The 57,671-nt window shown below is 68.7% G+C and carries 39 protein-coding genes and 10 pseudogenes (2 of these 49 only partly in view); 32 read left to right on the top strand and 17 right to left on the bottom strand.

Annotated features, from left to right (window positions below; all coding sequences use genetic code 11):
• Positions 1 to 915: the 5' portion of an aldehyde dehydrogenase family protein gene (locus CES90_RS44790; RefSeq protein ID WP_189787555.1), read on the bottom strand. It extends 627 nt beyond the left edge of the window; 915 of the gene's 1,542 nt are visible here — the first part of the coding sequence; its start codon is at positions 913 to 915; its stop codon lies beyond the left edge, outside the window.
• A 143-nt stretch (positions 916 to 1,058) separates the two neighbouring features.
• Between CES90_RS44790 and CES90_RS44785 the strand changes: the two genes are divergently transcribed.
• From CES90_RS44785 to CES90_RS44750, 8 genes are all read left to right on the top strand, one after another.
• Positions 1,059 to 2,030, top strand: coding sequence for an SMP-30/gluconolactonase/LRE family protein (locus tag CES90_RS44785; protein ID WP_189787554.1), 972 nt, complete (start codon positions 1,059 to 1,061; stop codon positions 2,028 to 2,030).
• 76 nt (positions 2,031 to 2,106) lie between these two features.
• Positions 2,107 to 2,973 (top strand): SDR family NAD(P)-dependent oxidoreductase, encoded by an 867-nt coding sequence (locus tag CES90_RS44780; protein ID WP_189787553.1) that lies wholly within the window; start codon positions 2,107 to 2,109, stop codon positions 2,971 to 2,973.
• A gap of 61 nt (positions 2,974 to 3,034) precedes the next feature.
• Complete coding sequence (locus tag CES90_RS44775) at positions 3,035 to 4,288, top strand: amino acid deaminase/aldolase (RefSeq protein WP_189787552.1); 1,254 nt, start codon at positions 3,035 to 3,037, stop codon at positions 4,286 to 4,288.
• Between the two features lie 42 nt (positions 4,289 to 4,330).
• Entirely contained in the window at positions 4,331 to 5,602 is a 1,272-nt protein-coding gene (locus CES90_RS44770) for an MFS transporter (protein WP_189787551.1), read from the top strand.
• 73 nt (positions 5,603 to 5,675) lie between these two features.
• Complete coding sequence (locus tag CES90_RS44765; RefSeq protein WP_189787550.1) at positions 5,676 to 7,019, top strand: D-arabinono-1,4-lactone oxidase; 1,344 nt, start codon at positions 5,676 to 5,678, stop codon at positions 7,017 to 7,019.
• A gap of 48 nt (positions 7,020 to 7,067) precedes the next feature.
• Positions 7,068 to 8,357, top strand: a complete 1,290-nt coding sequence (locus tag CES90_RS44760; protein ID WP_189787549.1) for a cytochrome P450 — start codon at positions 7,068 to 7,070, stop codon at positions 8,355 to 8,357.
• On the top strand, positions 8,354 to 9,595 hold the full coding sequence (locus CES90_RS44755) for an NAD(P)/FAD-dependent oxidoreductase (RefSeq protein WP_189787548.1): 1,242 nt from the start codon (positions 8,354 to 8,356) through the stop codon (positions 9,593 to 9,595). The genes CES90_RS44760 and CES90_RS44755 overlap by 4 nt, the downstream gene beginning before the upstream one ends.
• A gap of 7 nt (positions 9,596 to 9,602) precedes the next feature.
• Positions 9,603 to 9,920: a 2Fe-2S iron-sulfur cluster-binding protein gene (locus tag CES90_RS44750; RefSeq protein ID WP_208921593.1), complete on the top strand. Its 318-nt coding sequence runs from the start codon at positions 9,603 to 9,605 to the stop codon at positions 9,918 to 9,920.
• A gap of 281 nt (positions 9,921 to 10,201) precedes the next feature.
• Here the strand turns inward: CES90_RS44750 and CES90_RS50790 are convergent.
• A pseudogene (locus tag CES90_RS50790) lies at positions 10,202 to 10,474 on the bottom strand (NF041680 family putative transposase); the annotation flags it as partial.
• A gap of 82 nt (positions 10,475 to 10,556) precedes the next feature.
• A complete protein-coding gene (locus CES90_RS44745; protein ID WP_189787546.1) occupies positions 10,557 to 10,829 on the bottom strand; it encodes a hypothetical protein in 273 nt (90 codons plus the stop codon).
• Positions 10,830 to 10,836: 7 nt separating this feature from the next.
• Here CES90_RS44745 and CES90_RS44740 point away from each other — a divergent pair, with 7 nt between their 5' ends.
• From CES90_RS44740 to CES90_RS44720, 5 genes are all read left to right on the top strand, one after another.
• Entirely contained in the window at positions 10,837 to 11,307 is a 471-nt protein-coding gene (locus tag CES90_RS44740) for a hypothetical protein (RefSeq protein WP_189787545.1), read from the top strand.
• On the top strand, positions 11,304 to 12,446 hold the full coding sequence (locus CES90_RS44735) for a hypothetical protein (RefSeq protein WP_189787544.1): 1,143 nt from the start codon (positions 11,304 to 11,306) through the stop codon (positions 12,444 to 12,446). Before CES90_RS44740 ends, CES90_RS44735 begins: the two co-directional genes overlap by 4 nt.
• A gap of 168 nt (positions 12,447 to 12,614) precedes the next feature.
• On the top strand, positions 12,615 to 13,700 hold the full coding sequence (locus CES90_RS44730) for a tyrosine-type recombinase/integrase (RefSeq protein WP_232791434.1): 1,086 nt from the start codon (positions 12,615 to 12,617) through the stop codon (positions 13,698 to 13,700).
• Positions 13,697 to 14,023, top strand: coding sequence for a helix-turn-helix domain-containing protein (locus CES90_RS44725; protein ID WP_189787542.1), 327 nt, complete (start codon positions 13,697 to 13,699; stop codon positions 14,021 to 14,023). The genes CES90_RS44730 and CES90_RS44725 overlap by 4 nt, the downstream gene beginning before the upstream one ends.
• 601 nt (positions 14,024 to 14,624) lie before the next feature.
• On the top strand, positions 14,625 to 16,382 hold the full coding sequence (locus CES90_RS44720; protein ID WP_189787541.1) for a hypothetical protein: 1,758 nt from the start codon (positions 14,625 to 14,627) through the stop codon (positions 16,380 to 16,382).
• A gap of 85 nt (positions 16,383 to 16,467) precedes the next feature.
• Here CES90_RS44720 and CES90_RS44715 read toward each other — a convergent pair whose 3' ends face one another.
• Positions 16,468 to 17,172 (bottom strand): TetR/AcrR family transcriptional regulator C-terminal domain-containing protein, encoded by a 705-nt coding sequence (locus tag CES90_RS44715; RefSeq protein ID WP_189787540.1) that lies wholly within the window; start codon positions 17,170 to 17,172, stop codon positions 16,468 to 16,470.
• A gap of 124 nt (positions 17,173 to 17,296) precedes the next feature.
• Here CES90_RS44715 and CES90_RS44710 point away from each other — a divergent pair, with 124 nt between their 5' ends.
• The 5 genes and pseudogenes from CES90_RS44710 to CES90_RS44690 all read left to right on the top strand — a co-directional run bounded on the left by CES90_RS44710 (position 17,297) and on the right by CES90_RS44690 (position 26,713).
• On the top strand, positions 17,297 to 18,532 hold the full coding sequence (locus CES90_RS44710; RefSeq protein WP_189787539.1) for an FAD-dependent monooxygenase: 1,236 nt from the start codon (positions 17,297 to 17,299) through the stop codon (positions 18,530 to 18,532).
• A 791-nt stretch (positions 18,533 to 19,323) separates the two neighbouring features.
• Positions 19,324 to 20,611 (top strand): annotated as a pseudogene (locus tag CES90_RS44705) (IS256 family transposase).
• Positions 20,612 to 20,716: 105 nt separating this feature from the next.
• Positions 20,717 to 21,571, top strand: a complete 855-nt coding sequence (locus CES90_RS44700; RefSeq protein ID WP_208921591.1) for a PucR family transcriptional regulator — start codon at positions 20,717 to 20,719, stop codon at positions 21,569 to 21,571.
• Between the two features lie 299 nt (positions 21,572 to 21,870).
• Positions 21,871 to 22,962, top strand: a pseudogene (locus CES90_RS44695) (RHS repeat-associated core domain-containing protein); the annotation flags it as partial.
• 697 nt (positions 22,963 to 23,659) lie between these two features.
• The gene (locus CES90_RS44690) at positions 23,660 to 26,713 is read left to right on the top strand and encodes an FG-GAP-like repeat-containing protein (RefSeq protein WP_189788008.1); all 3,054 of its coding nucleotides are present in this window, start codon (positions 23,660 to 23,662) and stop codon (positions 26,711 to 26,713) included.
• Between the two features lie 195 nt (positions 26,714 to 26,908).
• On the opposite strand, the pseudogene CES90_RS44685 reads toward CES90_RS44690, so the two are convergent.
• From CES90_RS44685 to CES90_RS44665, 5 genes and pseudogenes are all read right to left on the bottom strand, one after another.
• Positions 26,909 to 27,118, bottom strand: a pseudogene (locus tag CES90_RS44685) (alcohol dehydrogenase catalytic domain-containing protein); the annotation flags it as partial.
• A 59-nt stretch (positions 27,119 to 27,177) separates the two neighbouring features.
• A pseudogene (locus tag CES90_RS44680) lies at positions 27,178 to 27,438 on the bottom strand (MFS transporter); the annotation flags it as partial.
• Between the two features lie 157 nt (positions 27,439 to 27,595).
• Positions 27,596 to 28,075 (bottom strand): dihydrofolate reductase family protein, encoded by a 480-nt coding sequence (locus CES90_RS44675; protein ID WP_189788009.1) that lies wholly within the window; start codon positions 28,073 to 28,075, stop codon positions 27,596 to 27,598.
• Positions 28,076 to 28,247: 172 nt separating this feature from the next.
• Complete coding sequence (locus CES90_RS44670) at positions 28,248 to 31,178, bottom strand: SpoIIE family protein phosphatase (RefSeq protein WP_189788010.1); 2,931 nt, start codon at positions 31,176 to 31,178, stop codon at positions 28,248 to 28,250.
• 461 nt (positions 31,179 to 31,639) lie between these two features.
• The gene (locus CES90_RS44665; RefSeq protein ID WP_189788011.1) at positions 31,640 to 33,007 is read right to left on the bottom strand and encodes a BTAD domain-containing putative transcriptional regulator; all 1,368 of its coding nucleotides are present in this window, start codon (positions 33,005 to 33,007) and stop codon (positions 31,640 to 31,642) included.
• 144 nt (positions 33,008 to 33,151) lie between these two features.
• On the opposite strand from CES90_RS44665, the gene CES90_RS44660 reads away from it, so the two are divergent.
• Positions 33,152 to 33,667 (top strand): hypothetical protein, encoded by a 516-nt coding sequence (locus CES90_RS44660; protein WP_189788012.1) that lies wholly within the window; start codon positions 33,152 to 33,154, stop codon positions 33,665 to 33,667.
• 921 nt (positions 33,668 to 34,588) lie between these two features.
• Here CES90_RS44660 and CES90_RS44655 read toward each other — a convergent pair.
• Positions 34,589 to 35,161, bottom strand: coding sequence for a GNAT family N-acetyltransferase (locus CES90_RS44655; protein ID WP_189788013.1), 573 nt, complete (start codon positions 35,159 to 35,161; stop codon positions 34,589 to 34,591).
• Between the two features lie 125 nt (positions 35,162 to 35,286).
• On the opposite strand from CES90_RS44655, the gene CES90_RS44650 reads away from it, so the two are divergent.
• The 4 genes from CES90_RS44650 (at position 35,287) to CES90_RS44635 (ending at position 41,313) form a co-directional block, all read left to right on the top strand.
• Positions 35,287 to 35,583, top strand: a complete 297-nt coding sequence (locus CES90_RS44650; RefSeq protein WP_189788014.1) for a hypothetical protein — start codon at positions 35,287 to 35,289, stop codon at positions 35,581 to 35,583.
• 502 nt (positions 35,584 to 36,085) lie between these two features.
• A complete protein-coding gene (locus tag CES90_RS44645) occupies positions 36,086 to 36,985 on the top strand; it encodes a hypothetical protein (RefSeq protein WP_229914442.1) in 900 nt (299 codons plus the stop codon).
• A 1,210-nt stretch (positions 36,986 to 38,195) separates the two neighbouring features.
• Positions 38,196 to 38,606, top strand: a complete 411-nt coding sequence (locus tag CES90_RS44640; RefSeq protein WP_189788015.1) for an LPXTG cell wall anchor domain-containing protein — start codon at positions 38,196 to 38,198, stop codon at positions 38,604 to 38,606.
• A gap of 265 nt (positions 38,607 to 38,871) precedes the next feature.
• Positions 38,872 to 41,313, top strand: coding sequence for a non-reducing end alpha-L-arabinofuranosidase family hydrolase (locus CES90_RS44635; protein WP_189788016.1), 2,442 nt, complete (start codon positions 38,872 to 38,874; stop codon positions 41,311 to 41,313).
• A gap of 404 nt (positions 41,314 to 41,717) precedes the next feature.
• Here CES90_RS44635 and CES90_RS44630 read toward each other — a convergent pair whose 3' ends face one another.
• Together CES90_RS44630 and CES90_RS44625 are read right to left on the bottom strand one after the other, a co-directional pair.
• Complete coding sequence (locus CES90_RS44630) at positions 41,718 to 42,038, bottom strand: transcriptional regulator (protein ID WP_189788017.1); 321 nt, start codon at positions 42,036 to 42,038, stop codon at positions 41,718 to 41,720.
• Entirely contained in the window at positions 42,035 to 42,526 is a 492-nt protein-coding gene (locus CES90_RS44625; RefSeq protein WP_189788018.1) for a hypothetical protein, read from the bottom strand. Before CES90_RS44625 ends, CES90_RS44630 begins: the two co-directional genes overlap by 4 nt.
• A 1,027-nt stretch (positions 42,527 to 43,553) precedes the next feature.
• On the opposite strand from CES90_RS44625, the gene CES90_RS44620 reads away from it, so the two are divergent.
• Positions 43,554 to 43,739 carry a hypothetical protein gene (locus CES90_RS44620; RefSeq protein WP_208921589.1) on the top strand — a complete coding sequence of 62 codons (186 nt, stop codon included), beginning with the start codon at positions 43,554 to 43,556 and terminating at the stop codon, positions 43,737 to 43,739.
• Positions 43,740 to 43,954: 215 nt separating this feature from the next.
• Positions 43,955 to 44,252 (top strand): annotated as a pseudogene (locus tag CES90_RS52530) (IS1634 family transposase); the annotation flags it as partial.
• A 495-nt stretch (positions 44,253 to 44,747) separates the two neighbouring features.
• On the opposite strand, the gene CES90_RS44610 reads toward CES90_RS52530, so the two are convergent.
• A complete protein-coding gene (locus tag CES90_RS44610) occupies positions 44,748 to 46,172 on the bottom strand; it encodes an MFS transporter (RefSeq protein ID WP_208921588.1) in 1,425 nt (474 codons plus the stop codon).
• A 93-nt stretch (positions 46,173 to 46,265) separates the two neighbouring features.
• Between CES90_RS44610 and CES90_RS44605 the strand changes: the two genes are divergently transcribed.
• Together CES90_RS44605 and CES90_RS44600 are read left to right on the top strand one after the other, a co-directional pair.
• Positions 46,266 to 47,510, top strand: a complete 1,245-nt coding sequence (locus CES90_RS44605) for an aspartate aminotransferase family protein (protein WP_189788310.1) — start codon at positions 46,266 to 46,268, stop codon at positions 47,508 to 47,510.
• A gap of 705 nt (positions 47,511 to 48,215) precedes the next feature.
• Positions 48,216 to 49,028: a 2OG-Fe(II)-dependent halogenase WelO5 family protein gene (locus CES90_RS44600; protein WP_189788311.1), complete on the top strand. Its 813-nt coding sequence runs from the start codon at positions 48,216 to 48,218 to the stop codon at positions 49,026 to 49,028.
• 659 nt (positions 49,029 to 49,687) lie between these two features.
• Here CES90_RS44600 and rfbC read toward each other — a convergent pair.
• From rfbC to CES90_RS44580, 4 genes and pseudogenes are all read right to left on the bottom strand, one after another.
• Positions 49,688 to 50,295: pseudogene (gene rfbC / locus CES90_RS44595) on the bottom strand (dTDP-4-dehydrorhamnose 3,5-epimerase).
• Positions 50,296 to 51,011: 716 nt separating this feature from the next.
• Positions 51,012 to 51,701 (bottom strand): annotated as a pseudogene (locus tag CES90_RS50785) (SDR family oxidoreductase); the annotation flags it as partial.
• 25 nt (positions 51,702 to 51,726) lie between these two features.
• Positions 51,727 to 52,263, bottom strand: coding sequence for an IS30 family transposase (locus CES90_RS44585; protein ID WP_189788313.1), 537 nt, complete (start codon positions 52,261 to 52,263; stop codon positions 51,727 to 51,729).
• Positions 52,220 to 52,507 (bottom strand): type II toxin-antitoxin system Phd/YefM family antitoxin, encoded by a 288-nt coding sequence (locus CES90_RS44580; RefSeq protein ID WP_189788314.1) that lies wholly within the window; start codon positions 52,505 to 52,507, stop codon positions 52,220 to 52,222. The genes CES90_RS44585 and CES90_RS44580 overlap by 44 nt, the downstream gene beginning before the upstream one ends.
• A gap of 531 nt (positions 52,508 to 53,038) precedes the next feature.
• Between CES90_RS44580 and CES90_RS44575 the strand changes: the two genes are divergently transcribed.
• From CES90_RS44575 to CES90_RS44555, 5 genes and pseudogenes are all read left to right on the top strand, one after another.
• Positions 53,039 to 53,605: an extracellular solute-binding protein gene (locus CES90_RS44575; RefSeq protein ID WP_229914484.1), complete on the top strand. Its 567-nt coding sequence runs from the start codon at positions 53,039 to 53,041 to the stop codon at positions 53,603 to 53,605.
• Positions 53,602 to 54,516 (top strand): annotated as a pseudogene (locus CES90_RS44570) (carbohydrate ABC transporter permease). Before CES90_RS44575 ends, CES90_RS44570 begins: the two are co-directional and overlap by 4 nt.
• The gene (locus tag CES90_RS44565) at positions 54,506 to 55,384 is read left to right on the top strand and encodes a carbohydrate ABC transporter permease (protein WP_189788315.1); all 879 of its coding nucleotides are present in this window, start codon (positions 54,506 to 54,508) and stop codon (positions 55,382 to 55,384) included. The pseudogene CES90_RS44570 and the gene CES90_RS44565 overlap by 11 nt, the downstream one beginning before the upstream one ends.
• A 66-nt stretch (positions 55,385 to 55,450) precedes the next feature.
• Positions 55,451 to 57,466 (top strand): annotated as a pseudogene (locus tag CES90_RS44560) (hypothetical protein).
• Positions 57,463 to 57,671, top strand: partial view of an L-rhamnose mutarotase gene (locus tag CES90_RS44555; protein ID WP_189788316.1) — the 5' portion only. The gene runs 139 nt beyond the window's last position; only the first 209 of its 348 coding nucleotides appear in the window; it begins with the start codon at positions 57,463 to 57,465; the stop codon falls past the right edge of the window. Before CES90_RS44560 ends, CES90_RS44555 begins: the two are co-directional and overlap by 4 nt.

The following is a 57,671-nucleotide window of genomic DNA, read 5'->3' as shown; positions in this document are numbered from 1 at the left end:
CTCGAACCGCCGGCGCAGCCTGGCGACGAACGCGTCGTACACCGGCTCCTCGACGTAGACGCGCTCCACCGAGGTGCACATCTGCCCCCCGTTGCACAGAGCGCCGTGCAGGGTGACGTTCACCGCCCGCTCCAGCGAGGCATCGGCCAGCACGATCAGGGCGTCCTTGCCGCCGAGTTCGAGTGAGCACGGGACGAGCCGCTCGCCCGCCCGCGCGGCGACGGCCCGGCCGGTCTTCGTGGATCCGGTGAACATCACGAAGTCGGCGGTGTCGACCAGCGCCTGGCCGGTGGCGCCGGCGCCGGTCACGACCTGGAAGACGTCCTTGGGCCAGCCGCACTCACGGGTCATCTTCTCCATGAGCAGCGCGGTCAGCGGTGTGTACTCCGAAGGTTTGAGGACGACCGCGTTGCCGGCGGCCAGGGCCGGAATGGCGTCACCGAAGGAGTTGATCAACGGGTTGTTCCAGGGGCCGATGACTCCGACCACACCTAGGGGGACCCGCCGGGTGTACATGCTGCGGCCGAGTACGAACGGCGAGAGCGAGCGGATCTTCGTGTCGGCGAGGTAGTGCCGTGCGCGCTTGGCCCAGTGGGCGAGGGCGCTGACGCCGTAGACGATCTCGACGATCGCGTCCTCTTGGGTCTTGCCGTTCTCCGCGACGATGGAGTCGATGATCTCCTGCCGGTGGGTCAGCAGCCACCGACGGCCGCGCGTGAAGAATTCCGCACGGCTTCGGGCGCTCAGTTCGGCCCAGCCCGGCTGTGCCCGCCGGGCTCGCGCGACCGCTTGCGCCACCTCCTGCGCCGACGCGTCTGCGACGTGGCCGACCACTGCTCCGGTGGCCGGGTTGTCCACTGCGATGTGTGCGTCCGCCCCAGCGCCGTCGGGCGTGAGCGATCGAGTCTGAGCCACGGAAAAACTCCTGCCGGAACGTTGACTTCGGTTTGCCCAGAATGAGACGGTCACCCGTACAAGTCAAGTGTCTTGTACAGATGACCAACTTGGTTTGCGGCAGCGACACCACGCCCCAGGCCCGTCACCAAGGAGCGGCTGGAATGAAACGGACGACATCGGTCGCACTGAGCGGTTTCGGCGTTCCCGAGTCACTGCGCTGGCATCAGGGAGCCCTGTGGTTCTCCGACCTGGCACACGGCACGGTGCACCGCTGGGACGGCACGGGAGAGGCCGAGACGGTCCTCAAGGTTCCCGGCCGGGCCGGCGGGCTCGGCTGGCTTCCGGACGGGCGCATGCTCGTCGCCTCCATGGACGCAGGCGTGGTGTACCGGCTGGAGGCAGACGGCGAGCTCGTCGAGCACGCGGACCTGCGGCACCTCGTCGGCGGCCCGGTCAACGACATGCTCGTCGACCCGCACGGACGTGCGTACGTGGGCAACTTCGGCTTTGACTACCACGCGTTCGCCCGCGAGCACGCCAACGCCATGCTCTACGCCCCGCCCGGCCCGGCGAAGACACCGATCGCGTGCCTGGCCGCGGACGGGACCCTGCTCGGGGTGACGGAGCCGGTGCTCTTCCCCAACGGATGCGTCCTGACGGCCGACGGCACGACCATGGTGGCGGCCGAAACCCTGGCCATGCGCCTCACCGCCTTCCCCGTGCTCCCCGACGGCACGCTCGGACAGCCGCGCCCCTGGGCCCCGCTGATCTCGCCGTCCCTGTGGCACGCGGTGAACCATCCGGGGCTTCTCGGCCGGATCACCCGCAGGATCTCGGCGCTGCTGGACCACCCGGCCATCGCCAAGCGCTCCGCCTCACCGATCGCCCCCGACGGCATCGCCTGGCACGGCGACGGCGAGACGATATGGATCGCGAACGCACTGCGCGGCGAATGCGTGCGCGTGGCCGAGGGCGGCCGCGTCCTCGACCGCGTGGCGACGAGCCAGAACACCCTGAGCTGCCTGGTCGCAGGTCACGACGAGCGCACCCTGTTCGCGGCGACCGTGCCGACCGACGATCCCGTCCGCGCCGCACAGCTGAACGGTGGTCGCATCGAGATGCTCCGGCTGTGAATCGACGAGGGGCGAACGAGGACCATCTCGTATCGGACAGTTGACTTGGACATTCGACCAGGAGACTCTGTTGGCCATGAGCGAAGTGTCTGAAAACAGCCGGGTCCTTCTCGTCACCGGCGCGGCCTCCGGCATCGGGGCCGCAATCGCGCAGTCGGCGGTCGCGCGCGGTCACCGCGTGATGCTGTCCGATGTCAACGAGCAGGCCGTACAGGCCAGGGCGCTCAGTCTCGGCAGCCGGGCCGCCGGCTGTGTCCTGGACGTCCGGGATCCGGCGGCGTGGGTCAAGGCATTCGAAGCGACCGAGGCCGCGTTCGGAGCCGTCGACGTGCTGGTCAACAACGCCGGCATCACCCACACCGGCCACGCAAGTGACCTCAGCCCGCGCCAGCACCGCGACATCCTGGAGGTCAACCTGCTCGGCTCGATCACCGGCACCTGCACGGCGATCGAGCGGATGACCGCGCAGGGCCGCGGCCACATCATCACCGTCTGCAGCATGACGTCGTTCCTCCCGCTCCCCGGATACGCGACGTACTGCGGCTCGAAACACGGCCTGCGGGCCTTCCATCACAGCGTGGCCCTGGAAGAACGCGACGGGCCACTGGACTTCACGATCATTCATCCCCCGTCCACCCGCACGGACATGCTGGAGCAGGAACTGGCCGACCCCGCCTGCGCCATCTCCTTCGCCGAGAAGTCCTACGCACCGGAGGAGATCGCCAAGACCGTCGTCGACGCGATCGTCTCCAAGCCGGTCGAGGTGGTGTTCCCTCCCCTGGGCGGACGCATCCAGCGGATCGCCGGCGTCTTCCCCCGCCTGATGCGGTGGGTGATCCCGCTCGCCGAGGCCAAGGGAAGAAGGCAACGAGAGCGGATCATCGCCCCCACGGGCCGCCACCGCTCCGATACGGCGCGGCCTTCGGACCGCTCCACCGACTGACGCGGCACCCGGCCGCCGCTCACCGGGCCGGTCCACCGAACTACCGAGAAAGGGTGCGGATATGAGCGCACATGTGGCGTCCTGGCCGGACGTGAAATCGGCCGCCTCCGCCATGGCCGGCTTCAGCGAGGCCCGGATGGCCCAACTGGAGCGGGCCACCCAGCACGTGGATCCGCCGTTCGCCGTGGTGGACCTCGATGCCTTCGACGCCAACGCGAGCGATCTGGTGCACCGCACGGGCGGTCGCGCCACGATCCGCCTGGCCAGCAAGTCGGTCCGCAGCCGCGACCTGATCCAGCGCGTCCTGCAGCGCCAGGGCTACCGGGGCATCCTCGCCTTCACCCTGCCCGAAGCCCTGTGGCTGGCCGAGGACCACGAGGACGTGGTCATCGGCTACCCGACCGCGGACCGCACCGCGCTGCAGCAGCTGGCCAAGGACGAGCGGGCGGCCTCACGTATCACCCTCATGATCGACTCCGTCGCCCAGCTGGACTTCATCGACGAGGCCGTCGGCGCGGCCCGCCCCCGGCTGCGGCTGTGCATCGACCTGGACGCCTCCCTGGAACTGGCCGGCGGACGCATCCACCTGGGCCCGTACCGCTCCCCCGTGCACACCCCGCACCAGGCGTCCGCGCTCGCCCGGGCGATCCAGAGCCGTCAAGGATTCCACCTGGCCGGGGTCATGTCCTACGAAGGACAGATCGCCGGCATGGGCGACAACCAGCCCGGATCCCCTCTCAAGCGCGCCGCGCTGCGCGCCATGCAGCGCCTGTCCGCACGCGAACTGGCCGACCGGCGCGCCGCCGCCATCGCCGCGATCGAGACCGTCACCCCGCTGGAGTTCGTCAACGGCGGCGGCACCGGCTCCGTGGAGCAGACCTCGGCCGAACACGTCATCACCGAGATCGGCGCCGGTTCGGGCCTGTACGGACCGGGATTGTTCGACTTCTACCGGCGCTTTCGTCCCCGGCCCGCCGCCTACTTCGTCATGCCGGTCGTACGCCGTCCCACGGACAGGATCGCCACCGTACTCGGCGGCGGCTGGGTCGCCTCCGGCCCGCCCGGCCGCGACCGCCTGCCCACCCTCAGCTGGCCCCCGGGCCTGCGGATGAACCCGCTGGAAGGAGCGGGAGAGGTACAGACACCGGTGCTCGGCCCGGCAGCGCACGGACTGCGCCTCGGCGACCACGTGTGGTTCCGGCACGCCAAGGCCGGCGAACTGTGCGAGCGGGTGAACACCCTCCACCTGGTCTCCGGCAGCGACATCGTCGGCCAGGTCCCCACCTACCGGGGTGAAGGACACGCCTTCCTCTGACCCCTCTCCCCCATCCGCGGCCCACCCTCCCCCGGAGGCCCGATGCTCCCCGACTTCAATCCACCCGCTCCTGCCCTTGCCAGACCCGCCGGCCAGACCACCGCCCAAGGACCGGCCGAACCCGTCTCGCGCCGCTGGACGAGTCTGTACGGCCTGGTGTGGTTCGGCTTCTGGACGGCCAACCTCGTCCCCCTCCAGCTGCTGCTCCCCCAGCAGCTGGAGGCCATCGACCCGGCCTCGAAGGTCTACGACTTCGCCGTCGTCAACGGTGTCTCCGGACTGGTCGCACTCCTCGCCCTGCCCCTGTGCGGCGCCCTGTGCGACCGTTCCCGCAGCCGCTTCGGCCGACGCAGACTCTGGCTCACGGCGGGCGCTGTCGCCTTCGCCGCCGGGCTGATCGTCACCGGCGCCCAGACCACCGTGGCCGGCGTGGTCGTGGCATGGGCGGCCGGCATGATCGGTCTCAGCGCAGCCACCGCCGGGCTCACCGCCATCATCGCCGACCGTGTTCCCGAACATCAGCGCGGCATGATCTCCAGCGCCATCTACGGTCCCCAGGCTTTCGGCGTGGTCGTCGGCATCGCCCTCGTGTCGGTCTTCGGACTCTCCCCCATGTCCGGGTTCGCCGTCATCGCGGCCTTGCTGATCGTCTGTCTGGTGCCGTTCCTGGCCGCCCATCGCGACATCGCCTTCACCGTCGAGGCGCCGCTCAGCATCGCGGAACTGCTCGCCTCGATGGGCAACTCGCTCAGGAACCGAGAATTCGCCTGGGCCTTCGGCGGACGGCTCCTGGTCAATCTGGCGAACTCGCTGGGCACGTGTTACACGCTCTACTTCCTCACCGACGGCCTCAACGTCCCCGATCCGGCCGGCACCCTGCTGATCTGCACCGTTCTCTATCTCCTGGCCGGCCTTGTGGCCACCGCCGCCGCCGGTGTGCTGTCCGACCGCCTCGGCCGGCGACGGATCTTCGTCGCCCTGGCGGCACTGCTCCAGGCCGCTTCCGGCTTCCTGCTGGCGAGCGCCCCCAACCTCACCGTCATGATGGTGGCATCCGCCCTCATGGGCGGCGGCTTCGGTGCGTACATGGCCGTCGACCAGGCTCTGATCACACAAGTGCTCCCCGACGCCGAGAGCCGGGCCAAGGACCTCGGCATCATGAACATCGGCGCCATCGTTCCCCCGGCGATCGCCCCGCTGATCGCCGGAGCGATCATCAGTTCACAGCACGGCTACCCACTTCTCTTCGCGCTCGTGGGTGCGGCCGCCGCCGTCGGAGCGGTCCTCGTCTACCGCATCCGTTCCGTCCGCTAGACACGCGCATGGCACCACCGCCCAGCTCACCGCATGGCACCACCGCCCAGCTCACCGAGGGGAGAAGAGGGACATGGCAACGACCCGCTACGGCGCGCACGCGGGCAAGGACCGCGCGAAGGGGAGTGTGTGGCGCAACTGGGCCGGGAACGTCACGGCCCGCCCGGTGAGGGACGTCGCACCCGCCTCGGTCGATGAGCTCTGCGCCGTCGTGCGCGAGGCCGCCGAGGACGGCCTGCCGGTGAAGCCCGTCGGCAGCGGCCACTCGTTCACCGCCGCCGCCGCGGCCGAGGGCGTGCTGATACGGCCCGACCGCCTGAGGGGCATACGCGCCATCGACCGGGAGGCCGAAACCGTGACGGTGGAAGCGGGCACACGGCTCAGGGACCTGAACGTCGCCCTGGCTCGGGAAGGCCTGTCACTCACCAACATGGGCGACATCATGGAGCAGACCGTCGCCGGCGCGACCAGTACGGGCACCCATGGCACGGGCCGCAGCTCCGCCGCGATCGCGGCCCAGATACGCGGCCTTGAACTGGTGACGGCAGGCGGCTCGTTGCTCACATGCTCCGAGAAGGAGAACCCGGACGTGTTCGCCGCCGCACGCATCGGGCTGGGCGCGCTCGGGGTCGTCAGTGCCCTCACGTTCGCCGTGGAACCACTGTTCCTTCTCACCGCGCACGACGAACCGATGACGTTCGACAGGGTCACCGCGACCTTCGACGAACTCCACGCGGCCAACGAGCACTTCGAGTTCTACTGGTTCCCGCACACCGACAACTGCAACACCCTGCGCAACAACCGCAGCACAGGTCCGCTCGCCCCGACGGGCCGGTTCAGAGGCTGGTTCGAGGACGAGTTCCTCTCCAACGGTGTCTTCCAGGCCGTCAACTCGCTGGGGCGTGCCGTTCCCGCCGCCGTCCCGGCCATGGCGAGGGTGTCGAGCCGGGCTCTTTCCGCCCGCACCTACACGGACATCCCCTACAAGGTCTTCACCTCACCCCGCCGCGTGAAGATGATCGAGATGGAGTACGCCCTCCCGTACGAGGCACTGATCGACGCCCTGCGCGAGGTGAAGGCCATGGTCGACCGCTCGGATCTGAGGATCACCTTTCCCGTCGAAGTGCGTACGGCACCCGCGGACGACATCACCCTCTCCACGGCGTCGGGCCGCAAGAGCGGATACATCGCCGTCCACACCTACCGGGGCATGCCCTTCCATGAGTACTTCGCCGCGGCGGAGCGCATCTTCACCGCGCACGGCGGACGCCCGCACTGGGGCAAGCTGCACACACGTGACGCCGACTACTTCACGGCGGCGTATCCACGCTTCGGTGAATTCACCGCACTGCGTGACCGCCTCGATCCGGATCGGCGCTTCACCAACGCATACCTGCGACGAGTCCTGGGCGACTGACCCGGCCCTGTCCACAGCTCTCATTACAGAAAGGTGGGAGTCAAACCCATGTCCTCCACACAGCTGACTTCGGTGGCAGATCTTCCCGCCGTCGAGGACTTCATCACGTTCGACGATTTCTCACGCGACTTCGTGGAAGCGGCAAGAGAGTTGCGGGGCCGAGAAGGAACCGACTTTCTCCGGGGCCCGATGAACAGCCTCGTCGTGCTCCGCAACAAAGACGCCAGAACGCTTGCGGCGAATCCGGCGCTGGGCAACGTGCCCGCGGACATCGTCCTGTGGATGGCCACCGAAGCAGATCTCGGCTCCGGGCCCGTGACCAAACCGGATCCCGAACAGACCGAAGGCTACGGCAGGTTCCTGCAAAACCAGGTGTTCACCACCAACCCTCCGCTGCATCAGCCCTACCGCAATCTCCTGGTCCGGCAACTGATGCCCCGCAACATCCTCCGTTTCGCCCCCGCCGCCGCACGCCTCGCACAGGAACTTGTCGAGGAATGCGCCGGGCGCGACCGAACCGACTTCTCCCGGGAGTTCGCCGGACGGTTCGTCACCCGCTTCTGGGCCGAGCAACTCGGCCTGAGCAGCAACCAGGCGGCGCACGTCCAGCACCTCATGGAGGAAATGAGCCTCACGTTCCTGCTCACCCGCACACCCGAGCAGTCGCAGCGCCTGTTCTCCGCCGCGACGATCTACATGGACGTCGTCGGAGAAGCCGTTCAAAAGGCCTGGTCGGACGGAGGCAACGCGCTCCTGGACGACATGGCGGCCGAACTCGCCACGATCGACATGGAGGGCAAGCCGCAGGACATCGGCTCGTTGGTGGCCTCGAACTTCTTCGACGGCTTCCACACGATCGGCGTGGCGATCGAGAACGTGGTCTTCCGCATGCTGAGCGACGAAACGGCCCCAGAACAGGTCCGTGCCGACCCGGCGCTGGTCACCAACGCCTTCTACGAGGGCACACGTCTGGACTCCCCGCTGATGCTCAGCCAGCGACTGACGCTCCAGGACGTCGAGTACAACGGCGTCCTTGTCCCCGCCGGCACACCGGTCGTCATGATGTGGGCCTCGGCCAATCGCGATCCCGAGGTCTTCGACGACCCCGACAGCTACCGCCTGACCCGGCCTATCCAGCACGGCGCGACCTTCGGCGGCGGTGCCCACCTGTGCCCGGGCAGGAACGTGGCCCGGATGCTCACCGAGACCGCCGTGACCGCCCTGACCGCACCCGATGTCGACATCGCACTCGCCGGGGACGACCACGCATGGGCGGCCCACACCATGATGCGGCAGCTGACGGCGCTGCCGGTCACCATCCGACGGGTGAACCGGTGAAGACCGTCGTCATCGTCGGTGCGGGACAGGCCGGCTCGGAACTGGCCGTGGCACTGCGGCAGAACGGCTTCAGCGACCGGATCCGGCTCGTCGGGGCCGAACCCCACCTGCCCTACCAGCGCCCGCCGCTGTCCAAAGCGTTCCTGCACGGCAAAGCCGATCAGGTGGCACTGCGGACTCGCGCCCCGGACGCCTTCACCAACGCCGGCATCGAGATCGAACTCGACACCGCCGCGGTCGGGATCGACCGCCGGACACGATCCGTCGCCCTGGCCGACGGCCGCACGCTGCGCTACGACAAGCTGGCCCTCACCACCGGCGGCAGTCCCCGTCCTCTGCGATTCGGATCCGGCCACGTCGCAGGCAGGACTCTGCACACCCTCGACGACGCGATCGCGCTGCGGCAGGAACTGCAGTCCGGTGGCACCCTGCTGATCGTCGGTGGCGGATTCATCGGCCTGGAGACGGCGGCCGCCGCGGCCGACATGGGGATCGCGGTGACGCTCGTAGAGGCCCAGCCGCGAGTCCTGGCCCGGACCAGCCCACCGGCCGTCTCCGCCTTCGTCGAACGCGAACACCGCAACCACGGCGTCGATCTGCGCACAGGCGTATCCGTCCGCAGCGTCGCCCGGCGCGACGGAGCCCTCCACGCCCAGCTCAGCGATGACACCGTGATCAGAGCCGACCTGATCCTGACCGGCGTGGGGATCGCCGCGAACGACACCCTCGCCGCCACCGCGCAACTGGCCGTCGACGACGGTGTCCTGGTCGACGCCACGGCCCGGACCGAAGACCCCGACATCGTCGCCGCGGGCGACTGCACGCGACAGTGGCACGGTTTCCTCGGCCGCAGCGTACGCCTCGAATCCGTCCAGAACGCCACCGACCAGGCCAGAACCGCCGCCCGGACCCTATGCGGAAAACCGACCGAACGCTTCACAGCGCCCTGGTTCTGGTCCGACCAGTACGACCACAAACTCCAGATGGCCGGCCTGCCGCAGACCGGCGACACAGAAATCGTCCGCGGCGACCCGTCAACGAACTCCTTCAGCGTGGTGTATCTGCGCAACGGCATCATCACCGGCCTGCACGCAGTCAACCAGCCGCGGGATTTCACGGCCGCCCGCCAACTCGTCACGGCACGGGCCGCCATGACCGGCGACGAAGCCGCCTGCGAAGACCTCCCGCTGTCCGAACTGATGAAACGACACCAACCCACCGCAGAAAGGCGTACCTGACATGCCAGTGATCAGATTCATCGAAGCCGACGGAACACCGCACCCCGTGGAGGCCGCCGTCGGCCAGAGCCTCAAACAAGCAGCACTCGACCACCTCGTGCCCGGCATCATCGGCGACTGCGGCGGCTGCGCTTCCTGCGGAACCTGTCACGCCTACATCGACGACAAACACCTGCCGCTCCTTGCTCCGGCTGACGAAAACGAGGAGATGATCCTCGAAGGCATACCCACCCCACGCACCGCAAACAGCCGCCTCACCTGCCAAATCCCTGTGACAGCCGACATGGCCGGGATGGAGGTACACATCCCCGACACTCAGTTCTAAGGGACGGGCCATGTCCCGAGTGCCAGGGTGGCTCGGCCGGCTCGGTGCCGGGCTCACCGAGCTGAGTAAGCGGCTCGACGAGCGGCGCGCCGACGCCGACCAGGAGAGTCGAGAGTCACAGGGCGAGCAAAAAAAGACGATACGGCCCCCGAAGAGTCCGGCGCGTAGAAGCCCTCATCCCCTGCAGGCACGGACGAACACGCCCCTGTTCCTGTCCCCAACCAGGGGACAACGCGGGGGGGGACCTGTCCCCGGGTGGTGGACACCTCTGAGCTTGGCGTTTAACCTCGCTGCTGTTCGTGTTCCTTGATCGTTTCGGCGCGTTTGACGGTCTTGCCGACGTCCTGGATGCGGGCCTTGTGCTGGTTGCGGCTGCCGGGTGGGCGCCCAGGTCCGGGTCTGCCCGGTTTCGGTGCGGCTGCGGGACGGGCTGTCTTCCGGCGGAGGTTGCGAAACCCTCGCCGGACGCGGGCTGGAGACAGCCGTTCGGTCTTCACGGGGCGTTCCCAGGGGTGGCGCAGGTCCTCGGCGAGGGGGCGGGCGAGGTGGAGCTGGCGCGGCGGCGGCCGCTACTTCGAGAGCCGCAACGTCACCGACGACGGCGCCAGCTCCCCGGGACGGCTGATCACCGAAGCCCTACAGGCCACCCGCTTCGCGCGTGCCGTCGTCGAGGACCTCGCGCCCGGCACCGATCTGCTGATCGTGTGGCGCTGGGCGCAGGGTGGGCACGCCATCACCACCTCCGATCACCACCCACCGGTCGGACTCTTCCGGTTCGGCGTGATCGATAGCGCTGGCAGCGCCTGGGCCCGGGCCGAAGGACTGGCCGGTTCGCCCTTTCGCCGCGGGCGGCGCACGGTCAATGCGCTGGTGCGGCGCGAGCCCGGGCAGAACAGCCAGGCCACCCATAGACTACGTGCTGGTCGACCAACGGGTGCAGCAGGAGGCCGCGGACATCATCGCGGCCGGCGCCGAGGACGCCGCCGAGCGCGCCCGCCAGGCAGTCCTTGTCGCCGAACTCCGCGCCATTCCCGATCCCGACAACCGGCAGACCGCGACCGCAGACTGCCACGACTACGAGCACAGCCCCTTCACCGGGCCGGGCAAGGGCTGCCTCGCCTCGTTCCTGATGTGCCTGGGCTGCACCAACGCCCGCATCCACCCCGGCCACCATGCACGCCTGGCCCATCTGCACCGGGCGCTGACCCACCTGCACTCGGCCCAGCCGCTGCCGGTGTGGGAGGCCGACTGGGGCGAGGCACACGCCCGGCTTGAGGACCTCAAGCGCCGCCTCGGCGAGCCGGTCTGGGCGCAGGCCCTGGCCCGCGTCACCGACGCCGACCGTGATCTCATCGACTGCTTGCTGACCGGAGTGCTCGACACGTGACCACCGCAGCCCACCACGATCCCTACATCCTGCCGATGCCCACACCGGACACGCCCGTCGTGCTGCCGCACCTTGTCCTGCCCATGCACGCGCACATCAACGGCCGCTACGCGGACTGGATCTGGCCGCTGGCCGCGCTGACTGAGAACCCCAGCCGCAACAAGGCCAGCATCCGCTGGCGTCAATGCCCCGTGGCCTTCCGGGACGAACTCCGGCTGGTTGCCTGGACCATGATCAACGGCGAGCTGCGGCCCACGTACCTCGCCGAACGCGCCACCCGGCTGCGGGCCCGCATCAGCCTGAGCGACCTGACCGAGGCGGTACGGCAGTGGATGTACCTGGCGGCCTGGCTCGAGGAACGCGGGCTGACCTCGCTCGCCCAGTGCACCACCGCCGTCTGGACCGCCTACGACCAGCACCTGCTCGCCGCCGGCTCCAGCCGGGAACGCGTGCTGGACATCCTCGGCACGCTCACCCGCCTGTGGGCGTTCGACCAACTCTCCGCCCGCCCCGCGGGTGTCTCCCGGCCGCCGTGGGACGAACTCGGTGCCGACGACTACCTCCCGGCCGCGTCCTCCGCCGGCGGTGGGGAGAACACGAGCGAGCCGATCGCCGAAGCGACCATGGGACCGCTGCTGGTCTGGGCCCTGCGCATGGTCGACGACCTCGCCGACGACATCCTCGCCGGGCACACCGACACGAAGCGGCTGGCGGAGACCGGCCGGACGATCCCCAGCACTTCTGCCGGCCAGGCCGCCCTCGATGCGTACCTGGATCCGCTCGTTGCCGCCCGGGCACCGCTGCCCGCCGTCCGGCTCAAGGGCCGCGAGGGGTACGGCTTCGCCCGCTACTACGTCGGCGGCCTGACCGGCGCCTCCCGCCACCAAGTCGCCCTGTACGTCGCGCGCCACGGCCTGGTGGCCGCGGCCGCGCAGCGGCCCTGCCCGCTACCGACCCCCATCACCGGCCGCATCGCCGGGCGCCCGTGGCGCGAGGCCCTCGACTTCGGCGAGACGCCGGGGCTGATTCGGCTGCTGGTCACTGCGTGCTTCATCGTCATCGCCTACCTCACCGGGATGCAGCCGGGCGAGAACGGGGCGGAGTTGCATCTGATGCAGCACTCCGCAGGGTCCAAGTAAGCGCGAATCGGCAGGTGATGGGCCTCTGCTCCGCCCATCTTCTCGCGCCGTGCAGGCGATCTACCAGCGGCTCTTGCGCTCCGCCGAGGCTATCCCAACAATGTTGCACCTAACGCAACGGAGGTTGGAGTGGCGAAAGCGGCTGATTTGGCGGGTGCGGCACACCTGATGCTCGTGGACGGGATCTCCTACCTGGACCCCGAACCTGCCGTGTTCGAGGCCATGCTGGAGGGGTGGACCAAGCAGCAGCGGGCCCGCTTCCTGAAGTGGGACGGGACCATCAAGCCGCGGCTGTCGCTGGTCCGCCGGTTCGCCGAGTACTCCAACCAGTACCCGTGGCAGTGGCAGTCGGCCGAGTTCGAGGCGTTCATCGACCATCTGCGGACGAAGACGCCGACGTTCACGGTGTCGAGCGGCCGGAACTACCAGAACCACCTGCGGCTGTTCTGCGAGTACATCACTGACCCGCGCTACGGCTGGATGTCCGTCTGCCAGGAGCGCTTCGGTGAGGTGCCGGTCCAGATCCTGCACGAGTGGAACACCGTCACCCACGTCAGTGAGTACGAGGGCGACCCGAGCCGCCGGCCGCTGACCTACGACGAGATCCAGGACCTGTTCGACGCCGCCGACGGACGGGTCGAGGAGATCCGAAAGCGCGGCCGCAAAGGTGCGTTGACCGCGATGCGCGACTCCGCCTTGCTCAAGACCTACTACGCCTATGGCATGCGGCGCCGGGAAAACGTCGGCCTCGACATCGCCGACCTGCGGCGGAACGCGAAGGCTCCGCAATACAGGCGCCACGGAGCGGTGTTCGTGCGCTGGGGCAAGTCCTCCAAGGGCAGCCCGCCCAAGCGCCGCACCATTTTCACCGTCCCCGAGATGGACTGGATCGTCGACGACCTCGACCACTACCTGACCGAGGTCCGGCCCCGCTTCAATGTGGGGAAGCACCCTGCGATCTGGGTCACCGAACGCGCCGGGCGCCTGTCACGCCGGTCGGCGAACGAAGCCTTCGAAGCCGCCAGGCAAGCCGCTGACCTGCCCGAAGAACTCGAATTGCACTGCCTGAGACATTCCTATATTACGCATTTGACCGAATTTGATTACCCGGAAAGATTCGTTCAAGACCAGGCCGGCCACGGCTATGCCAGCACCACGGCCCTCTATACCGGCGTCTCGGACGAGTACCGCAACCGGCTGCTGCACAAGAAGTTGGGCCAGCGATTCCCCGGCATCTGGGAGGACCCGAAGTGATCAAGAAGATGGGCTACCGCTGGAACCTGCGCAAGCTCATGGCCGACCGGGAGATGTTCCAGACCACCGACCTGGTGCCGCTGCTGGCCGAACGGGGCGTCAACCTCTCGCGCGAGCAGGTCTTCCGCCTGGTCACGCAGCCGCCGCAGCGGCTGTCAATGGACACCCTTGCGGCTCTGTGTGACATCCTCGGCTGCCAGCCCAACGACCTCATTGAGGTCCAGGTCGTCAACGAAGAGGTACGCAAGACCGCCGGCGGCGAGACGCCTGGCCCGCTTCCGGCCGTGCGCCGCACCTCGATCCGGCGGCCGGAGGGCCTGTGAGCGCATCCTCTTCGACTGCTCCGTCAACCGTCGCCCGGCTCGCCGCGCAAGCAGCCCGCTTGGAGGCCGCGACGGCCGCCGCCGTCGGCCACCTCACCTCGGCTCTGCCGTCGCTCGGCCGCCAGGACGCCGAGGCCGCGCTGGTGACCGTGGTGCCGATCCCCACCCGCGGGGCGGCTCGCTACCTGGAGGAACTGGCCGGACACCTCGCGGCCCACCCCGATGCGCTGACGTCAGGCAGCTCGCTCTGTCCACCGGTCCTGCTTCGGCTCGCTCAAGCCCTGCACGATGCCGGGCACCCTGTGGTCCGTCCCGGATGCGCACACTGCGGAAAGATCCGGTCTGACCTGCGGCACTCCGCCCTGAGGGGCGCCTCTGCGGTTCGTGCGACGCCCGAAGCCGCAAACGCGAAACCTGCGTACGGTGCCACCGTGACGGCCAGCGCGTCGTCGCCCGTCGCCCCGAGGGACCGATCTGCAACCGGTGCTACCGCGCCGACCCCACCACGTTCGAGGAGTGCGCCGAATGCGGGCAGCTCCGACACCCGGTGGTACGACGGGGCGACGGCCGAGGGCTATGCATCAAGTGCTGGAAACGCCCCATGCACACCTGCGTGAGCTGCGGAAAAACCGCAGCCGCCGCCCTCGTTGACGACGACGGCGCACTCTGCCACCTCTGCTACAACCGTCATCGCCGGCCACGGCGGCCCTGCGGTCGGTGCGGACAGCTCAAGCGCATCGCCCGCAACGCGCGCGACGGGCAGCCGGACCTCTGCGACGGCTGCTACCAGGGCCCCGACGCGACCTGCTCGATCTGCAGCCGAGTCCGCCCCTGCGCCAGCCGCGACGAACAGGGACAGCCGATCTGCGCCACCTGCTACCAGCGTCATCGCACCGGCGAGCCGTGCGCCCGCTGCGGCCGGACCAAGCCGGTCAACACCCGTTGGCCGATCGGGCCGGTCTGCATGACCTGCTACACCGCGGTGCTCCGCTCACCGGCCGAGTGCCCTCGCTGCGGCATGGTCCAGCCGCTGATCGCGCGGGATGACGACGGCACCGAGGTCTGCGGACCATGTGTCGGCTTCGCCGCCGACTACACCTGCAAGCAGTGCGGCCGGACCGGCAACCCCCACAGCCGCGGCCGATGCGCTCACTGTGTCCTCGCCGAGCGGGTCAACGCCCTGCTGGCCGGGCCCGACGGCACCGTCGCTGAGCAGCTGAGACCGCTCGCGGACGCACTGACACACGCTCCTTCACCGTTCCCCGCCATCCAGTGGATCAAGGAAAGCCCGAACACCAAGCTCCTTTCCCGACTCGTTGCGGAAGGCGACACGCTCACACACGAGCTGCTGGACGAGCTCCCGCCCAGCCGAAACCAGCGCTACATCCGTCAACTCCTCGTCCACACAGGCATCTTGGAGGAGCGGCACGAGGACCTCGAACGCATCCCCGGCTGGCTGGAGCACGAACTCGCGGACAAGCCGGCCGCCCACGCCAACCTCGCCCGCCCGTTCCTGAACTGGTTCCTGCTCCGGCGGGCACGCCAGCGGGCCGCCATCCGCCGCCATCCCGCCTCTGCCGACCGCGACCTGCGGCGCCGCGTCAGCGTCGCCCTGGACTTCCTGGCCTGGATGGACCGGCGCGGCCTTGTCCTCGCCGACCTCGCCCAGGAACACATCGACGACTGGATCGCCGGAGCCACCAGCCAGCGACGCTACCTGATCCGCTACTTCCTGAAGTGGACCACGAGCCGTCGACTCACCCGCGAACTCACCGTCCCCTCCATCCCGAGGCAGGAACCCCAGAACCTGCTCGACGAGGACGATCGGTGGCCGCTCCTCCAGCGCTGCTTGACCGACTATGCCCTGCCCGCGGACGTCCGCGCCGCTGGCGCGATCACCCTGCTGTTCGGCCCGTCCACCGAACGCCTCTGCCATCTGACTCCCGAGCACCTCAAGTTCGGCGACAAGCACGCCCACCTGGTCCTGGGCCGCCACCCCGTCCTGCTGCCTCCACGGCTCGCCGAGCTCCTGCGGCACCTCGCTGAACAACCGCAGCTGCGGCCGCAGCTCTCGCGAGCCCGCCCAGGCCCCCGGTGGCTCTTCCCGGGCATGGTCCCGGGCAAGCCGATCTCGACCCACGGCATGACTCAGAAGCTCAACCGGCACGGCATCCCGGTTCGCACCGCGCGCAACGCGGCGCTGGCCGCCCTCGCTGCTGATCTCCCCAGCCCGATCCTCGCCGACGTGACAGGGATGCACCGCCACACCGCACTCCGCTGGGTCGCCTACGCCCGACGCGACTGGGCCGAGTACCTCGCCGCACGTGCTGCGGAACAAGGGCAGGGGGTTCGCGAGTAGGGCTGGTTAGGGCCAGGATGCATCGGCTGGAGATCGGCCCCGAGTAGGCGCAACTTGAAATGAGTCGCGGCTGATCTTCCCCGAGTTACCCGGTACGGCGCGTGATCAGGGCCTCCAGACCGTCGAGGATCCGCTCCAGACCGAAGTCCAGCGCCTGATCCCGGCCGTCCTGTGAGGCAATGGCCTCGGCGAGCGCGGGGAAGCGGTCGGCGTGCTGGTGCACCAAGGGGCCGAGGACGGCCAGGAGGTCCGTCTCGGGCGCGCCGTCCGGCCGGGCCGCGCGGGCCTGCTCGGCGATGCCCCGGACATGCCCGGCCAGCAGCACCGCGGCGTCCATCCGCTCGGGGCCGGTCAGCCCGTGGCCGTCCAGGGCCGCGACTACCCGCTCCAGCCAGCCGAGTTCCTTGGGGCCCATCACCCGCGGGCCGACGGTGGCGTCGAGCAGCCACGGGTGCTCGGTGAACGACCTTGCCAACTCTTTTGCCCACGCCGTTAGTTGCTCACGCCACCCGAGCCCTTCCATGACTGGCGGCGGACCGCCGACCGTGGCCTCCACCATGAGCGCGACCAGCTCCGCCTTGCCGGGCACATAGCGGTAGAGCGACATCTTGGTGAAGTCGAGCAGCCCGGCCACCTTCTGCATCGAGACGGCGCCGAGGCCCTCGGCGTCCGCGATCTCGACGCCCGCCGCAGCGATCCGCGCCAGGCTCAGCGCGGGCTTCGGCCCCCTGGACGGCTTGGCGGGCGGTCCCCAGAGCAGCCGCACCGCCTCGTTCGTTTCCTCGCCCAATTCCCGCTCCGTCCCGCATTTCCGCCTGTCCCTTGCGAGGCGACCTAACTGCGTCTACCGTACACAGAAATAAACCGTGTCCGTCAGACGCAGTTATTCGACAGACTCAGATGGAGTGGTTCACGTGAGCACGAAGGTCCTGATCTCGGGCGCGAGCATCGCCGGCCCCGCACTGGCCTACTGGCTGGGGCGGTACGGCTTCGAGACCACCGTTGTCGAGCTGGCCCCCGCCCTGCGCGGCGGCGGCCAGGCGGTCGACTTCCGCGGCCAGACCCACCTGACCGTGCTGGAGCGGATGGGCGTGCTCGACGAGCTGCGCGCGCTCGACACCGGCGGCAGCCCGATAACCTTCGTCGACCAGCGCGGCCGTCAGATCCTCCACCTGCCGGCCGACTTCGCGGGCGGGGACGTCGAGGTCCCGCGCGGGGAGCTCGCCCAGGTGCTGCACCAGCGAAGCCTCCCGCGCACCGAGTACCTCTTCGGCGACTCGATCACCGCCCTGGAGGAGACGCCCACCGGTGTCCGGGTGACCTTCCAGCACGGCGCGCCACGCGAGTTCGACCTGGTGATCGGCGCCGACGGGCTGCACTCCAATGTCCGACGGCTCGCCTTCGGCCCGGAGGAGCACTACGTCCGCCACCTCGGCTACTACGCGGCCACCTGGCAGCTGCCCAACTACCTGGGCCTGCCGCCCGGTTCAGTCGGCCTCAACGTCCCCGGCCGGCTTGCCGCCGTCGGCGCCGACCACCGCGACCCGACCAGGGCGGGCGCCTTCTTCGTCTTCGCCTCGACCGAACTCCGTTACGACCGCCACGACGTGGCGCAGCAGAAGAAGCTGATCCGGGACGCCTTCGCCGGCCTCCGCTGGGAGGTGCCCCGGCTACTGGAGAGCCTGGAGCAGGCCCCCGAGCTGTACTTCGACTCGATCAGTCGGGCCGACGTCCCCGCCTGGTCCTCCAGTCGGGTCGCCCTGCTCGGCGACGCCGCCTGCGGGGCCACCATCGGCGGCATGGGCACCGGCACCGCCGTGGTGGCGGCGTACGTCCTGGCCGGCGAGCTGGCCCGGGCCCGAGGCGACCACCGCACCGCCTTCCCCCGCTACGAGCACACCCTGCGCGACTACGCCCAGGGCTGCCAGAAGGGCGGCGACCGCACCGGCCCGATCCTGGCGCCCGGCACCGCGACCGGGCTGCGGGTGCGCAACGGGCTACTGAACCGGCGCTGGATCCTCGACAAGATGCTGAAGATGGGCAAGCAGATCAGCAGCGTCGATCTGCCAGACTACGCGGCCGGGCCGTCCAACGCCGCTGCATTCAGTGCCGTGGGCGGACAGGTCAGCCCACGGGCAGCACGCCGCTAACGGGACCACCCGGTCGCGGGCGGCTCGCAGCGCGACGGTGAAACCGTGCACGATCGAACCCTGGCCGGACAGGGAGCTCTCGGCACTGAGCAACACCTGCTCTCGGTACTCGCCGACGAAGCCACCCGCTGGCCCCACACCGCAAGCACAGAAGCCGACCATCACACGATCGAGTCAAACCGCCCTCGTACACGCTCCCCGGCGAGCAGCTGACAACCCCGCCACCGTCAGTGGCAGCTTTGGCCGAGCCGACCTCGGGCTGGAGGCGTTCATCCCCTCACCTGGCGGCACGGCTCGAGACCGTGCGTGTGCGCCCGGCCGACGGAGCAGTCGAGTGGTCATCAGATCACCCTCGCCCGACTCAGTGAGCTTCGCCGCCTGCGGCTAAGGCTGTTCTCGGCCGCCGCCCAGTGCGTCATCACCGGACGGCGCCCCCACCCTCCGACTTGCGTAGTGATGGCACTCGATGAACGTGATCACCGCTGCTCAGGAGCGCCCTGCCGAAACAAGGCCGACCAGCAGCGTCCCGTCTCTGTGAGCAGCACCGTCACGGCCGGAGCCGTAGAACCCGACCTGCGCCACCAGTACTTGACAGATCAAGTACTCTGGGGTTCCTACAGGTCAGCCTGCTATCCGTCGCCTTCCCTGTGGGGCGCAACGTGAGTTGCAGAGCAATGCTCATGACCTGTGGATCGGCCTCGGGTTGGGCGCGAAGGGCGTACCTTCCCGAGTGATCGACTTCTGGTCGTCGAGTAGGCCGACGTTGCACCGTCGGTCAGGAAGGCAGGCCCGTGCTGAGCGCAGTGAATGCCGATGGGACGACCGAGACCGGCTCCCTGATCGACGACATCGTCCACGAGGGTGCACAGCGGATGCCGTCCGCCGACCTGGAGGCTGAAGTCAACGCCTACATAGCCGAGTTGGCCGATCAGCGTGACGAGCACGGGCGCCGCCTGGTGGTCCGCAACGGCTACCACCAGGCAAGGAAGGTCACGACCGCGGCCGGGGTGGTCGAGGTGAAGGCGCAGCGGGTGAACGACAAGCGCGTCGACAAGGCCACGGGCGAACGCAAGCGGTTCTCCTCGGCGATCCTGCCGCCGTGGTGCCGCAAGTCCCCGAAGATCAGCGAGGTGCTGCCGCTGCTCTATCTGCACGGCCTGTCCTCGGGGGACTTCGTGCCCGCCCTCGAGCAGTTCCTGGGCAGCTCCGCCGGGCTCTCCCTGGCGACCGTGACACGGCTGACGGCCCAGTGGCAGGCCGATCACACCGCGTTCGGCGAGCGTGATCTGTCCGGCAGCGACCACGTCTACGTCTGGGCCGACGGCATCCACCTGCGCATCCGCCTGCGCATCCGCCTGCGCATCCGCCTGCGCATCCGCCTGCGCGAGGCTAAGTCGTGCGTTTGGGTGCTGATGGGCGTGCGCGCGGACGGCACCAAGGAACTGATCGCCATGGCCGACGGCTACCGCGAATCAGCCGACTCCTGTGCTGACTTGTTGCGCGACTGCCGACGCCGCGGCATGCGCGCCCCGGTCCTCGCGGTCGGCGACGGCGCCCTGGGATTTTGGAAGGCCCTCGCGGAGTGTTCCTCGAAACCCGTCATCAGAGGTGCTGGGTTCACAAGATCGCCAATGCCGCGAACGCCCTGCCCAAATCCGCCCAGCCGAAGCGAAGAAAGCCTTGCAGGAGATCTACAACGCCGAAAACCGAAACCACGCGCTTCAGGCCGTCACGGCGTTCGAAAAGACCTACGGCCCGAAGTTCCCCAAGGCGGTCGAGAAGATCACCGACGACGTCGACGAACTGCTGGCGCTCTACGACTTCCCCGCCGAGCACTGGATTTAGCTGCGCACCACCAACCCGATCGAGTCGATCTTCGCCACCGTCCGGCTGCGGACCAAGGTCACCCGAGGCGCCGGCAGCGCGGCCGCCGCCCTCGCCATGGTGTTCAAGGTCGTCGAGTCCGCCCAGCAACGGTGGCGGGCCGTGAACGCACCTCACCTCGTTGCCCTCGTGCGTGCCGGAGCCCGCTTCGAACGGGGTCAGCTCGTCGAACGCTCCGAAGCCACCACAGCCTGAACTACCTCAAGATCAACGGGTCTTGACTATTGCTCTGAGTTGCCGGAATGATTTCAAGCCACTTACTCCAAAAGATCTTGACCGAATCTCAGGTGGTAAGACGACGTGGTAATTCAAGATCGAAACGTTGGCTCCGGCACGTCGGCTCCGGGGTCTGTCGTCAGTGACCGACATCAACTGCTCGCGCAGCTCCTCACCAAGGGTGACGCTGACTGCTACGAGGCTGAGCGCATGCTCGGTGTGCGGCTGTCGGACTATCACTGGGCTGCAGTTCTTCGCTCAAGACCCGGATGCGGGCTTACCGTCGAGGACTTGGTCCGCTCTGCCCTGACCGTCAGCCGTATGGTCGGCGGAGCACGCCCGTTGGTCGCCGTGAACGATGTGTGCGAGGTATGGATGTGGACTCGCTGGACGCGGCAACCGGAATGGGAGGCCCTCGCCTCGGTGCGGACTCGCTTGCAGGCAGTGGAAGGTCTGCAGGTCGCTGTCGGACCGATCTCGTCGGGCCCGGCGGGTTTCCGCCGCAGCCTGCTCGGCGCACGGGCTGCACGGCACAGCGCCGAGTCGCGTACCGGGTGGTGCACGTACCAGGACGTGTCCTCGATGATATCGCTGCTCACCAAGGACGACGAGCACTCGGGTTGGTTCGCCGAGGAGGTGCTCGGCGAATTGGGAGGCAGCGGGCCCTGGTGCGCCACCCTGCGCGAGACGCTCCGCCTGTACCTCGCCAAGGGGCGCAGCCGTCAGCAAGTAGCCGACGCCATGTACATCAACCGAAACACCGTCGCATACCGGGTGCAGAAGGCGATTCAACTGCTCGGTCGGCCGATCGGCGAGGACGACTTCGAGGTGCGGCTGGCCCTGGAGATCGCGCGGGTCAGCCGTTTGGCTCCGCTGTCCGGCTCGGCACCGGCGGACGCCGCGACATCATCCGCGAGCTTGCCTGGTGCTGTGAAGTGACAGCCAGTTGATCACTGGTGGATCTCGTCGCCACCGCCACCCTCGGCTGGTACTCGGCCGACCCGCTCTGGATGCCCTCTGCTTGCCCTGACTCGGCAGCCGTGGTTCCTGACCGGTGAGGGCCAGCCCTGATCGGCGGCGGGACCTGCAGGCAGCTGAACGGCCATGCCCCTGCCCCTTCGCCGGATCCCAAGAGAGCGTGGTGCAGAACAACAACTTCGGCCTCGACACCTCCGGGCTCGCCGAATTCGCAGCCCTGGTACGTCAGTTCGCTCCGACACTTGGAGCCTCACCGGAACAGCAGCTTCACTCGCAAGCGCCTGACCGGGATCGACACGTTCTCCTACAACGCCACGAGCGCCGCCTACGACGCGGTGGACTCCTGGGACTTCACCGGGCAGTACCTCGACGGTGGGGACATCGGTGACAGCTCCGACCATGTGCTGACCCTGAAGTCAATCAAGCGGACGGCCAAGGCGGGCACCACCGGCATCGCCATGGACCCGATCAACTTCACCTACCAGATGCGGCCCAACCGGGTCGACGCCACCGACCACATCCTCCCGCTGACCCGCCCCCGCATCTCCACGATCACATCGGAGACCGGTGCGATCACGACGGTGACGCTGTCGGGTGAGGAGTGCGTGCGCAGCCAGGTCATCGACGCGGCCCCTGACACCAACACCCGTTCCTGCTACCCGCAGTTCTGGAACATCAATGGCGCCACGGAAGCCTCCATCGACTGGTTCCAGAAGTACCGGGTACTTGCCGTCACCGTCTCCGACCCGGCCGGCGACAACGAGGCCGTCGAGCACTCCTACTCCTACAGCGGCGCAGCCTGGCACCACGGCGACTCGCCGTTCACGCCGAAGGACGAGCGGACCTGGTCCGAGTGGCGCGGTTACGCGCAGGTCACGGCGTGGACCGGCGCGACGAATACAACCCGCTCCAAGACCGTGTCCCTCTTCCTGCAGGGCATGCACGGGGACAAGAACAAGGACGGCACCACGAAGTCCGTCACGGTCGCCCCGTTTTCCTCACCCGCCCTCGGCGCGGCGTCGATCACCGACAAGGACGAGTACTCGGGCCAGTTGCGCGAGCAGGTCACCTACGACGGCTCCACGGCGATCTCGGCGACGGTGAACGACCCCTGGTCGCAGGAGACGGCCCGGCAGAGCCCGCCCGGCGCCGGCGACCACGTCGCCCGCTTCGTCCGCACCGAGAAGGTGCACAGTTACACGTACCTGACGGCGTCCCGGACCTGGCGCGAGCGCCAGACCAGCACGACCTTCGACAGCTACGGCATGCCTGTCACGGTCGACGACTTCGGCCAGGTCGGCAAGGGGTCGGACGAGACCTGCACCCGTACCTGGTACGCCCGCAACACTGCTGGGCCTGGGTTCGCACAGCGGGCCCGGGCCCAGGCCGTGAGAAGTCCCGGCCCTCCGGCGAACGAGTCCGTAAGACAACGCGCTGACCCCGGTTTCGGGGCCAGCACGGGCAGTCGACTACTTGAGTGGCAAGCTCTCGGCGAAGGCGCGTCCCTCGTCGATCCACCCGCCGAGGACGTCATCCAGCGGTAGTGGGCGCTGCGGGCCAGGCCGGTGATGGGGGTCCCCCCCGCTCGAACGAAGTTGAGAGTGGGGGGAGGGTCTGGTCGCCGCTCAGCGCGAAAAGCACCTCAGGTGACGTCGTGGACCAGGCCGGAGGTGTCGAGCAAGTAGATCACCGGCTGTGCTTCTCCGCCCGGTGCAAGCGCTCGGCATCCTCGACGGCAAAGCTGGACCGCTGGTGGCCCCCGTGCCCCAGAGGCGTGCCCCAGAGGTGTGCCCCAGAGGTGATGCACATCACTGCGGTATGCCGAATACAGGCCCATGCATGGTCAGGGCCCAGCGGGCCGGTGAGCGTTCGGATCCCCCACCAGCTGCTCCACGCCCCATCGATCATGCACAGGGCGGCTGCTAAGATCCGGCCACTCACCTGGGGGGATGCCAGAACGTCATATGCCGCGGGTTCATGACCTGCGGCTCAACGGCGCACGCGCAAGCCTTTCCACACCTTCGCCCACCGTCTTCGGAGAGGTCCTGCATGGGCAGACGTGCGCTCGTACGAGGCGCCACCGCCGCCGCCGTTTCCTTCACACTTGCCGTCGGCCTCGGCCCGCTGACAGTCGGCAGCGCGCACGCTGGAACGGTCACCGGGGAGGTGGTCGTGCCGGCCACCACGTCCCTGGTTCCCCACACGGGCCTGCTGAGCGCGGGGCCTTCGGGGTTCCTCCGGTACGAGGAGGGTCGTGGCCAGCTGTGGACGTCGTACGACGGTGTCGACACGGTCGTCGACGCGTCGGGCACGGACGCGTACGGCGTCACGAGTGCCGGCGCGGGCTCGGACGTCGTCGCCCTCTTCGACCGTTCCGCCCGGATCGTGACGCTGCGGAACATGACGTCCGGCCAGGTCAGTACGGTCGCGCTGCCCGACGGGCACTCGTACTTCAGCACGCTCGGCTCGACGGTCGTCACGACGGCGGGAACCCCGGGCACCGACGCCGTGTGGCATCTGCTGGACGCCCAGGAGGACGGTTCCGTCACCGACCGCACGGTGGAGGGCGTGCCCCCCGGCGTCTATCTATGGACCGCCGAGGGGCTGGGTGACGCGCGCGGACAGATCGTGCGGTACCGCCAGGGCGACGACACGGTCACCGGGTGGCTCGACATCGAGCTGGGGCGCTTCATCAACCTGCCGTACAACGTGCTGACGGCGGGCGACCTGGTCGCACTCAGCCCCACCCACGTGGTGTGGTGCTACGACGGCACCCTGCACATCGCCTCCCGCCAGGACCCGTCCGCCGCCGTGCGGACCGTGACGGTCGGGGACATCTCGCAGGTGCTGGGCCTGGTCGGCGACACCGCCATCGTGTCCCGGTACGACTCCTCCCTCGGCCGCTACGACACCAGCCGCGCGGTCTCGCGGGTCGAGGCCGTCCCCCTCGACGGCTCCGCGCCGCGGACTCTGCTGGCCAGGACGTCACGCGAGGCCGTGGCGACTCCGGACGGCGGGCTCCTGGTCGCGGGCGGCGCCGACACGGACCACTGGGGCGTCTCCCTCATCGAGGCAACCGAGAGCGGCGGGGTCACCGTGCGCCGGATCGCGGACGCGTACCCCCGGCAGGCCGCTCACTCGGTCTCCCAACTGACCCTTGCTCAGGGGCGGTTGACCACCGTGGAGCTGGACCCCGTGGGTGACTGGACGTATCTCCACACCCGTGAGACCGGCGTGTCCGACTCCCCCACGGCGGGGGCACGCACCACCCGCGGCCGGTTCGCGCTGGAGAACTACTCGCAGGGCCGCCCACGCCTCTACGACACCGGTGACGGCCGGACCGTCGTCTCGGGCTACGGCACGAGCGTCGCCCAGCAGCCTCAGCTCCTCGGGGCCACCCAGCCGCTGCCCGGCACCCGGATCGACAGCTCCCGCAGCTACCAGACCGTGACCGCCGCGAACGGCCGTTTCGCCGCCCTGATGAGGCCGTGGGACAGCACCGGCACGGCGGAGACCCGGGTCGTCGACCTCGACTCCGGGCGCACGGTGTACACGACGACGGAGACCGTGCGGGCGATATGGGGCACCACCCTGTGGGTGATGTCCGGCAACAGCACCGTGGTCCCCGTCGATCTGCTGACGGGGCAGCAGGGCGACTCGGTGTCGTTCGGGCGCGGTTGCCTGCTGAACGACTTCCAGGCGGTCGGCCGCTGGCTGCTGTGGAACTGCGTACTCAACTCCGAGGGGCAGGGCGTCTACGACACCGTCACCAAGCAGAACCTGACGCTCGTGTCGGGCGACAGCTGGGAGCAGGCGCAGCTCGGCGACGGTTTCGTCGCAACCGTCGAGGCCGGGCAGCTCAAGGTCATCGACGTGCGCGACGGGACCCCCGTGTCGCACACCGCCGGGAAGTTCGAGGGCAACGCCTGGGACGTCGATCCGTACACCGGCGTGATCGCCCAGCTCCGCTCCGACAACAGCATTCGCCTGACCTCCAGCGACGTCCCCGTCTCCGCCCTCGTGCAGCGCGACGCCACCGTCGCCGCCTCGGCGGACGTCAAGGGCGGCACCGCGCAGTGGAGTCCGAAGTGGTGGCTGAACAAGCCCGCGGCCTCCTGGAACCTCGTGATCAGGAACAAGGCCGGTGCGGCCGTCCGCACCCTCTCCGGCGGTCTGGCACGCGGTGTGGTGGCCCCGGCATGGAACGGCACGAACAGCTCCGGCCGGCTCGTGCCCAACGGCTCGTACACCTGGACGCTGACCGTCACCCCCGCGGACGGACAGGGCGCGGCACTGACGAGGACGGGAACCGTGAAGCTCACCGGCGCGGCGGCAGCGTGGCGGGACTTCGTCGGGTCGGACGGCTTCGGCGAGCTGGTGACACTGAACAGCTCGGGCGGGCTGACGTACCACTACGGGACCGGGCAGGGAACGTTCACCGGGAAGAAGACGGGCTCCGGGTGGCCGACGACGGTGAAGGCCGTGTCCTTCGGCGACCTGAGCGGTGACCGGTGCAACGACGTGCTCGTACGGTTCGACAGCGGCACGCTGCGGGCCTACCGGCCCCAGTGCGGTGCGGCGGTGACGCCAGCGACCGCGTACACCTCGCTGGGCACAGGCTGGAACCAGTACAACCTGCTCACCTCACCGGGAGACATCAGCGGTGACGGGCGAGCGGATCTGATCGCCCGTCACGCCTCGACCGGGGACATCTACCTCTACAAGGCGACGAGCACGGGGAAGCTCTCGGCGCGGGTGAAGATCGCCTCCGGATGGACGGGCTACAAGAAGATCGTGGGCGCCGGTGACCTGAACGGTGACGGGTACGGCGATCTGCTGGCCCAGGACAGGTCGAACGAGCTGTGGCGCTACGACGGCACGGCGACGGGCCAGTTCAAGAGCCGGGTGAAGGTCTTCAACGACTGGGGCTCGTCGTACAACGTGGTCGTGGGCGTGGGCGACATCACCGGTGACGGCAGGGCCGACATCGTCTCCCGTGACAGCTCCGGCGACGTGTGGCGCAACAGCGGTGACGGCAGGGGCTCCTTCGGCGGCCGCACGAAGATCGCCACCGGCTGGCAGGGCTACAAGGGCCTGTTCTGAGCCGGCCTTCGCCGCTGCCCGCGGGCCCGGACGACGCGGTTCGTCCGGGCCCGTTCCATGCCGGACATCCCTTCGTCGCGTGCCCTGGCACCGTGCTGGTCGTCGGCCACGCCCGAGTGGCGGATCCCGGTATGTGCGGTTGCGACGGGCGCTCCGGATCAGCCGAACGATGATGCGTTACTCAGGGTGACTGCGCGCGGCCGGCGGCAGCGCCGCGGCCTGCACATGGGTCAGCGCCTCGGGCTTGCGGACCAGGTGCCGGGCGGGCGACGTCACGTACTCGGCGTACGTCCCCGCGGGAGGCGGGTGGCGCGGCAGGCCGAACACCTCGTTGCCCGGTGCCAGTGTGGTCACTCCGGGGCCGACCGCCTCGACCACGCCGGAGACGTCCCAGCCGAGCCGGACGACCGCGCCGACCAGGACGGCGGCGGAGCCCCAGGGCGAGCGGCCGGCCGACAGGGCTGCAGGAAGCCCCGTACGACCAGGAAGGAGGCGACCGTGGCACCGGTGGTGAGGGCGAGCAGTACCGCGGTGCCGCGCGGACCCCGCTGGTCCGCGATCCTGCCGAGCGGTACTCCGACGAGGGAACCGACCGCCCAGGCCAGGGTGAGGCCGAGTCCTGTCCGGGCCGGGTCGAGTTCGACGACGTGGGTGAAGTAGAGGGCCGAGGTGACGTAGTAGGCGCCGTCACCGACGGAGTTGGTGAACTGGGCTGCGGCCAGCATGCGTTGTGGTCCGCGAGGCGGCAGCAGATGTTCCCGGATGTGACCGTAGACAGACAAGGGTTCTCCCCGTGGGACAGTCTGGCGCGCCTTGCGCGCCGTGTCGGACGCCGGTCACAGGCCGGCGTCGGGGACTATGCAACCGGCCGGTAGTCCAGGACTACGCCGCCGGAGCGGAAGGCCGTGGTGGACGCGGGCGTCCACGTGGTCGCCGGAGCGCCCGCAGGGAACAGCCGCTTGCCTCGCCCAGGACCACCGGGTGTACCCACAGCTTGAGCTCGTCGACGAGTCCGAGGGCGATCTGCACGTTGGTCAGCTCGCCGCTGGCGTAGACGAGGATGTCCTTGGTGTAGTGCTCCTTGAGCTTGCCGACCTCTGTGGCCAGATCACCGCGGACAACGGTGGCGTTCCATGCCGACTGCTCCACGGTGGTGGACACAACGTGCTTGGGCAGGCTGTTCATGCGGACGGCGAACTCGCCCTCCGAGTCCTCCATGTGCGGCCAGGCTGAGGCCATGCCCTGGTACGTCACGCGGCCCAGCAGCAGCGCGTCGCTGGCGAACAGCTGGCCGTGGGCGTACTTGGCGTGCTCGCTGTTGAAGTACGGACTCGGGGGAATGATCGTCGGCGCCCAGGTCACCCGCTTCTACGGCCGCCCCGACATCACCTACATCCCCTTCTCCGACGCCCACCCATCGACTGGGCGCCGGTCTGACTCAAAAGCAACACCACGCCTCTGATCCACGCCTTCACTCGCACCGCTCAAGAGGCTGCCAACCGTGTCCATGTGAGAGGCCGTTAGCATCGCCGACCTATGGACCGTGCTCCTCGAAGGGGGACAGGTCCAGGGCTCCGTCGATTCCTCCTGTGTTCAGGAACATCAGGTCCAGCGCATCGGACAGCTGGTCCTGCCGACTGTCCGGGCCGATCAGGACCTGTTCGGTCCAGATGCACTTTCCCTTCTTCGTGTAACGCGTGCCCCAGCGTTGCGAGAGTGCCGTAATCAGTTGTAGCCCGCGGCCTCCCTCGTCGGTGTCCGTGGCACGGCGGATGCGGGGCATCGTGAGGCTGCCGTCGAAGACCTCGCAGATCAGGTTGACATCCTGGAGGAGACGCAGGCGGGCCGGTCCCTTGGCGTGGCGTACCACGTTGCCCACCAGTTCGCTGGCCAGGAGTTCCGTGGTGGCTGTCAGGTCCTCCAGGCCCCATGCGCAGAGTTGCTCTCGGACGTGGCGGCGGGCCTGGCCGGCGGCCCGGGGGTCGTCGGGCAGGGACCAGGAAGCGACCTGGTCGCCGGCCAGGGCGTGGAGGCGGGCGACGAGGAACGCGGCGTCGTCGGCGGCCTGCTGCTCGGCGGGGAGCAGGCCGGCCGTCAGCACGTCGCACAGGCGTTCCAGATCTGCGCTCGTACCGTCCTGGTGGGCCGTGTGCAGGAGCCGCGCCAGATCCGTCATGCCCTGGTCGATCTCACGCTTCGCCGACTCGACCAGACCGTCCGTGTAGAACACGAGCAGGCTGCCCTCGGGAACATGGAACTCAACCGTCTCGAAGGGGGGCTCCGCGGCGCCCAGCGGCGGGTCCGCGGCCTGGTCCGAGAAGTGAACCGTGCCGTCGGGGTGGAGCAGCGCGGGTGGTGGGTGTCCGGCTCGGGCGATGCTGCAGATCTGGGTGGTGGAGTCGTAGAGCGCGTACAAACACGTGACGTACGACTCCTCGCTCATGCCGCCGACGATGTCGTTGAGGTGGGTCATGATCTCGTCGGGGGGCAGTTCGAGGTCGGCGAGAGTGTGGACGGCGGTGCGCAGGCGGCCCATGGTGGCGGCCTCGGGCAGTCCGTGGCCCATGACGTCGCCGACGACCAGGGCGACCTGGCAGCCGGAGAGCGGGATGACGTCGTACCAGTCGCCGCCGACGTCCATGCCCCGGCCGGCGGGCAGATAGCGGGCGGCGGACTCGCACGCGCGCAGATCGGGCAGGTCCCTGGGGAGCAGGCTCCGCTGGAGCTGGCGGGACCGGGTGTGCTCGGCGTCGTAGAGCCGGGCCCGCTCCAGGGCCTGTGCGACGAGAGCGCTGATCGTGGTCAGCAGGGCGCGTTCCTCGTCGCTGAGGCGGCGCGGGTGGTCAAAGGTGACCGCGCAGATTCCGAACGTGCGCCCGGAAGCGGTCAGGGGCAGGAACGCCCAGGCCTTCTTGTCGGCGCGAGCGGGCAGGTCGGCCAGCTCGGGATAGCGTGCGGTGAACTCCTGCGGAGAGGTGATGAAGAGCGGCGCGCCGGCCCGGATCGCGTCCCAGGCCGGGTCGCCGGATGCGAGGGGGCGGCCGTCGGCGAGGGCGAGGAAATCGTCCGAGTAGGCGACGGCTCCGACGTTGTGGAGCCTGTCTCCCTCGATGACCTGCATCATGAGCCCGGTGGCGGCGAACGGCGGCAGCACCCGGTGGGCAACCGCGTCCACCACGTCCCGCGAGGTCGTCGCCGTCGCGAGCGCCGTGGTCAGCTCCGCGATACGGGCCGCCCGCTCGGACGCGAAGCGCTCGGCCGCCCGGCTCTCCTCCTCCAGGCGCCGCTTCTCGGTGACGTCGGTGAAGTAGATGGTGTGGCCGCCGGGCCCCGGGACCAGCCGCAGGTGGTAGCGGCGCCCGGTGTCCGGCATGTGGACGTCGAAGCCCGCGGACCGCTCCTCGGCCGCGGCCTTGCGGCAGCGGTTCTCCAGGCCGGGGACCTGCCGGACGGCGGGCAGCTCCCACAGCAGGCGCCCGAACATCTCCTCCTCGGAGAAGCCGAGCGTGCGTTCCGTTTCCAGGTTGGCGAAGGTGATCCGCCAGTCGTCGTCCACCGCCAGGAAGCCGTCACTCATGTGGCGCAGGGCCCGGCTGAGCGCGTCACGGGCGGAACGGGACTCGTTGCTGTCCCATCCCATGCCGATCATCCGTTGCGGTTCACCGTTCTCGTCGTACGTGGCCTTGGCGCGGGCCTGGGTCCAGCCCCACGTACCGTCCAGTTTGCGCACCCGGTACTCGGCCTCGAACACGCCGTGGTCCCGGATCGCCCGCTCCACCAGTGCCAGCGTCGGCGCGAGGTCGTCGGGGTGGACACACCGCATCCAGTCCTCGACCCTGCCCGTGAAGTCGGCAGGCCGGGTGCCGTAGAGCTCCAGGGCTGCCTCGTCCCAGATCAGGTCGCCGGTCTGGATGTTCCAGTCCCACGAGCCGACGCTGACCTCCTTGAGGGCCTGCCGCAGACGCTCACCGCTCGGCTCCGTCTGCGAGGGCCGGGTCGGTGGCGGGGCCTGGACCATGCGGTCCTCGATCCAGGCGATCACGGCCCGGAGGAAGTTGCAATGCTCCGGGGTCGGCTCGCCTCGGTCGCCCATCAGGACCGTGAGTGCGCCGATGCTGCGGTCTCCGCTGAACATCGGCAGAGCCATCAGGCCGGTGCCGGGCCAGCTGCGGGCTGCTGTATCCGCCTGCTCCGATGTGAACGGCACCCATACGGCACTGCCCTGTTGCAGGGCGCGGGCCGGGGCCAGCGGGCCCTCCTGGTCGACGATCTCCCAGGAGCGGGTGAGGACGGGAGGCAGGCCGGTCACCGACACCAAGCGCAGCGCGGACATGGGGCCGCGCAGGTGAATCGTTCCCCCCAAGGCATCCAGTTCGGCCACCGCATGCTGCAGTGCCAGCCGGAAGACATCACTTTCCGCGAGGCCAGGGTCCGACTTGCTGAGCAAGGCAAGCCGTGCGCTCATACGAGAAATTCTACGACGAACCCTTATCCGTAACCGCGCGTGCCGCGATCGAACGCGCAGCGCGCGTGAAGACCGCGAGAAGAGGGACTCGGCATGGTGTCTGCCACTGATTCGAAGGCGCCCAGTACCGCCTCGGACCCCGTCACGAACGCGGCCGGCGCCCCTCCCCGCCCAGGCATGTGGACTGCTGACTGGTTACGCACCCAGCCCACCCGAACGCGACGGTCGACGCGCCATCGGGTACGGCTCTCCACCGATCAGAGGCACCGCCGAGAGGCGCATCCCGAGGCTGTGCCCAATCCGTGCCCGTAGGAGCGGACAACCACGGTGAACAGCGGTGCGACCTGGCCCACGCAGCGATGCCAGCCGGACCAGTGGATCGGCGTGCACCACGACGGCACCGTGAACGCGGCGCCAGGACCTTCTTTCCTGCTCCGTGCCACGACCCTTGCGGTGACGGGTCAGGGCTGGTCGGCGCCTGTGTCAGTGCCCGTGCTGGACGTCCGTTTGCGGCCGCAGGTCGCCAAGCTGCACCATCTGCGCCGCCCGCTCGCGTCGAGGAACAGCCAGCCGCAGTCCTCACTGGGGCAACTGCGGACCGTGAAGCGCCGTGGATCCGCAAGCAGTTCGCCCGCGCTACGGGCAACCGCGCACACGGGCAGGCGCAAACCGGCGGAGGGTGAGGGCTGCCAGCGTCCGAGGCCGTCCTCGCCACGGGTGAAGACCGAGTGCCTGGCAGCGTCCTCCACCGCGCCGGCCACCGCCTTGAAGGCACGGGCGTCCTCCGGATCGGTCAGACAGGCATACAGGTTCGTACGGAACTGCCGAGCCTCGGCGAGGGTGGCGGCAGCCTCGTCGGGGTGCCGCAGCGCCTGTTCCCGCAGCCGAGTGACCAGCCTCTCCTCGACCAGGTCCATATGGCCGGTCCATACGGCCAGCGTGGCGTAGCCGCGCAGCCACTCCGATCCCGGCAGCTGGTCCCCGCCCCAGCCCGCGTAGGTGTTGCAGAACTCCAGGGCGGGGTGTCCGCTCGTGCTCCATGGCAGCCATTGGTCGTCGACCCGCACGGCGTATACGGGTCCGGGAGGCCGGTCCAGCCGGTGGTCGCCATGCAACATGCGGTCGTGCAGCGTCTGCAGTTCCGCGCCCGGTTCGATACCGAACTCGGTCACCAGCGCCTTGCGTGTGCTGCGGTACAGCGCCAGGGCGTCGCCCTGGCGGCCGCCGCGGTAGAGAGCGGTCATCTGGGCAGCGACCAGCCGTTCCCGCCCTGGATGCTCCTCGGCCAGCGGGGTCAGATCCGCCACGACGCGGTCGTGCAGACCCATGGTGAGCTGCGCCTCCGCCCGCCGCTCCACGGCGGTCAGGCGCAGTTCGTCGAGGGGACCGCCGAGGCGGGTGCGCAGCCGGTCGTCGGCCACGTCGGCGAGCAGCGGGCCCTGCCACAGCCCGAGGGCCTGGTCGTAGAGGCGGACTCGCTCCGCGGGGTCACCGGCATCGGCCGCCTGCCGGACGAGGAAGGTGAACTCCTGCGCGTCGATCGTATGAGGGCCCTGCTCGACGGCGTAGCCGTCATGCCGGGTTTCGACCGGCACTCCGTACGGCTTGAGAGCGGCACGCAATCGACCTACGTAGGTGTGGACGGTGCCGCGGGCCGAGGCGGGCGCATCGCCGTTCCACAGCAGGTCGATGAGGCGCTCGGTCGTCACGGCGCGGCCCGCGTGCAGCAGCAGGACCGACAGCAAACACCGCTCCTGGCGGCGGCTGCCCACCAACACCTGTCGTCCCTCGTGGCAGGCGGCGAAAGGACCGAGCAACTGGAACTCCATGGCGCTCGGCAGCCTAGTAGGGCCGAGCGTCCGCGGTCCGTGCCGGTGGCGGTAGTGGTGAGGGTTTGGTCAGAGGCCGACGGGACACTGGCATCCGTCTCTTCGGCGGAACCTTTCCTTTCACCCGTCTGACCAGGGAGAGTCATGCGACGAACCGTTCTCGCCCCGCTGGTGCTTGTCGCCGTGCTTCTGGGAGTGCAGCCCACGTCGGCCGCGTCCGCCGGAACCGGCACCGGGTGGGAGCCGGCGCCCTCCGCGCCATGGGACATCGATGCCGGGCTGCGGTGCGACTTCCCTGTTCACGGCGAGCCCGTCATCGACGAGGTGATGCAGCGCGTCCTGGACACCTACCCCGACGGCACCGTGAAGCGTGTCGCGTACAAGGGCGATCTCGTCGTACGGGTCACGAACACCGACACCGGCGCCTTCTACGACGCCGACGCGAGGGGCTCGGCCATCGTCGAGCACCGAACCGACGGCTCCCAGTTCTGGGCCGTGCACGGCCCGGTGCTGGTCGGCATCGGCGAGGGCAAGGGCAACCTGCCGCGCGGCCTATACATCATCGACGGGGTGTACGCCATGGACATCAGCTCCGTCGGGTACAAGGCCGTGAACCTGGTACACGGGACGACGGACGACCTCTGCGCCCGCATCGACTGACGTCTGCCCGCACCTGCGGCACCGGCGCCGCAGGTGCCGCAGGTGCGCAGAGCCCGAGATACCGACGTCGCGTACAGATACATGCGGCAGTGATTCAAGCCGCTGATTGCGGCTGACAGGTCGTCTGTACGGCTCCGCCGCGTGTCCTCCGGGACAGCTCCCCACAGGACCGATGATGCCGCCGCACGCCACAAGCCGAGGCCGTGCCCAATCCGTGCCCGTAAGAGCGGACAACCGCGGTCAACAGCGGTGCGAACCGACCTGCAGGACGACCGACAGAGAAGGAATCTGCGCAGGCCAGAGCGATAGAGCCCTCCCAAGCGCCGGCGCTTCCCAAGCTGAGAGCGCGAGTTCGATTCTCGTCACCCGCTCCATTTGAAACCCCAGGTCAGCGGCCTGGGGTTTGTTTGTTGTCTAGTCCAATTTGGGGGTTGCATGCCCTCCGCGTGCCCTAAGTCGGGGTCGAGCGGCCATCTCCAGGGTCCCCGGGCATCACTTTGCACCCCCCGACCCTCGTTCGCCTCAAATAGCGAGACGCATTTCATCTGACCCGCACCACAAGTCGAGCAAATGGCGAACCAAGTCGCTTACGCAAAGGGCCGGTTGCACGGCGCCGGTGTGGCCGGGTGGTTCACAATGCCCGGCATGCCCACCAGGTACGACCGTTCCCGAAGACGCCGAACGGCAGCGCGCTGAGGTCGCCCCACGAAGAAGGGGACGCCATGCAAGCTCCCGCAGGAGATCGGTAAGGGCTGCCGACACCATGCCACTGGAGCAGAGCGCGAAGCCGCCGCAGAGGAGGCGAGGGCTCGGGCCGAGAGAGCGAGACAGCAGGCAGAACGGGAGCGACGGGCCATCCTTACTGTGGTCGCCCAGCGGCAACGGCCTCGTCGGCGTGCGCGGGTGGGGCAGGTCTCGGTCCTAGCGACCGGCCGTCGGCGTGGCCGTCGGGTGCCACTCGCGGCGGAGGAGGCCGAAGACCCAGGAGTCGGAGACGTCGCCGTTGACGACGCAGTCCTCGCGGAGGGTGCCTTCGCGGACGAAGCCGAGCTTCTCCAGGACCCGGGCGGACGCCACGTTGCGGGTGTCGGTCTCGGCCTGGACGCGGTTCAGGTCCAGGGTGTCGAACGCCCACCGCAGGACGGCGTGCGCGGTCTCCGTGGCGTAGCCGTGGCCCCACGCGGCGGCGTCGAACACGTAGCCCAGGGACGCGCTACGGAAGTCCGGGTTCCAGCTGGTCAGGCCGCACCAGCCGATAAATGCGCCGTCGGAGACGCGGTCGACGGCCACCCGCGCTCCCGTGCCTTCCTCCTCGATCGTCCGGCCGGTCGCGATGAAGCGCTGGGCGCGGGCCGGTTCGGTCCACGGCGGGGAGTCCCAGTAGCGCAGCACGTTGGCGCTGCTGTGCAGCGCGTAGAGCGACGCCGCGTCGGCGTCGGTGAACGGCCGCAGTCGCAGGCGGGCGGTGTGCAGCTCGGGGGTGGGCAAGGTCATGCGGAGTATCCTGCCGCGTCACGCTCGCCCCCGACCATCCGTTTATCCGGACGGTTGGGGGCGCGTACGTCCGCGGTGACGCCGGACGCGCCGGATGGGCGGTGAGTCCGCAGTACCGTGCCGGCATGGCGAGCAAACGGCGGCCGTACTGGCGCACCTTCGGGACGCCGACCAGCCTCGTCCTGTACCGGACTGCGGACGGATGGAGGTACGCCGTCCACTTCACCGGGCCGGCCGGCATCGCCCACGGCACTCTCGCTGGTCCTCCGCCCTCGTCCGAGCCGGACATCGCGCAGGCGGCCCTGGTTCAGAAGGCGGAGGAACCAACCCACCGCCGGCCCGACGTCCTCTGGCAAGCACCCGATCAACCGGACTGGTGGACCGGCACGGTCACCGTCGCAGGGCCACTTCCACCTGCCTGAAGCCGGCGCACCGATGCGGTCAGGGCACCAGACCCCGACGGCGTCGGCCATCGCACCCAGCAGCAACCTCTCCGTGCCAGTGCTGCTGTCGAAACCCGTGAACATTTCGATTCCCTCTCGGGTGGCGGCTGCCTCCCAAACCGGTGTACATCCGCTGCCGTTCTCGCGGACAGAGCCAGGCCGGCGAGAGGCGATGACCGTCGGGTAGCCCGATGAGGGCTTCGGCTGGACCACCCAGTTCAGACGCCTCGTACGCGCGGTGAACAAGACACCGGGCGGCTCCGCCTGGCACTCACACCCGTCCATTCGCCGAGTCGAGTGCAACATCCTGGTGTACCTTGTGTGCGGCGCTGCTGCGGCAGCGTGTCTCGCTACATCCGGTCCCGGCGCCGGAGCGAGCAGTGGGCTCTTGAGAGTCACCCGCAGTTGGCAGTCAGTACGCCTTTGGACATCCGATCTGTCTCTCCTGTCGTCGCCGGGCGGCAAAAGGAAGGGGCGATGTATGTCCAGCTCACGCAACACTAATCGTCTGGCCAAGAAGATCCGTAACCAGACGTCACTCACGCTCTCGACCGCTTCCAGGCTGGCCCGGCAGGCCAACGTCTATCTCGGGTCCTCGGTCACAGATGCCACCGATCCTCATCAGCGTCGGCTGGAAGCGCACCTAGCACATGTGTTGGCAAGCGGCTTCAAGGATCGACAACTCAACGGTGCTCTTCTCGGCGTGCGAGAAGCGAAGCCAGACGCTCAGGGCTTGCACCTCACCTTGGAGTCCGAGATGGCGGACGAGTTTCTTCGTGAGCTTCTGCCGCGGTTCGATCACTTCTACGGAGGCGTCCGCGGGGTCCCCGGGCTTCGCGTCCGGGGAAGCAACGAGCGCGTGGTTCTCCACGACGCGCTCAGCGCGGCCCAAGTCACTGTGACACGTACCGATCACAGCCGCATGCGTCTGCCTTCCGCGCGCGATGGTGAAGTGCTTCTGTGGCAGCGCGCTCCTGGCGGCCTCTCTCGCGAGGAAGGGCAGGAAGCCGAAGAGTGGGTGGACTCGGGAGGCAGCGCGGACCTACGGGTACGCGATCTGTTGTTGAGTCGAATTCTGCGTTGCCCAGGAGTGGTGAACAGGACGGCAGAGCCGCACGGGTTCGCGAACTGCTACACGCACCACTCCGGCGATCTTGTTATCGAGTGGTGCTGCGGTGACACTATGGAAACCCTCTGTGCGAATCTCTTGGCTCACGGCATCGCCGACGGTTTGCCACGGAGGCAGGCGATCGAGTTGCTCTCTCGCCACTCTGCTCACCTCGGCGATCGCACAGTGATCTTGAATCGCCACAACTCATGCTTGTGCGGCCGCGGGGCAGCGGAGATCGCCGAGTACATCCGGAAGGGTTACGAGTCATGACCCTGTCTGCAGCCATGCTTGGAATGACGGCATGCGTGGTCCTTGGCGTGATCGCGCGCTGCGGGCGGGACCTGGCGGTCATTCGCCTCTTGGAGCGGCTCCTGGAGGGCTCCGATCAAGGGCAGCGAGTTGAGGTTTGCCAAATTCTCGCTGCCTCGTTGCGCGCGGTGGGGGGCGCGGAGCCGCAGGGCGGACCGCCAACCAGCGAGCCGCCAGCACGGTGAGCCTGCCAACCTCGAGGTGCGTGCTGTTCGGGGCCTGCCTCGATGTACCGGGCCAGGGCGAGCAGCGGGTACCGGTCAGGTCGACCGTGTCCTTCGGCCACCAGCCGCAGGTCATCGCCAGACGTGACACCGCCTCCTCGAAACCTGGGCCCCCTGCACGTCTTCACCCACAACGATGGCATCGTGGGTGAGAAGTACCTGACCTGGGTGCCTGGTTCATCCGTGCTGTGTCAGACGCGCGCGAGGGCGCATCAAGAGCACAGGAGCACGGTAAGCCGCTGAGACAGCGTTCCTGTCACTACTCCATCACCAGCCCGACGTAGGAAATAGGGCCTGCCATATCCGTCAGAATGATTCCCAACAGCTGAGACACTGACGCCACGCCAGGTGTAATGTCCGCGGCATCAACAGCGGCGCGATCCTGCGCTCTCGGGCACCACGTCAAAGCCCATACGCCCAGGTCAGAAGCTACCCAGCTCTGCAAGCGTCGTGGCTTCCCAAGCTGAGAGCGCGAGTTCGATTCTCGTCACCCGCTCCATGATGAAACCCCAGGTCAGCGGCCTGGGGTTGCTTGTTGCCTAGACCATTTTGAGGGCTTCGCGCCCTCTGCGTGCCCTAAGTCGAGGTGAAGCGGCCACTTCAGGGGTGTTCACGGGCCTCTTTGGGTAACTCACCCCGCAAGCGTCTCAAATGGCGCGACGCATTTCGTGTGACCTGCGACACTACCTCATGGTGTGGCTGCGAAGTCGTTTACCCAAAGCAGCAGTTCACGGATGAGGCGTGCTCGGCCCCTTCGCCGACGGCTCCCCCAACGCCGCCTCGTCGCCAGGCTGCGGCGCGGGGAGACGCACAGCCGTAGCGGGTGTCATGCGCTGGAGCCCACGCCGAGGTCGACGAGTAGTCCGCGGATCCGGCCCTCGCTCTCGCCGGACGGCATGTCAGCGGACCACAGACAGCAGCGGCCGGTTGTGTCCACCGCCGTGCCGTTGCCCCCCTCCCTCCTGCGCGGTGACAACGAGCCCGAAGATCAGGTCGTTGAGATCGGCAGGCCGCAGGTGAATCTCGCGAGCCACGTCGGCAGGCCGCGTTCCCTCGCTGCGCAGGGCAGTGAACACAAGGCGACGGACACCAAGGCCACCCCGAAGCCCGCCGCTTCGGCCTCGGCCTCGGCCTCGGCTTCGGCCTCGGCTTCGGCCTCGGGCGCCGCCTCCGACCCGCGACCCCAGACGGCCACCGCGTCGGCCTCCGCTTCCGCCTCCCCCACCACGGGGGACGACCTCGCCGCGACCGGCTCCAGCGAGATCGTCGGATGGGCGGCCGCCGCGGGCGCCACCGCCGTCGCCGGCGGCCTGCTCCTGCTGCGCCGCCGCGACCGGGGGCGCCACGGGGCGTCGTGACTACAGGGCGCTTGCCAAGAGGATTGGAGTGGTGGGTGCCTGATCGAGCAGCTCACCTGCCGGTCTCGCATCACCCGGAACGGCAGCCAACCTGATCCCCGTCCAGAGCCGGCCGGAGTCCGGGGCGGTTTCGCCCCGACGGGATGAGGGCCGCGCCGATCTCCGGCTCGACATGATTCCTTCCCGATCACGGCAACCTTCTTGGGCGTGGAGCCCACTGGCAGGTACCCGGGTCCCAGACCAAGGCCCGCTGCACTAGAAGGGCATGCCGTTGCCAGATCAGAACCGCTCTCATCGCCGCCGACCGGCGACCGGCCGACTGCTCGCCGCCGTCGTGGTTCTCGCCGCCGTGGGTACTGCCGTACCGCTGGTCGCCCAGGCCGCACTCACGCCGGATGCCCCCAAGCCGACCCTGGCCGCAGCGGCCGACAGCGGCCGCTACTTCGGCACGGCAGTGGCCTCGGGCAAGCTCGGCGATTCGACGTACTCCACCCTTCTCGACCGGGAATTCAACATGATCACCCCGGAGAACGAGATGAAGTGGGACACCATCGAACCCTCCCGCGGGAAGTTCAACTTCGCCCCCGCCGACTCGATCGTCAGCCACGCCTCCGCGCACGGCCAGCGCCTGCGCGGCCACACCCTGGTCTGGCACTCCCAACTGCCCGGCTGGGTCAGCTCCATCAAGGACGCGGGCACCCTGCGCAGTGTGATGAACAACCACATCACCCAGCAGATGGCCCACTACAAGGGCAAGATCCACTCCTGGGACGTGGTCAACGAGGCCTTCGCCGACGGCCCCGGCGGCCAGCTCCGCAGCTCGGTCTTCCGGAACGTGCTGGGCAACGGCTTCATCGAGGAGGCCTTCCGCACCGCCCGTAAGGCCGACCCCGCGGCCAAGCTCTGCTACAACGACTACAACATCGAGAACTGGTCCGACGCCAAGACTCAGGGCGTCTACAAGATGGTCAAGGACTTCAAGTCCCGCGGCGTGCCCATCGACTGTGTCGGCCTCCAGAGCCACTTCGGCGCCGGCGGCCCGCCCGCCGGCTTCCAGACCACCCTGTCCAAATTCGCCGAGCTCGGCGTGGACGTCCAGATCACCGAGCTCGACATCACCCAGGCGTCCGCCACCGCGTACACCAACGCAGTCAAGGCCTGCCTGAACGTCGCTCGCTGCACGGGCATCACGGTGTGGGGCATCCGCGACAGCGACTCGTGGCGCACCGGTGAGAACCCGCTGCTGTTCGACAGCGGCGGCAAGAAGAAGCCCGCCTACAGCGCGGTGCTCACTGCCCTGGGCGGCGGCAGCAGCGGTAGCAGCGGCGGCACGTCGGGCGGGGGCATCACCTCCGGCGCCGTCTACACGCTCTCCAACGCCGCCACCGGCCGCGTGCTCGACCAGCCCGCGGGACACAACGGCAACGGCATACCGCTCCAGGTGTGGAACGCCAGCGGTTCCTCCAACCAGCAGTGGCGGGCCGGCCGGAACAGCGACGGCTCCTACACGCTGACCAACGTCGCCAGCGGCCGGGTACTGGACGAGCCGGGCAACCAGACCGCCAACGGGACGAGGATGCAGATCTGGGACTCCAACGGCGGCGCCAACCAGCGCTGGCGGGCCCACCGGAACAGCGACGGCTCCTACACGCTGACCAACGTCGCCAGCGGCCGGGCGCTGGAGATCCCCGGCGGTCGGACCGCCAACGGCACTCCCGTCCAGATCTGGGACTCCAAGGGCGGCGCCAACCAGCACTGGAACTTCAGGTCATCGCCCGCTCCGACGAGCGGCAAGTGTTCCCTTCCGTCGACATACCGGTGGACGTCGACAGGTGCGTTGGCGCAGCCGGCGAACGGGTGGGCCTCGCTGAAGGACTTCACCACCGTGACGTACAACGGCAAGCACCTGGTCTACGCGACCGCCTCTGACGGTTCGTCGTGGAAATCGATGGGGTTCAGCTCCTTCACGAACTGGTCGGACATGGCGTCGGCCGGCCAGACCCAGATGAGCCAGTCCGCGGTGGCGCCCAAACTGTTCTACTTCGCGCCCAAGAAGATCTGGGTGCTGGCCTCAAATGGGTGGGGTACCCAATGGCCCTTCGTCTACCGCACGTCGAGCGATCCCACCAACCCCAACGGCTGGTCCGCGGCGCAGCCGCTGTTCACCGGCAAGGTCCCCGACGGCAGCGCGATCGACCCGACCCTGATCGCCGACGACCAGAACATGTACCTGTTCTTCGCCGGTGACAACGGCAAGATCTACAAGTCGACCATGCCGATCGGGAACTTCCCGGCCAGCTTCGGCTCGTCGTACACGACGGTCATGAGCGACACGGTGAAGAACCTGTTCGAGGCGCCGGAGGTCTACAAGGTCCAGGGCCAGAACCAGTACCTCATGATCGTCGAGGCTCGGGGTGCGACCGAGCACCGCTTCTTCCGCTCGTTCACGGCCTCCAGCCTGAACGGTCCATGGACCCCGCAGGCCGCCACCGAGTCCAACCCCTTCGCCGGCAAGGCCAACAGCGGCGCCACCTGGACCAACGACATCAGCCACGGTGACCTGGTCCGCGTCAACCCCGACCAGACCATGACCATCGACCCCTGCAACCTGCAGTTCCTCTACCAGGGCCTGGCCCCCAACCAACCGCCGAACACCCCCTACGTGAAACTGCCGTACCGGCCGGGCATCCTCACCCTGAAGCGCTGACCCGCCTGATCCACGGTGATCGCGATGTGGTGCGGTCCGCCGACACGTAGACGAGCCGTTCACGGCCCGGGCAACTCCACGTGCTGACCGACACGCACCGCCTCGAGGAACCCCAGCCGCACGTCGGCTGGGGTTCCCCAACGCTTCGTCCTGCACTGGCTCCTGGCACCGGACTGGCATGGGAGTCCGGGCATTCAGCACATGGGAGCGACACCAGAGACCCGTGCCTCGCCAAGCCGTCCGGTGCCACAAGGTTCCGACTGGCTCAAAGGGCTGCCCGCTTCAGCCGTCCAAGGCCGCCCGCCTGCAACGAGGTTCACGCGGCGGACGACCTCCGGGCTTGACTCAGATGCGTCTGCGTCGGCACTGGCGCCGCCGCGGTCCCCATCCGTCTCCGATCGTGATCAGAGAGCCGGATCCGACGGCCCCACGATCGCCCGCAGTGCCGCGAGGTGCCCCTGATATGCATCCCGGCCTCGCCGGGTCAGCCGGAGCCACACTCGCTGCCGGGTGTCGCGGACGGCCTTGCGCTGCTCGACGTAGCCGGCGTCCATCAGCACGGTGACGTGCTTGCTCAGCACGGAGGCGGAGAGGTCGAGTTGCTGTTGGACCAGGCCGAACTCCGCCTCGCCCGCGGCGTCCAGGAGGGCGCAGATGCGCAGCCGGTTCGGGGCGTGGATGGTGGTGTCGAAACCCTCCAGCCGGTCGTGGGTCTCGGCACTCACGGGGTCTTCCGGTGCAGGCGGACGAAGGCAAGGTGGAAGCCGACGGACACGGCGGCCCCGATCAGCGAGGCCGCGATCAGCCACACCGGCCGCTCCGTGACACGGAAGGCGAACGCTGCCCCCACCAGCAGCACGGGCAGGCCGACCGCGAGCGGCACGGTCGCCCGCTTCGGCAGCACGTCGAACCGCAGCGCCACCCCGGTCTTGGTCCGCCACGCCCTCGCCGCGACGGCGAAGAGCGCCAGGTACACCGCGGTGCTCGTCAGCATGACGGCCATCCACGCGGGGCGCGGCAGCAGCCAGTCCGAGCCGGCCATGACGCCTCCGTAGGTGATCGGGAGCGCGGCGATGTAGAGCGTGAGTGTGACGAAGAACCAGTTCGGCCAGGGTGTGGCCGACAGTGCCGCGGCGGAGGCCCGGATGTGCTCGGTGTCGGCCAGGGCGGCATGGGCCTGCTCCGGCGTCAGTCGTACCCCGTGAGTTTCCATACCGGAAAGAGTAGCGGCTGGTTTCCGGTGTGGAAAGAGACGAGTTTCCAGTACGGCAAGTGACCGGCTCGGCCGCTTTGGTTCTGTCTCTCCGCTCGTGATCGGGCGCTCCGGGCCCAGATCGGCCCGGGAGACGGTGCCGACCCGTCAGCGTCCATCCGCTTGGACGCCAAGTACTCCGTCATCGCGGAAGCCGCCGGACCTGGCGCGCGCCGCCCGCGGCCCGTCGCTGCGGATGGCCGTGCCTGTACGGGCTCCCACCTCCAGTTGGCAGGGCGAAGGCGAACGACCCGCGGGAGGGTTCGGCGGTGTCCCACGTCATCTCGTTCTCGGGTCGGCGTCGGAGTCCGACCGATCCGCCGTCAGAGGGTCAGGGTTCGGCCGTCGTCGAGACGCGGCCGTGAACGGATCAAGTCAGACCTTGTGGTATCGCCGGCCTGGCTCAGGATGCGACCAAGAGAACCCGTGATGAGCGGGGAAGGCCCATGGTTGAGTGTCGGCCCCCGTAGGGGCGGGGGTTTCGTGCTGTCTGGGGTTTGCGGGAGGCGATGACGGCCGGCCGAGGGGCGGATTCGGTGCGCGGAGTGGCGCACCGCCGACGGTGCCGCGCTGATCCAGTACCGCGACGTCGGCAGCTCCAACCAGCGATGGACCTTCCACCGCGTCACCGGCTGACCAGCGCGCCGGCCGACAGGGCCTGGAGATCCAGACGTGAGGTGGTGCCGATGCCCGGCTGCCCGGCCTGCGCATCGGCACCCCCTGGGTGCCGGGTTCGACTCGCCGCTCACGTAGTGCGACGTGCTGCACGTGCTTGAGCCTGATCTGCCGGCACGCCGCTCCATCACCCCTGAGTGGCCCCGAGGACCCCGACCTCACTGCTCTACCAACACTCCCGCCCCCGACCCGCAACAGAGAGGCGACGCATGCCCGACACCACATCGCACCGCACACCGCCGCCGCGTTCCTGACTCTGCTCGGCAGTCTCGCCGCCCTGCTCATGCCCGCCACGCAGGCACACGCGGCCACCGTGACCTTTACGACGGGCGCCGCACGGACCGACCAGAACGGCAACCCGCTTGCAACTGCACGGGCTCGCATCATCGAGGTCGGCGACACCTGGTACGGCTTCGGCGAGGACAAGACCGGCAAGACGTCGGCGGACACGTCGTTCGAGAACATCCCCTGGGGATGGCGGGCGGTGCCGCCTGCATGATCGCCTGGCTCACGCGCTGCGCAGCGCGAACCGGGACGGCCGACTGGCGGAAGGCGCCGCCCCTGCCACCGAGCCGAGCGCTGGCGGCTCCCGTTGGGTCGTTGACGCAGACGTAGGGGCAACTCATCGCGGAGGGTTGCCTCTCCGCCCCGGTCGCCGCCGCGCCACCGGCGCTGGACCTGGAACCCGATGTCCCAGTCTCCAGGTGTCCACGATCAAGGGGAGGTTCACTCGCCTACCTCACCCGCACCGGCGCCCACCACATCGCCGGGACGCACAGGCGCGACGGAGGCGACCTGGCCGAGGTCGCGCTCGCCCGGCGGGGCCGCTACCAGACCGTCCGCGACGACCTGCGCGTCAAGTCAAGCTCGAACGCGACCGCCGCCACCGCGCGGAGGCCATCCAGCGGATCGAGGCCGAGCTGGAGCGGATCAGTGTCCAGCGTGAGCGTGATGCCGAACGCGCGGCCATACCCGAGGCGCGCGAACGGGGAAAGCCGTTCACGTGCGCGCCCGATACCTGCGAGATGTACGGGCAGCATGACGGTGTCGAAGTGCACTGCATCCGGCATCTCCAAGACCGTCGGAAGACTCTGGACGTCTGCCACAAGGACATCCACTACGGTGCGGGTCACTCACGGCAGAACTCATGAGAAGAAAAGGCACTGGAGAGACGGATGCGGTTACAAGCTGCAGTCCGGTCCGTAGGGCCGTCAGAAAAGGGCCTGATCACAGGCACCTCGCTGGCGGCCTGCCCAACGCAGGCACGGTTCGATGCGGCGGGGGCTGGAAACGGAGCGTACGTACTACGCCACCGCGCCAGCCCTCGACCCTACGCGACGACTCGTCACTACGGCGAAGTGGCGGCGGCCTGGACAGTATCGACCCGGCGCAATGTCACCTAGGTTCTGGCACTTCTCTGGACCACGCGCGTACACACAGACGCACTCCACGATGCAGCGCTTGCACATCCTGATGAAACCCTCACATCCACGACTTGGCAGCGAGCTCAGCCCGTTGTGCGTCGGATCGCTGTGCCCCGGGCGGGGTTGGCCGCTGACTCCTCGGCCGACGACAGCTCCCGGCGCCGGAAAGTGCCCGCGACCAGAGTCAACGGGGCGATCAACAACACGAGCACCGCAACAGCGCCGAGCGCGACCGGCAGGCTGGTCAGCTCAGCGATGCCGCCCACCATCGGAGGGCCGAGCAAGAACCCGCTGTAGGCAATGGTGGTCGCGAACGCGACCTCGCGCTCACCACCACCCCCATCGGCCCGTCGCCCAGCCGCACCGCTCAACTCCATGACGACGGGGGACGCGTACGCCAGACCGACACCAGCGACAGCGAAGCCGGCGAAGGTGAGAGTCGGCGACGGCGCCATGACCGCGGTGACCAGCCCCAGCCCACCGATCACCGCACCCCCGATGAGCATCCGTGGTGCGCCCCAACGACGCTGGATCGCCTCACCGCACAAGCGGGTGCACGCCATCGTGATCGAGAAGAACGAGTAGATCAGGGCGCCGGTCGCCTCACTGAGACCGCGCTCCTGCACCCCGAACAGCGCCGACCAGTCCGCGGTCGCTCCTTCGGCTATCGAGGCGCACAGTGCCACACCGCCGAGCAGCCACAGCACCGGTCGCCTGAACGGCGCTCGCCCTGCGTGCCCGCTCTTTGCGGGCACCCTGAGGAGTTCCTCAACGGGAATCCAGCGGGCGATACCGACGGTGACGCCGCCGCAGACCACAGCGACTATGACGAAATGGCGGCTCGGCGCCAGTCCCTGTCCGGCCGCGACCGCGGCGCCGACCGAACCGGCCAGCGTGCCGAAACTGAAGGCCGCGTGGAACACCGGCATGATCGCCCGACCGGTCCGCCGGGTCGCTGTCACGCCGGCCACGTTCATCGCCACGTCCATCACGCCGACCATCGCGCCGAGCACAATCAGCAGCAGGCCGAGCGTCACGGGCGACCTCGCCAGCCCCAGAGCCGGAAGCATCGCTGACCCGGCAACGCCGGCCACCGTCATCACGACGCGAGCGCCGAACGCCGCACACAGCCGACCGGCGAGAAGCGAAGCGGCGATCATGCCTACGCTGGCACCGAGCAGGGACAGCCCCAGCGCACCCTCCTCCGCACCGATCTGCGCGGCCAGCGCCGGTACCCGAGTGGCCCACGAACCAAGCAGTACGCCGTTGAGGACGAACGCACCGAGTACGGCGACGATTCCCGGGTCCCGGCCGCCGGCTCGGTCCGGATGGGTTCCAGTCATTGTCAACTCCGTCCCGGCCCGTTCCTCGTCGAGCCATAATCGGCCCGGCACCGTGGCACACCTGCGGAGATCTGAGTGGATCACGCCGATGAAACCGAGCGTATGTGCGCCGGAACACCCGTCAACCTCGTCGACAGCTTCACGCCAAGAAGATGGCTGATTCACGCAAGTAACGTGCAGAACCAGTCGGCAACCCGTCAAAGTCTTTACACGAAACGAGGAGATGTCGCCCCCAACGGATCCCCCCGAGGAGTAGCAATGGTCGAGCGAAACCAGCCCCTGGATCTGACCGAATCCCGACTGCTGCTCGAAAGGGCGGTTCGCGTCGACGCCACCCAGGCCTACTCCGGCTATGTACTCGACCGCGACCGCCTGGTGGACGGTGAATACCCGCTGTACGGAGAGCGAGCATCCGGTGCATACGTATGGGATGTCGACGGGAACCGGTATCTGGACTTCATTCTGGCCTACGGCACCATCATCCTCGGACACGCCGATCCGGTGGTGTCCGAGGCGGTTATCCGCGAGATCCGCGACGGGTTCGCCATAACCCTCCGAAAGAAAGTCCAGGTGGAACTCGCCGAGTTGCTCATCTCGGTGGTGCCGCACGCCGATCGCGTGTTCCTGCTCAAGAGCGGCTCGGACGCTACGAGCGCGGCGGTGCGGCTGAGCCGAGCGCACACCGGACGCGAGCGGGTGATTCGCTGGGGATACAACGGCTGGCACGACTGGTGCGCCAACCGTCCGGCAGGCGTGCCCCAGTCCGCCCAGCAGACGGTCAGCACGTTCAAGTACAACGACCTGGCCAGTCTGGAGCAGGAATTCCGCCGCTATCCCGGCGAGGTCGCCTGCCTGCTGATGATGCCGTTCGAGGAGGAACCCCCTGCCGACGGCTTTCTCGCCGCGGCCGCCGATCTGGCTCGGCAACACGGCGCCTTGTTCGTACTCGACGAGATGCGCTCTGGTTTCCGGGTCTCGCTGGGCGGTGCGCAAGAGCGGTACGGGGTACAGGCGGACATCGTGACCTTCAGTAAAGCGATGGCCAACGGATATCCCATCTCGGCGGTCGTGGGTCGCGAGGAAGTCATGCGTGCCGTCGGCGAAGTACACATCGGGTCGACCTTCCACGTGAACGGTGCGGAAATGGCCGGTGCCGTCGCGACGATCACTCAACTTCGTGATTCCGACGCGTTGAAACGTATCGAGGAGCTGGGTGCGATCTTGCAGCGCGGCCTGGCCGAGCAGATTGCCCGATCCGGACTCGACGCCCATGTACTGGGAGTGCCGCAAATGCCCTTCATGCGTTTTCAGTACACCGATGACGCTGTGCAACGAAGGATTCAGGACGCCTTCTACACCGAAACCACGCGTTGTGGGGTCTTGTTCCACCCCAACCACCACTGGTACATCAGTGCCGCGATGACCCATGACGACATCGATGCCGCTCTCGATGCCACCGCACAAGGATTCCGGGCGGCGGAGATCGCCGCGAGCCGCGATTGAGGACGTGTCGAAGAGGTGCGTCGGCGATGAGGCACCGGTCAGCGGTCAGCCGATTTGTCCTGTTCGATCTCAACGAGCCCTGGCCAGACCCACCGGGAGGCGACACGCCGGCCACCGGCGGATGCTTGCGCGATGACGGTTTCGTGCTCGGCATGAGCACCGGAAGACGCCCCGCGGCTGGCTGGAAGCTGTGAAGCCTCACCTACGGCGGCGCCTTCACTGGTGCGCTGGTCGAGGGGTATGTGGCCGGCAAAGAGCTCTCGGGCAGGGCGTCGCACAGTAGGGCCGGGCGCGCGTGCTCATTCTCTGCGAGAAGCAGATGCCGCTCGAACCGGCCCTGGACGACGGGTTGCGCGGCTTCAGGGAAACGGCCCCCGACCTGCTGATGCCCCCAGAGGACCAGGGGCCCTTCCTTCCCCGGCCAACCCGCCTGCACTCACCGGGGACAACCATCCGACCGCGCCGCACGACGGGACAAGCGGCAACGCCGTCCTGCTCAACCCACGACAGTGCTACGTCGTGCACTGGACCGCGCCGCAGGCCCACCAACGGGACTACCTCGCACTCCGCTTCCCTGCCTGAGGCCGAGATCATCGCCTCCGAAACCATCCCCCCGCGCCCGCAGGCGTACATCGCCGGGAAGCGCTCCCGTCGGCCACCGTCATCGAAGTGCCCTTCACTCCCAGCACCAGAGGAGCTTCCACCATGCAGCTTGAGACCACATGGAACATCGCCAACTACGACATATCGGACGGCACTGTCCTGGGACTCGAACCACTTCGCTGGCTCAGCGTGGGCAAGATCGCGGTCGTTTCCTTACGCGGGCTGCTAGGGGCTGGGGAGTTGGACGCAGCCCGCCGACAGGCCCACGAACTACTGGGCCGCACCTCGGCCGTGAACGGCACCAACGGTTCCCAGACCACCGTCGGCCCCTCCCTGACCGCCCACCTCCACGATCCGCACACGTACTTCGACATCGCCACCCGCGCCAACGAGCACATGGCCCGCGCAGGTTTCGACCTACCGGCCCGCGTCCGCGCCGCACTGTGCCGGACATTCGGGCTCGCCACCCTGGAACCGGCGCGCGGGCCCGACGGCCGACCGTACGGCGAGGCCGTCATCCGGCTGCACGCCGACGGCGTGCGAAACCCCCTGCACAGCGACCACATCGCCCGCGACGCGACGGGCACGGCCTGGACCGTGGCCGACGTGGTGGGCCAACTCAGCTGCGTCGTCTGCCTCCAGGAGTGCGACTGGGGCGGCGAGCTGGTCACCTACCGGAAACCGTGGGAACCGGGCGACGAGCAGTGGAAGGTCCCGGGCGGTCCGGGCTACCACAGCGAGGTCGTCGCCACCGCGCCGCGGCACGTCTTCCGGCCGCAGACACAGGACGTCTATCTCATCAATCCGACCTACTACCACGAGATCGAAAAGCCTCACGGTGCCACCCGAACCACGCTGGGCTTCTTCATCGGCTTCACGGACGACACCCTTCACCGCGCCGTGGCGTGGGGATGACGTGGGGCACACGCGGCCTTGGTATTTGCCGGTGGCGCGATGGCGCCCACCACGGCGTCGTCGAGCAGGGTCATCGCCAACGACAGGTTGATCGAGCTTCCCGACCGAGCCGGGATACCGCTTGCCCATGTGGGCCGTGGCGCTCCCGTCCTTGCGGCACTGTTCGCGGGCGGCCAGGCTGACCTGGTCGATCGCTGAATGCCTTGCCCTGGTGTGGTAGCGGGCGATCCAGCGGAAGACCGTGAGGGAGGCCTCGCTGACGGTCGACCTTCAACCCCACCACAGACTTCCAGTCGATGTGCCCACGCAGGTCAGCCGCTGCCTGACGATTCGACAGGTCCGCCACGAACTTTCCGATGGTGTGAAGGGGAAGATCGGTTATGCGGGTAGCCGTTGACGGCGTGGAATTCTTCTTCGATGTGGATGGATGCTCCTTGGCCGTCGAGGGCAACACCATGGCCACGCGCGTACGTTCTTGCGCCGGCTTGCAGTCGCCGTAGCCGAACAGCTGGAGTGCAGGAAGTGTCCGACCCGGTGCGACGAGTTTCCCCTGACCCGAAGCCAGTGGTTCATACTGCACGGCAACACCAGGGACCATCCGGCGGACTGGGGCTGGATGCGGTGGTAGTTGACCTCCTGCGCGGCCCAGCCCGGACGCTTCAGCCGCCCAGGCTGTCCCGATGCGCCACGCACACCTCATAGGCGGCAGCAGTCCCTGCTCGCAGGCCTCGGCCAGGGTGGGCGCCTGCTCGTCCTGGGCGGAGAGCAGCGGGGTGAGGCCGTCGGGCCACTCGATGCCGAGCTCCGGGTCGAGCGGGTGGATGCCGTGCTCGCGCTCGGGGGCGTATCCCTCGGAGCAGAAGTAGACCACGGTGGCGTGGTCGGTGAGCGCCATGAAGCCGTGGCCGAGGCCCTCGGAGAGGTAGACGGCGTGGTGGTTCCGGTCGTCCAGGCGGACCACCTCCCACTGACCGAAGGTGGGCGAGCCGGTGCGGATGTCCACGATCACGTCGACGGCCGTGCCGCGCACGCACTTGACGTACTTGGCCTGGCCGGGCGGCACGTCAGCGTAGTGGATGCCGCGCAGGGTGCCCTGGCTGGAGACGGACATGTTGGCCTGGGCCAGCGTGAGGGGGTGACCGGCCGCCTCGGTGAACACGGGGGCCTTGAACCACTCATGGAAGCTGCCCCGGTCGTCGGGGCAGACCTTCGGTTCGTGCACCCAGGCGCCGGAAATCGAAAGGGGTCGCTTTTGGGGGGTCTTCACCTCTTCTTCTGCTGGCTGCACAGGGCACGCCTGAGGCGGTCGGCCGCCCGGCGCAACAGCGGGCGCAGTGGGGCGGGCTTCTTGCGGGTCGACTTCTTTGCGGGCGCGGTGTGCCGGTCGATCACCCGGGCGGTGCCGTCCTTGGTCACCACCACGTCGACCGGGAGCCGGGTCCAGCGCGGCTCGCCGCGGTCGGCGGACGGCACCTCGATCCGGACCGCCCAACGGCGGCCGGTGAGCTGCTCCAGCGGCAGCCGGGCGGTGAGGACGGCGCCGTCGGACACGGCGTCGGCGGGGTACTTGCCGACGTTCTTCCGTTCGAAGCGGAGCCGCAGCGGCTCGCCGCCGTCCACCGCGATGTGCAGCGGCAGCGGAAGCCGGACGTCGCACCGTCGATCGAGGCCGCCGTCGGGTCCACCCGAGCCACCGCCTCGCCCCCCAGCTTGCCGGTGTGCTGGTCGACGTCGAGGGAGAGGTTGCCCGGACCGTCGGTCCAGTACGGCAGGACCAGACGGGCAGGACCAGACGGGCAGGATCACCGGTAAGCACGGCCGTCCGGCCGGCCTCCACGTCCTCGGCGCGCACCGCGTCGAGCCGGGTCTCCTTGCTCCAGCCGCAGGACTTGATGCGCAGGTGCAGGTCCCAGATGCCCTTGTCGAGCGGGCCCCGGCCGTCGCGGTCTGCGGGTCGAGCACGGAGTGGGCGGAGATCCGCTGGCGGACGACACCGTCCCTAAAGCCGTACCAGGTGGTCTCACCGAAGCTGGTGCCGTGGTAGACGCCGACCGGGGCGGTGCCCGACAAGGCGCCGCGGCCCAGGTCGTACAGGAGTCCGGCCAGGTCGGCGCTCCAGGTGGGCTGGCCGCGCTGGTCGTCGACGTCCAGAGTGTCGCGCTCGTCCGCCAGACGGATCATGGTGCGGACGAAGTTGGGCCCACCGGCGCCGTAGAGCCAGGCGGTGCGGACCACATACCCGTGGTCTGGCAGCGTCTTAAGGACGGCCCGCTCGCCGGCGAGCTTGGTACGGCCGTAGGCGCTGCGCGGGGCGGTGGGGGCATCCTCGGCGTACGGGGTGGTGGCGTCGCTGGAGAAGACGTAGCCGGTGGAGACGTGGAGCAGGACGGTGCCGGTGTCTGCACAGTCGCTGGCCAGGTGGCCCGGGCCGTCGCCGTTGATCCGCAGGGCCTCGTCCTCGCGGGACTCTGCGTCGTCCACGGCCGTCCAGGTGGCGCAGTTGACGACCACGGCGGGCCGGTGTGCGGCCAGCGCTGCCCGCACCGAGGCCGGATCGGTAATGTCCAGGTCGGTGCGGGTGGCCGCGACGGCCGGAATCCCGTCGGCGGCGAGGCGCACCAGGACGTCCTGTCCGAGCATCCCGCCCGCACCGGTGACCAGCCAGTTCCGCATGTCGGTCACAGTGCCGCCCGTTCCTTCAGCGGCTCCCACCAGTCCCGGTTGTGTGCTCGGCGGTGCGGCCGTCCGGCAGGTGCAGGTGCTTGACGTAGCGGGTGAAGCGGTCGACCAGGGTGCCGATGGCGGAGCGATTGCCCTGGCCGACGATGAGGTCGCCTTCCCAGTGCTCGGCGACCTGGCGGTCTGCGACCTCGACCGGTCGCCGGCTGATCAGCGCACCTCGGTAGACGAACCGGGTTGCGCGCTCGTCGACGCGGCGCCGGGCACGGCGACCGGTGCGCAGCACATTGGGCTTGCGCTCCAGGCCGCTGCGGTGCGGCAGGTGGATCGCCTGGTAGATGGTCTCGTGGGCCAGGTGGCGGTCCTGCTCGTCCGGGAAAGCCGAGCGCAGGACCTGGCTGATCTGCTCTGGGCTCCACCGCCGGTCGAGGTGTTGCTGGATGAACTCCTTCAGCTCAGGATCGCGCCGTATCGACCCGCACCAGGAACGCCGGCCCGTAAACAGGACGAGTTCAGTGAGGCCGGTAAGTCTCGTGCGGACTTCCGTGCTCGGCAACCAGGCCGAACCGGTTCGGCTCTCCGCGAGGGGACGGGGCGTCCAGGGTGACGGACACCGTGCCGATCACCTTGTCCGGCTCCTGTGCCGCGGATTCGAGTCGCTCCAGGTCGGCAGCCGACACGAGGGCGACGAGCGGCTTGCCGTGGCGGGTCAGGACGACGTGCTCCCCGCCGTAAACGACGCGGTTGATCAGCTCCGCCAGCTCGGCCCGGGCTTGCGTCACTGGAATCTCATGGGCCATGCTACGTATCCTACATTCTGTACATCCTGTACGTTTCATTGGGAGCGCTCCCGCCTAGGTGTTCACAGGGCACCAGTCGATCGGCTGCGCAGGTGACCGACCGAAAGAGAGTTGGTTGAAGTGCGGGGGAACCTGGTCTGCCTGAAGGGGGCAAGTGGGCGGTTCGCGCCGGCCTTCATCCATCCGGCGAACCGGTCGGGCCTCACGGGCGGACGGCACAGCACCGCGTCTGGAGAGGCGACCAGGCCGACTTCCGTTGGAATCGGATCGGTGCCGGTGAGCCGGATGGGCGCGTCGGTGAACGCGAGCCACCGGTTGGCCTGTTCGGCGAGGAGCGGGCCGAAGCGGAAGGAACGAAGGTGAGGTGGGTGGCGCTGGCGGTAGACGTCGGCCGTCTACCGCCAGCGGACAAGGAGGCACCAATGGTTCGCAAAGAGTCCCTTGCACAACTCCTCGACGAAGGGCGCCGCAAGATCCAGGTAACCGACGAGGAACTCCCCGAGGCCAAGCGCCGCCGCAGAGAAGAAGTCCATGTCCATCAGCGGTGTCTTCAGCACCGACTTCGGCAAGAACAAGGCCGACAAGGTCCTGCTCATGCCGGGCCCGGCCTGGTTCGGCAGCGCGGTCTTCAAGGACACCCTCAAGGTCCCCGGCAAGCAGATCGGGGTGGCGCCCATGCCGCAGTGGCAGGGTGACGGCGCGCCGTCCACCGGCAACGTCGGCGGCGGCACCTGGCTGCTGTCCCAGCACTCCACCCACCTCAAGGCGGCCACCGACTTCCTGACGTGGGTCACCACCGACAACGCCTACCAGGCGGAGAAGGCGCCCGGCTTCCCGGCCTACGCGCCGGCGGCCGAGGCATGGCTGAAGGGGCAGGACGCCTCCGGCTACTTCGCCAGCGACCTGAGCGTGCTCTCCGGCGCCGCCTCCCAGGTGTGGCCGGAGTGGGGCTCGGGCCAGTTCAGCCAGGAGGCGATCTGGGCGTCCACGGTCAAGCCGGGCCTGACCCAGGGCAAGTCCATCGTCTCGATGCTGCCTGCCTGGCAGGACTCCATCGTCAAGCACACCAAGTCCAACGGATACAAGGTCGAGCAGTGACCCTCAGCCACTCCCCGTCCGGCTCTGCCGGTCGGCGCCCCAGCGGCACCGACCGGCAGAGCCGGGCCGGCATCGCCTTCGTCGCGGCCTACGTACTGCTCCTGATCGCGTTCGGCATCCTGCCGACCGGGTAGCCGTCTACTTCGCGTTCACCGACGCCGGGGGCACCTTCACCGGCTTCAGCAACTTCGTCACCACCGCACAGGACTTCCGCTTCCTGGACGCCGTCGGCCATGTCGCGCTGTACCTGCTGTTCTGGCTGGTCTCCCTCGTGGTGTTCGTGGTGAGCCTGGCGCTGCTGCTGCACCGCCTCGCCTCCGGCAGCCTCAGCAAGTCCCTGCGCTTCCTCTTCTACATCCCCGGAGCGCTCGCCGGCGCCGCGAGTGTGCTGGTGTGGCTGTTCATGCTCGACCCGACGGTCAGCCCGGTCAGCTCCCTGCTGGGCTCCCTGGGCTTCCACACCTTCGGTGAGGTCATCGCCCCCCGGAAACCTGGCGCTGCTGTTCACGATCATCGCGTTCTGGACCGGCGCGGGCGGCTGGATCGTCGTCATCTACGGCGCGCTCAACAACATCCCCACCGACGTCATGGAAGCCGCGCGCATCGACGGCGCGGGCGCCTGGCAGACCGCCTGGCACATCCAGATCCCCATGCTCCGCAAGTGGATCGTGTACATGGTGATCCTGGCCTTCGCGGGCGGCGCCCAGCTCTTCGTCGAGCCGCAGCTGCTCTCCCTCGCCAGTGTGGGCGTGGCCGGACGCGACTACTCGCTCAACCAGCTGACGTACGACTTCGCCTTCCAGATGAACAACATCAACGGCGCCGCCGCGGTCTCGGTGGAGCTCCTGGTAGTCAGCGTGTCGGCCGCCGCCGTCTTCGTCGCACGATCGGGGTTCTTCGATGCCGACTAGTTCCCCGCGCCGCCTCGTGCCCCGTCTGCTGACCGGCTCCGTCCTGCTCGTCTTCCTGGTGTTCTTCGTGCTGCCGGTGCTGTGGCTGCTGCTCGCGGCGACCAAGACCGATCAGCAACTCATCCACGGCAGCCCGCTCTCCTTCGGCTCCTGGCACACCCCCAAGGCCAACTGGAACGCCCTCACCGCGTTCCAGGACAACGCCGTCCTGCAGTGGCTCGGCAACTCGACGCTGTACGCGCTGATCTCGCTCGTCATCACGCTCTGTGTGGCCATCCCGGCGGGCTACGCGCTGGCCATGACCGAGTTCCGCGGACGGCACGCCCTGCTCGTCTCGACGCTGGTCGTGATGCTCATGCCGACCGCCACGCTGGTGGTGCCGCTGTTCCTGGAGATCAACGCGGTCGGTCTGATCGGCACGATGTGGTCGATCATCCTGCCGTACTCGTTCTACCCGTTCGGCGTGTACCTGACGTACATCTACTTCACCACCGCAGTACCGAAGGACCTGCTGGCGGCGGCACGGATGGACGGCTGCTCGGAGTTCGGTGTCTTCCGGCACATCGCGCTGCCGCTGGCGACACCGGTGATCGCGCTCGTCGGGTTCTTCAGCTTCGTCGCCAACTGGACCAACTACTTCCTGCCCTACGTGATGCTGCCCGAGAGCGGCCAGATGCCCATCCAGGTGGGGGTCGGCACCCTGCTCAGCAATGTCCCGTCCTTCAATCCCACCGTCGGCACCCTCGCGATCGAGCGGCCGCAGCTGGCCCTGGCGACGCTCGTGGCCATCACACCCGTACTGATCGTCTTCCTCTTCGCCCAGCGTTTCCTGGTCAGCGGGATGCTCGCCGGCGCCACCAAGGAATAGCGGCTCCTCCCGGCCGTCGTCCCCGGCGTGCGCCGTCCCGCCGCCCACCCCGAACGGAGATCCCCCATGCCCTACAGCTCCGCCGACCCCGCTTCGGCCGAGGCCACCCCCTGCGACCAGCCGGCCCCGCCACCCCACATCGAAGCGGGGGTGCCGCTGCTCGAACCACCCGGCTGGGCGGTGGCCCAGCGGTCCCTGTTCGACCTCCTCGACCACGCCCGGCGACGCTTCGCCCGCGACTTCACCGGCCCCGACGGACGGCTGAACTACACCGGGGAGCTGACCACCCGCGACGGTGTGGACGACTTCTACGAGGTGTTCTCTCAACTGGCCCCAGCTGTACCTCCTCGGCGGCGCCGACGACCTGCTGCCCGCCGGCGAGAAACACTGGGAGGGCGTGACCCGGCAGCTCACCGAACTCGACATGCTGCACGACGAGTACGAGCGCGGCTACGACTGGTTCCACCAGGGCGAGAGCCTGCTCCTGCTCTACTTCCTGTGCATGGCCGACCCCAAGCGCTGGTCGGAACGCGCCCTGCGCTTCGCGGAGTTGTACGTCGACCCGGCCCACGGCAACTACGACCCCGAGCACCGCATCATCACCCGCCCGCACAACGGCAGCGACCCCGACCGCACGGGCCTCTTCGACGGCGACGTCTACCCCTGGCTCCAGAAGGAGGCCGACACCTACGGGTACCCGCTCGAGTGGATCCCCGAGGCGCAGGGCGGCGGCCCGTTCCCGCTCTCCTCCGACCCGCGTCTCGGCGCGCAGATGCGCGACCGGATGGGCGTCGGAGACACCGCGCTCAACCTCGGCGCCACCGGTCTGGTCCTCAACGCCTGGATCCTGACCGGCGACGAGCGCTACCGCGACTGGATCGTCAGTTACGTCGGCGCGTGGCGGGAGCGCACCGAGGCGAACGACGGTGTCATCCCCGACAACGTCAGCCCGGACGGAGTCGTCGGCGGCCTCCTCGAAGGCCGCTGGTACGGCGGCCACTACGGCTGGTCCTGGCCCCACGGCTGGCACAGCATCGGAACCGCGGCCTACGTGGCGGCGCTCGCGGCGGCGACGGTCACCGGGGACGACGACTTCCTGTCCCTGGTCCGCACCACGCTCGACTCACTCATCGCCCGCGGCAAGGTCATGCCCCACACCGAGTCCGACTCCAGCCTGCCCTCCAAGTGGCGCGCCGAACTCGGGCCGGACGCCGACACCCCCACGCTCCACGTGCCGTTCCGGCACAACGACACCGGCTGGTTCGACTACAACCCGACCACCCCGCCCGTACCGGTGGCCCTGTGGCACCACTCGGCCTCGGACGCCGACCGCGAGCGGCTGGAGGACCTGCGCAAGGCCGAGGCGATCGACTGGCGTACCGTGCGGCCGTTCCGGGCCAAGGAGGAGTCCGGCCACGAGAAGGCGTGGTTCGCCTTCCTCGCCGGCGACGACCCGGGCTACCCCGAGCGCATCCTCGCCACCGCCCAGGCCCAGATCCGCCACCGCCTGCGCCGCGTCGACCGCTACCGCGACCTGGACGTGCCCGAGGCCGAATCCACGTCTGGCAGCAGTCGAACCCCGTGGCCACCGAGGCCCTCGTCCAGCTGACCTGGGGCGGCCCCCAGGTGCTCTACAACGGCGGCCTGCAGCAGGCCCGGCTGCGCTACCACGACGCCGAGGCCCGCCGCGCCGGCCTGCCGCCGGAGGTCGCCGCGCTGGTCACCTCCATCGACCCCGAGGCGACCACCGTCGAACTGGTGAACCTCTCCCCCGAGGCCGAGCGCACGGTGATCGTCCAGGCCGGCGCCTTCGCCGAGCACACCATCACGGCCGTCCGGTACACCACCTGCGAGGACGACAGCTGGATCGGCGACATGTACGACTACGGCCACACCGAGCCCGTCGTCACCGAGGAAGAGCTGTCCTGCGACAGCCCCTTCCTCACCGTCCGGCTGCCCGCGTCCACCCGGATCAAGCTCGTCCTGCGACTGGACCTGCGCGCCAACACCCCCAGCTACCGCACCCCGTTCGACACCGACGCGGGCGAGCCCGCCCCCGGCACGGAAGAGAGCACGGTGTGAAGCGCATCGCGCAGACCATCAGGCTCCGCCCCGAGCACCGCGAGGAGTACCTGCGGCTCCACGCGGCCGTCTGGCCCGGCGTGGAGGCCGCCCTGCACCGGGCGAACATCCGCAACTTCGGCATCTTCCTCCACGGCGACGTGCTGTTCGCCTTCCTCGAGTACCACGGCGACGACTTCGAGGCCGACATGGCCGCCCTGGAAGC

This window comes from Streptomyces capitiformicae (assembly GCF_002214185.1).
GTDB classification, from domain to species: Bacteria; Actinomycetota; Actinomycetes; order Streptomycetales; family Streptomycetaceae; genus Streptomyces; species Streptomyces capitiformicae.
This window is presented reverse-complemented; position numbering and strand designations above follow the sequence as displayed.

Excerpts from the sequence above, each read along its gene's own strand:
- CES90_RS44785 (WP_189787554.1), top strand. The coding sequence starts at position 1,059 with ATGAAACGGACGACATCGGTCGCACTGAGCGGTTTCGGCGTTCCCGAG.
- CES90_RS44780 (WP_189787553.1), top strand. The coding sequence starts at position 2,107 with ATGAGCGAAGTGTCTGAAAACAGCCGGGTCCTTCTCGTCACCGGCGCG.
- CES90_RS44775 (WP_189787552.1), top strand. The coding sequence starts at position 3,035 with ATGAGCGCACATGTGGCGTCCTGGCCGGACGTGAAATCGGCCGCCTCC.
- CES90_RS44770 (WP_189787551.1), top strand. The coding sequence starts at position 4,331 with ATGCTCCCCGACTTCAATCCACCCGCTCCTGCCCTTGCCAGACCCGCC.
- CES90_RS44765 (WP_189787550.1), top strand. The coding sequence starts at position 5,676 with ATGGCAACGACCCGCTACGGCGCGCACGCGGGCAAGGACCGCGCGAAG.
- CES90_RS44760 (WP_189787549.1), top strand. The coding sequence starts at position 7,068 with ATGTCCTCCACACAGCTGACTTCGGTGGCAGATCTTCCCGCCGTCGAG.
- CES90_RS44745 (WP_189787546.1), bottom strand. The coding sequence starts at position 10,829 with ATGGGTGGCCTGGCTGTTCTGCCCGGGCTCGCGCCGCACCAGCGCATT.
- CES90_RS44730 (WP_232791434.1), top strand. The coding sequence starts at position 12,615 with ATGCTCGTGGACGGGATCTCCTACCTGGACCCCGAACCTGCCGTGTTC.
- CES90_RS44720 (WP_189787541.1), top strand. The coding sequence starts at position 14,625 with ATGCACACCTGCGTGAGCTGCGGAAAAACCGCAGCCGCCGCCCTCGTT.
- CES90_RS44690 (WP_189788008.1), top strand. The coding sequence starts at position 23,660 with ATGGGCAGACGTGCGCTCGTACGAGGCGCCACCGCCGCCGCCGTTTCC.
- CES90_RS44670 (WP_189788010.1), bottom strand. The coding sequence starts at position 31,178 with ATGAGCGCACGGCTTGCCTTGCTCAGCAAGTCGGACCCTGGCCTCGCG.
- CES90_RS44665 (WP_189788011.1), bottom strand. The coding sequence starts at position 33,007 with ATGGAGTTCCAGTTGCTCGGTCCTTTCGCCGCCTGCCACGAGGGACGA.
- CES90_RS44660 (WP_189788012.1), top strand. The coding sequence starts at position 33,152 with ATGCGACGAACCGTTCTCGCCCCGCTGGTGCTTGTCGCCGTGCTTCTG.
- CES90_RS44655 (WP_189788013.1), bottom strand. The coding sequence starts at position 35,161 with ATGACCTTGCCCACCCCCGAGCTGCACACCGCCCGCCTGCGACTGCGG.
- CES90_RS44650 (WP_189788014.1), top strand. The coding sequence starts at position 35,287 with ATGGCGAGCAAACGGCGGCCGTACTGGCGCACCTTCGGGACGCCGACC.
- CES90_RS44645 (WP_229914442.1), top strand. The coding sequence starts at position 36,086 with ATGTCCAGCTCACGCAACACTAATCGTCTGGCCAAGAAGATCCGTAAC.
- CES90_RS44635 (WP_189788016.1), top strand. The coding sequence starts at position 38,872 with ATGCCGTTGCCAGATCAGAACCGCTCTCATCGCCGCCGACCGGCGACC.
- CES90_RS44625 (WP_189788018.1), bottom strand. The coding sequence starts at position 42,526 with ATGGAAACTCACGGGGTACGACTGACGCCGGAGCAGGCCCATGCCGCC.
- CES90_RS44605 (WP_189788310.1), top strand. The coding sequence starts at position 46,266 with ATGGTCGAGCGAAACCAGCCCCTGGATCTGACCGAATCCCGACTGCTG.
- CES90_RS44600 (WP_189788311.1), top strand. The coding sequence starts at position 48,216 with ATGCAGCTTGAGACCACATGGAACATCGCCAACTACGACATATCGGAC.
- CES90_RS44580 (WP_189788314.1), bottom strand. The coding sequence starts at position 52,507 with ATGGCCCATGAGATTCCAGTGACGCAAGCCCGGGCCGAGCTGGCGGAG.
- CES90_RS44575 (WP_229914484.1), top strand. The coding sequence starts at position 53,039 with ATGTCCATCAGCGGTGTCTTCAGCACCGACTTCGGCAAGAACAAGGCC.
- CES90_RS44565 (WP_189788315.1), top strand. The coding sequence starts at position 54,506 with ATGCCGACTAGTTCCCCGCGCCGCCTCGTGCCCCGTCTGCTGACCGGC.